Here is a 54752-nt window from a genome sequence, read left to right as displayed (position 1 = left end):
CCCGTCCCCGCCGATGTGGCCGACAAGCCGAACCTCAACCCCGGTTTCACCAAGCTGGTCAAGGCCGACCGCCTCGCCGCCGAGCTGGGCGTCACCGGCGGTCTGTACGTCAAGGACGACTCCGGCAACCCGACGCACTCCTTCAAGGACCGCGTCGTCGCGATCGCCGTCGAGGCCGCCCGCGCCTTCGGCTTCACCACCCTGTCCTGCTCCTCCACCGGCAACCTCGCCGGCGCGGTCGGCGCCGCGGCCCGCCGGGCGGGCCTGAAGTCCTGCGTCTTCATCCCGCACGACCTGGAGGCCGGCAAGGTCGTCATGGCCGCGGTCTACGGCGGCGACCTGGTCGGCATCGAGGGCAACTACGACGACGTCAACCGCTTCTGCTCGGAGCTCATCGGCGACCCGATCGGCGAGGGCTGGGGCTTTGTGAACGTCAACCTGCGCCCCTACTACGGGGAGGGTTCCAAGACCCTCGCGTACGAGATCTGCGAGCAGCTGGGGTGGACCCTGCCGGACCAGATCGTGATTCCGATCGCCTCCGGCTCCCAGCTCACGAAGATCGACAAGGGGCTGAAGGAGCTGATCGCCCTCGGCCTGGTCGAGGACAAGCCGTACAAGATCTTCGGTGCCCAGGCGGAGGGCTGCTCGCCGGTGTCGACGGCCTTCAAGGCCGGGCACGACGTCGTACGCCCCCAGAAGCCGAACACCATCGCCAAGTCGCTGGCCATCGGCAACCCGGCCGACGGGCCCTATGTCCTCGACATCGCGCGTCGTACGGGCGGCGCGGTGGAGGATGTCAACGACGAGCAGGTCGTGGACGCCATCAAGCTGCTGGCGCGGACGGAAGGGATCTTCGCGGAGACCGCGGGCGGGGTGACCGTCGGTGTCACCAAGAAGCTCATCGAGGACGGTCTGCTCGACCCGGCCCTGACCACCGTCGTCCTGAACACCGGTGACGGCCTCAAGACGCTTGACGCCGTCGCTTCCGGGCCCACGGCCACCATCCGGCCCGACCTGGACGCGTTCCGCGCGGCCGGCCTGGCCGGCTGAGCCCCGGATCCGTACCCGTACCTCCTGAACTCGCACCCGTAGTCGCTGGAAGGCAGAACCCATGAGCGTCAAGGTCCGCATCCCCACCATCCTCCGCACGTACACCGGCGGTGAGGCCGAGGTCGTCGCCGAGGGCGCGACCCTCGCCGAGGTGATCTCCGACCTGGAGAAGAACCACACCGGGATCGCGGCCCGCGTGCTGGACGACGCGGGCAAGCTGCGCCGTTTCGTGAACGTCTACGTCAACGACGACGACGTCCGCTTCGAGCAGGGCCTGGAGACGCCGACGCCGGACGGCGCGGGCGTCTCCATCATTCCGGCGGTGGCCGGCGGCTGCTGAACGGCTGCCGCATTGCCGCCGGGGGCCAAATTGCGCCATCTATCGGCTTGAGTGACGAGAATTGCCCCATCCGCCCAAAAGCGGATGGGGCAATTCCATGTTCCGAAAGGCGATACCATGGGGGCGATCTTCTTCGTATGAGCCCTCGTACAACTCGCGTATGACCCTCGTACGACCCCGCGCGCGTGCCCAACGCATATGTGATCGCGATGAGTTGTGCCCGAAGTGTGTGCAGCATTTGTCGGATACGTGAGCTATGCCCGGCCCGACTTGCCCTGGCGTAAGGGGACTTCACCGCATAATTGCCGATTCTTCGGCGTCGGAATTCTCGTCCGATTGACCTGTTGCGCTGGGCATTGGTGCAGATACATTCAGCGGCGGTCGACGCGTTCCGGCGCACACCCCACGGGCCTTTCGCGGGGTGAGGTCTGACCCGGGTCCGCGGAGTGCGGTCCTGCGCAAGGGCCAGTAATAGGGGAGTTAGGCATGGCTCAGGGCACCGTCAAGTGGTTCAACGCGGAGAAGGGGTACGGCTTCATCGCGGTCGACGGTGGTGCGGATGTATTCGTCCACTACAGCGCGATCCAGATGGACGGCTACCGCACCCTTGAGGAGGGCCAGCGGGTCGAGTTCGAGATCTCGCAGGGCCAGAAGGGGCCGCAGGCGGACATGGTCCGGGTGGCCGGCTGAGGCGCCGACCGACTGCAGCGTAGGGAAGGTCCGCACCCCTGGAGGGGTGCGGACCTTCTTGTATGCGTAGCGGGCGGCCCACCCTGCACGCTTGCACTCGAGGGGGTCGAGTGCTAATCATTGGCGTTAGCACTCTCCGGGTGAGAGTGATAACCAAGGATCGGGTCGGTGAGGCCCGCAGGCCGGGTGGGGCAAGGAACCACACGGCATGCAGGCCGTCCGTCGCGGGCGCCAGCGCGGTCCGGAGCAATCCACCCCGATGTCCGGGAGGACCACTTCACATGGCCAAGATCATCGCGTTCGACGAGGAGGCACGGCGCGGTCTCGAGCGCGGGATGAACCAGCTCGCCGACGCCGTCAAGGTCACCCTCGGCCCCAAGGGCCGCAACGTCGTCCTCGAGAAGAAGTGGGGCGCCCCCACGATCACCAACGATGGTGTTTCCATCGCCAAGGAGATCGAGCTCGAGGACCCGTACGAGAAGATCGGCGCCGAGCTGGTCAAGGAGGTCGCGAAGAAGACGGACGACGTCGCCGGTGACGGCACGACGACCGCGACCGTCCTGGCCCAGGCCCTGGTGCGCGAGGGTCTGCGCAACGTGGCCGCCGGTGCCAACCCGATGGCCCTCAAGCGCGGCATCGAGAAGGCCGTCGAGGCCGTCTCCGCCGCCCTGCTCGAGCAGGCCAAGGACGTGGAGACCAAGGAGCAGATCGCTTCGACCGCCTCCATCTCCGCCGCCGACACCCAGATCGGCGAGCTCATCGCCGAGGCGATGGACAAGGTCGGCAAGGAAGGCGTCATCACCGTCGAGGAGTCCCAGACCTTCGGTCTGGAGCTGGAGCTCACCGAGGGTATGCGCTTCGACAAGGGCTACATCTCGGCGTACTTCGCCACCGACATGGAGCGTATGGAGGCGTCGCTCGACGACCCGTACATCCTGATCGTCAACTCCAAGATCGGCAACGTGAAGGACCTCCTTCCGCTGCTCGAGAAGGTCATGCAGTCCGGCAAGCCGCTGCTGATCATCGCCGAGGACGTCGAGGGCGAGGCCCTGTCGACCCTGGTCGTCAACAAGATCCGTGGCACCTTCAAGTCCGTTGCCGTCAAGGCCCCGGGCTTCGGTGACCGCCGCAAGGCCATGCTCGGCGACATCGCCATCCTCACCGGTGGCACCGTCATCTCCGAGGAGGTCGGCCTCAAGCTGGAGAACGCCGGTCTCGACCTGCTCGGCCGTGCCCGCAAGGTCGTCATCACCAAGGACGAGACCACCATCGTCGACGGTGCCGGCGACAGCGACCAGGTTCAGGGTCGGGTCAACCAGATCCGCGCCGAGATCGAGAACTCGGACAGCGACTACGACCGCGAGAAGCTGCAGGAGCGCCTGGCGAAGCTCGCCGGCGGTGTTGCGGTCATCAAGGCCGGTGCCGCGACCGAGGTCGAGCTCAAGGAGCGCAAGCACCGCATCGAGGACGCCGTTCGCAACGCGAAGGCGGCCGTCGAGGAGGGCATCGTCGCCGGCGGTGGCGTCGCCCTGCTCCAGGCCTCCGCGGTCTTCGAGAAGCTCGAGCTCGACGGTGACGAGGCGACCGGCGCCAACGCCGTGAAGCTCGCCCTGGAGGCCCCGCTCAAGCAGATCGCCGTCAACGGTGGTCTCGAGGGTGGCGTCGTCGTGGAGAAGGTGCGCAACCTGGCCGTCGGCCACGGTCTGAACGCCGCCACCGGCGAGTACGTCGACATGATCGCCGAGGGCATCCTCGACCCGGCGAAGGTGACCCGCTCTGCGCTGCAGAACGCCGCCTCCATCGCCGCGCTGTTCCTCACCACCGAGGCCGTCATCGCCGACAAGCCGGAGAAGGCGGGCGCTGCCCCCGCCGGCGGCGGCATGCCGGGCGGTGACATGGACTTCTGATCCAACGGATCAGACTGCTGGTCCTCCCGGACCACACGTCCAGACGTTCGTCGGGGCGGCACCCTTCTTCGGAGGGGTGCCGCCCCGGCGGCGTTGTGGGGCGCAAGCGCCGTCGAAGGGCACGCCCCCGGACAGGCCTTAGCCCGCGTGGGCCGTGGACCACCGCATGCCGCTCACCATGTGCTCCAGATAGCCCGCGTCCCGCACCGTCGCGGCGATGTCCGCGGAGGGCCACTGGCTGAAGGGGCGGGTCCGTATCAGGGTCCAGGCGCGCTCGTAGTCCGGATCCACCTCGTCGTGGATCTCCGCGAGCTCCTCGCGCTCGCCCGGATGCCAGGGGTCGTACGCGTCCTCCATCGCCGCCACTTCGCTGTAGAGCGGCAGGCCTTGGATCCGGCCGACCTCGTACGAGGTCACGATGCCGGCCGCGCGTCGGGCGAATTCCGCCCGGTCCGGGGGACTCGAAGTGAATTCGGTCGCGCTGAGCTGGATCTCCTTGCCGACGGCGAGGTCGTGGAGCTCCTGGAACTCGCCCTTCAGCCGCATGCCCGCGACGATCCGCCCGGCCTCCTCCTCGGGTATCGGGAGGCGGTCGCCCCTGCCGCCACGGGAGGCCTCGTTGTGCAGAAATCCCTTCGACAGGACGAACCAGGCGTCCAGCAGGAGGGCAAGCGGGAAGGTGGCCTTCTCCGAGACGTATGCGGCATCGGGGTTGATGAGATGCACCCTCGCGCGGAGGGTCCGCTCCTCGACGGCCGTGATGGACACGGTGTAGAGATCTGTCATGTCTCGACGGTAAGCGCTGCCACTGACAATCCCTCGACCGCCTCAACTGCCGTGCATGCGGGGCCTGGTGGGTGTCAGGAAAAAATCGGTTGTCGTCGTCTTCCCCGGTCGTGATTCTTTTGCTTGCTTGGGTTGTCGAGCCGATGAGGGTGCGTTGCGGATGTTGACCGAAGACGAGGTCGAGGCGTTCGTCGAGGAGGGGTTCGTCCGGCTTCCCGGCGCGGTGCCCCACGCAACGGTCGACCGCTGCCGGGCCGCGTTGTGGGAAGCCAGCGGCTGCGCTCCGGACGACCCCTCGACCTGGACGAAGCCGGTCATTCGCCTCGGAGGGTTTGCCACTCCACCGTTTCGTGAGGCGGCCAACACCAAGGCTCTGCAGGAGGCGTACGACCAGCTCGTGGGGGCGGGGCGCTGGAATGCACCGGGTGGCCTGGGCACGTTTCCGCTGCGGTTCCCCAGCGACGAGGAACCCGGCGACGACGGCTGGCATCTGGAGGCCGGTTTTGCCGGGGACGGCGGGGAGTACCGAGTGAATCTGCGCTCCCGCGGCCGGGCGCTCCTGATGCTGTTCCTGTTCTCCGACGTCGGCCCGGAGGATGCCCCGACGCGGGTGCGCGTCGGTTCGCACCTGGACGTTCCGCCGCTGCTGGCCGATGCGGGAGACGAAGGCCGCGAGTGGTTCGCGCTGTGCCAGGACGCCGTCCCCGCCAGTGAGGGCCGCCGCGAGGTCGCCGCCACCGGCGCAGCGGGTGACGTGTACCTGTGCCATCCGTTCCTCGTCCACGCCGCCCAGCCGCATCGCGGCCGGGTACCTCGGTTCATGGCGCAGCCACCGCTGGATCCGACCGGTCTGCTCGATCTCGGCGAAGCATCGCCGACACCGGTGGAGCGGGCGGTACGGAAGGGACTGGGGCGCCCCTGACGCCTTCCTGCCCCGGCGTCAGCGGGCCCGCTTCCCGGCGGCGATGCGCTGCCGGGAGGCCTCGTACAGCACCGCGGTCGCCGCATTCGCCGCATTCAGCGAACTCGCCGCTCCGCCCATCGGGATGCCGACGAGGTGATCGCACGCCTCCCGCCAGGCATTGCTGAGCCCGGACGTCTCATTGCCGATCACCAGCAGCGTCGGCTGCGTGAAGTCGAAGTCGAAGACGTCGCGGTCGCCGTGCTCATCCGTTCCGACGATCACGATCGGCGTGCCCTTGGCCCGTACGGCCTCCCGCCACTCGGTCACTTCACGGTGCGAGGGCGCCCGGACCGAGGGCAGCGCGAACAGCGATCCGGTGCTGGCCCGCACGCACTTCGGGTCGTACACGTCGGCCGCATGGCCGGCGACGATCAGTCCGTCGGCGCCGAACGCATCGGCGGAGCGGATGATGCTGCCGATGTTTCCGGGGCTGGTGGGGCGGTCGAAGGCGACGCCGAGAAAGTCGTCGCGCACCCTTATCCGGTCGAGGTCGTCGGCGGGCATTTCGACGGCCGCCACGATCTCGAGAGCGTCCTCGGTCTTTTCGCCCAGCTCGGCCAGCAGGCCGGGGGCCATCGCCACCCGCTCGGCCTGCACCGTGCGCAACAGGTTCTCCGCCCAACGCGATAAGGGGCGCTCGGCGTCATGGATCAGCGTGCGGATCGTCCAGCCGTGCTCCACGGCCAGCGAAATCGGCCGGACCCCGTGCACCAGGAACTCCCTGGCCCTCGTCCGCTTGTTCCGGTTCGAGAGAAAGGACTCCCACTGCTGGAAACGAGCATTCCGGCTTGAAACCCGCTGGGCCGCTGGCACCCGGCCTCCTACCTGTCGTCGCCCGGTTGACGCTGAAGCCGACTCTAGACGGTGGGCGGAGAGCGGCCGCCGCGGGAAGTGGTACTCAACGCCCTTGATTTCCAAGCCCGTTCGGGCGTTCCGCTCTACGGGGCCGGTGCGGGGCTTCGCTCGGGTACGCGGGCCGCGTTGCGCAACTGCCGGACGCGGGCGCGGATGTCGGCGGGGTCGCGGCCGTTCGACGGGGTGGGTGAGCCCTCGCCCCGGCAGGGGCCGCAGATGCCGCCTGGGAGGGCGTCGGGGCGGCCGGGGGCGCGGCAGGCGGTGCATTCCATGATGCGGAGGGGTGGGCGCGTGGCCGGGGGCGGTTCCGGTGCGGGTGGCGGCATCTTGGTGAGCAGGCGGTTGCGGGCGAGGCGGCCCGGGTGGTGGACGCCCTCCGGAGGGAGTCCCGTGGTGAGGGCGTGGAGGAAGTGGTCCGGGGTGGCGCCGCGGGTGAGCCATTCCTCGGCGAGTGGTTCGAGGGCGGCGCAGTCGGCGGCCGAGAGTGTCATGCGGGGTTCGGTGCGGCCGAGGGTGGCGAGGAGGTCGTATGCCCTTGTGCGGGGCCGGTGTTGGGGGTGCTGGGGCCGAGGGGGTGGCTCGGCGGCGGGGACGTTCGCGGGGGCGTCCTCGGGGACGTTTCCGGCGCGGAAGGCCATCCACCAGGCGTCGTCGCGGGGCGTGCGGGAGAAGTAGGTACGCGTCACCCAGCGCACGCTGCCGTTGTCACTCGGCAGGGTCTCGGTGATGCGGCGGAGGTGGCCGGCCTCGGAGAGGCGGCGGAGGGCGGTGCGGAGGGCGCATTGGCCGTAGTCCGGTAACACCCTGGCCAGCGTCTTTACGGAAACGTCCGCGCCGTCGGGGAGCCGGTCGAGGTAGGCCGCGATGGAGGCCTCGCGCCGGGGGAGGTGCGCGAAGTCGGCTGCCCTACGGGGGTGTTGATCGGGTGCCCCGCGTTTCCCGTAGCCGGGTTTGGCGGAGGGGTGGGGAGGGTGGGCTGCGTGCGCGGGCAGGGCAGCGCTAGAGTCTTCCGAAGCCATGAGATCGCTCGAATCGATCTTGATGGTCAGACCCTGGCAGGTGTGCTACCACCTGTCGGGGTCGTCGCATGTGTGGGTGCTGTTGCGACGCACGCTAGACCGACTCGACGCGCGGTTGCAACCTGATCACGCATGGTCATGTTCGCTGGTACGCGCGGGGGTTGGGAGGGTGGGTGGGTAGTTTTCTCCCGCCCATTCCTTGGAGAGAGGGCTCGGAATCCGCGGCTTGAGCCCCGGATCCCGAGCCGGTGTGTCAGGCGCCTCGCAGGGCTCCCGATTTGATGTCGGCGACGAATGCCGACCAGGCCGGTATTCGGAACGCGAGCGCCGGGCCGTGCGGGTCCTTCGAGTCGCGGACGGGCACTATGCCGGGCAGGTCGTCCGAGACTTCGAGGCAGTTTCCGCCGCTGCCTCCGCTGTAGCTGGACTTGCGCCAGCGGGCGGCGCCGGGGAAGTCGCGGGCGACCTCCAGGCAGTCACCGCCGTCGCCGCCGCTGTAGGTGGACTTGTGCCAGGTGGCATGGGTCAGGTCGTACTCATGTCCGATGCTCGTCATGGGCGTAATCCTCGGCCAAGGATTCGAACAAGGCCAGGGATTCTTCGGGCGAGAGTGCGCTGGCTGTCACCAAGTCGTAGGTCCGTTGGTGGCGGGCGACCGTGGCCGGGTCATCCTCCAGCTTCCCTGTGTTCGGGCCCTGGAGGTAGACGAGCGGTGGCGCGTCCTCGAAGTGCATCAGCTTGAGGGTGCCCAGCATCGCCGCATGGCCACCCGCCGAGAACGGGATCACCTGCATGATGATCCGGTGGCGTCGCGCCAGCTCCGCGATATGGCGCAAGGCCTCCGACATCACCTCGGGGCCGCCGACCTCGCGCCGTAGCGTCGCCTCGTCGAGGACCGCCCACACGAACGGCGTTGTCGGATCGTCGAGGAGGCGTCCGCGTTCCAGTCGCGCCTCCACCAGCTCGTCGATGACGTTGTCCGTCGCCGTCGGCTGGTACGCGCGGAACACCGCCCGCGCGTAGGCCCTCGTCTGGAGCAGGCCCGGAATCAGCTGCGGCGCGTACTCCTTGATGGTCGTCGCGATCGCTTCCGCCTCCGCAGCCTCGGCGAAGTGGTCGGGGTACTTCGACTTCGTCGCGGCCACGCAGTTGCGGGCGAAGTAGCCGTCCGTCGTGAGGATCTCGTCGAACTTCTCGGCGTACTCCGGCATCATCCGCCGCGTACCGGCCTCCAGCTGGCCGATGAGTGACCCGCTGGCGAAGAGGAACGCGCCCAGCTCTTCCTGGGTCAGTCCGGCCTTTTCGCGCTGGTGGCGTAATTCGGCGCCGAGCATGGCGCGGGGTGAAGAGGAGGGGTCGAGTTTCCTGGGTCCCGGCATCGCAGCAACTCCCTGTCGCACACGGGTGGATGTTGGATCTGCGCCTCTGGCCAGGCTAGACCGGCATTCGCCACGCTGGGTGCGTAATGACGAACCCAGAGTGAAGGGTGATGGTGGGAGTGGAGAGCGCGGAGGCCGTGGGCGGCGCATCGCGGGACGCCGAGGAGATCGTCGCGGAGCTGGACCTCGCGCTGCGGGCGGTGGGCGTCAACCTGCCGTCGCTGGGGGTCGATCCGGTGTCGGAGCTGAGCCGTGCGATGAGGCCGCTCATCGAGCTGGGGCGGTGCAACCTCGGCACCGCGCGCCGGCTCGTGGAGGTGCTGGTCGAGCGGCGGCCGTGAGCGTGGTGTGCGGCCGGTACGTCGTGGACGGGCGGGACGGGCGGATCGGCAAGGTCATGGGGCAGGTGGGGCCGTATGTGCAGCTGCGGCCGCCCGGTGGCGGGCGGGAGTGGGACTGCCCGCCCGGCGCGTTGCGGCCTGCCGAGCCCCGGGACGAACTGCGCGCCAAGGTGGCCGAGTTGAACCGGATGAGCAGGCTGCCGTGAACGGGCGCGGGCGGGTGGGCGCCTCAGGCGGAGACCGGCTCCTTGTCGGGGGGCGAGTCGTCGGGCGTCGGGCCGTCGGGTGTCGGGCCGTCGGATGCGGCGGCCGGGGCGGCCGGGGCGGTGGTCGGGGCGTCGGCCGGGGTGGGTGCGGCGGCGTCGGGGGCGGCGTTCAGGGCGGCGAGCATCTGCTTGCTGAAGCCGAAGAAATAGGTGGCCAGGAAGCCGACGACGTAGCCGACCAGCAGGCCCAGGGCGTAGACCGCGATCGTGGCGCCGATGCCCTGGTTGCCCTTGACCAGCGGGAACAGGGCCCAGCCGGAGGGGCCGATGGCGGTGGAGCCGACGGTGTCGCCGAGCTGGTTGAAGAGGCCGACGAAGCCGCCGCCGAACGCGCCACCGATGCAGGCGGTGATGAAGGGGCGGCCGAGGGGCAGCGAGACGCCGTAGATGAGGGGTTCGCCGACGCCCAGGAAGCCCGCGGGGAGGGCGGATCTGATGGTCGTACGGATCGAGCCGTTGCGGGGGAGGCGCAGGTAGACGGCGATCGCGGCGCCCACCTGGCCCGCGCCGGCCATGGCGAGGATGGGGAGCAGGACGGTGTAGCCCTGCTGCTCGATCAGGGTGGTGTGGATGGGGATGAGGGCCTGGTGGAGGCCGAGCATGACCAGGGGGAGGAAGAGGCCGCCCAGGACGAAGCCGGCGATCGCGCCGCCGTGGGAGAGCAGCCAGTTGGCGAACGTGCCGATGGCGGTGGAGACCTCCCCGGCGACGTACATCAGGCCGAAGATGGTGACCAGGCCGGTGAGCAGGACCGTCAGGGTGGGCGTGAGGAGGACGTCCAGTGCCTGGGGGATCAGCTTGCGGCAGCGTTTTTCCACCTGGACGGCGAGGAGGGCGGCGGCGAGCGCGCCGAGGACGCCGCCCTGGCCGGGGGCGAGCTTCTGGCCGAAGGCGGTGATGTTGGCGACGCCGGGGAAGACGATGACCGCGGCGACCGCGCCGCCGAGGACCGGGGTGCCGCCGAATTCCTTGGCGGTGTTGTAGCCGACGAACACGGCGATCAGCGACATGAAGCCCGAGGCGATGGCGGTCAGGGCGGGGGCGAGCGTGGGCGCCCAGCCGAGGTTGGTCAGCAGGCCGTTGATGCCCGCGACGATGCCGCAGCCGATCAGCGCCGGGATCAGCGGGACGAAGATGTTGGCGATCCGGCGGAGGAAGAGCTTGAACGGGGTGGCGTTCTTGGCCTTGCGGTTCGCCTTGAGGGCGGCGCCCTGGGAGGCGAGGTCGGCGGCCGTGGCGGGGGTGGGCTTCGGGGGTGGCGGCATCGTCGCTGCGGGGACGGTGGCGCGGGCCTGCTCGGCCAGGCGCTCGAACTCGGGGGCGACGCGGGCGACCGTCCCGGGGCCCAGCACGATCTGATACGTGTCGTCCTCGACCACGCCCATGACGCCCGGCACGGCCTTGAGGGCGTCGTCCTGGACCAGCGCGCGGTCCCGGATGCCGAGGCGCAGCCGGGTCATGCAGTGGGCGATGGAGGTGAGGTTCCCGGCGCCGCCGACGAGGGGGAGGAGCGCGGCGGCAAGGGCGCGGTTCTTGTCGGCAGGGGGCTTGTCGGCCGGGTTCTTGTCTTCGGGCATAGCCATGGGGGGTGCCTTGCTGTGCGGGCGACGAGGACGGGGAGGACGGGCGACGGGGAGGGAGTGGGGCGGGGGAGCGGCGGGGCCTTCGGGGGTCAGGGCCTGCCGGTGGATTCGAGGGCGGCGCGGAGGTGGCCGTGGGACGCATCGAGCAGGCGGGCCGCGGTGGGGCCGTCGACCTTGCCGAGGAGGGTGAGGATGGCGTTCTTGACCTCGCCGTCCGTCGCGGCGAGCGCGGCCTCGATCTCCTCGTCCGAGGCGCCGGTGGCCAGCGCGACGATCCGGCGCGAGCGGGCCCGCAGCTTTTCGTTGGAGGCGCGGACGTCGACCATCAGGTTTCCGTAGGTCTTGCCCAGGCGGATCATGGTGATGGTTGAGAGCATGTTGAGCACGAGCTTCTGCGCCGTGCCGGCCTTGAGCCGGGTGGAGCCGGTCAGCAGCTCGGGGCCGACGACGACCTCGATGCCGTGCTCGGCGGCCGCGGCGAGCGCCGAGCCGGCGTTGCAGGACAGGCCGATGGTGAGCGCGCCGAGGGCGCGGGCGTGCTCGACGGCGCCTATGGCGTACGGGGTGCGGCCCGAGGCGGAGATGCCGACGACGGTGTCCCGGTCGGTCAGGCCGATCGCGGCCAGATCCTCGGCGGCGAATTCCTTGCTGTCCTCGGCGCCCTCGACGGCGGTGACCATGGCGGACGGGCCGCCCGCGATCAGCCCGAGGACGTCGGCGGGGTCGGTGTTGAACGTCGGCGGGCACTCGCTGGCGTCCAGCACGCCGAGCCGGCCGGCCGTGCCGGCGCCGGCGTAGATCAGCCGGCCGCCGCGGGCCATCCGCTCGGCCGTGGCGTCGATGGCGGCGGAGATCCGGGGAAGCTGAGCGGCGACGGCGGCGGGGACCGTGGCGTCCTCGCCGTTCATCGTGCGGGCGATCTCCAGGGTGGAGCGGCGGTCGATCTCCGCGAGCTCGGGGCGGAACGCCTCCGTGGTGAGGGTGTCCAGCTCGGCGCGCAGGTGGGCGTAGTCGGCGGTGGAGGTCATGGCGTGCGGGCTCTTTCCGTTCGGCTCGTAGCTGGGGGCCGTTGCGGTGTCCGGCCGCCCAGCCATGGGAGTGGCGCCGTGCCCACCCGTACCGCCCTGGCGGCACCTGTGCCCACAGCGGCAGTGGCCAGGGCCGGGTCAGGGCTGGTGGCGGTGGGCGAGCGCCTCGTAGGAGGCCGACAGCGCGGGCGCCGCGGTCGCGTACGTGCGCTGGGCGACGCCTATGAAGAGGCAGTCCACGACGAGGAGCTGGCTGGTCCTGGACGACATCGCGGCCGGCCGCAGCTCGCTCTCGCGGGCCGTGGAGGTGGTCAGGATGTGATCGGCGTACGCGGCGACCTCGCTGTCCGGCCGGCCGGTGATCGCGATGGTCGTCGCGCCGTTGTCGAAGGCGACCCGCAGCGGCTCTATGACATCGGTGGTCCGGCCCGAGTGGGTGATCGCGAGGGCGACGTCGCCCGTGCGCATCTGTACGGCGTTCGTCACGGCGAGGTGCGGGTCGGAGTGCGCATGCGCGATCAGGCCGATCCGCAGCAGCTTCTGCGCGAGGTCCTGGGCGACGAGATTGGAGGCCCCGATGCCGTACACATCGATGCGGCGGGCCGAGCTGAGCGCCGCGACGGCCGCCTCCAGCTGGCTGACGTCCAGCGCCGCGGCGGTGTCGGCCAGACACTGCTGCTCCTCCTGCGCGAGCTTGGCGACGACGTCGGTGAGCGAATCGTCGACCGCTATGTCCGCGGTCACCGCGGGCGCGCCACCGGCCGCCTGCTGCGCGGCGAGCGCGGCCAGGGCGAGCCGCAGATCGCGGTAGCCGGGGTAGCCGAGCAGGCGGGACGTGCGGACGACGGTGGCTTCGCTGGTGCCCGTGCGCTCCGCGAGGCCCGTGACGGTCAGGGCGGCGCAGCCGGCGGGATCGCTCGCGACCGTCTCCGCGACCCGCTGCATGGAGCGGGTCATCGTCGGGCTCAGCGCGCGGACCCGGACGGCCAGGGCCGCGGGGGCGGGCGGAATCGGGGCCGGCCGGGTCTCGGCGGCCAGGTCCTTCGCGGCTTCCTTCGCCGCGTCCTTGAAAGTTTCCTTCACGCTGCTGCTCACGTGTGAAAAGTAATTTCATCCGCGTACCGCGTCAACACTCGCCGTGGCGGGTTGTGGAAAAGTCCCACCCGCGCGACCGGCCTGTGGACAACGGGCGGGCGGTATCGGCCGTCCGCGCGACAATGGACCGCATGGAGCTGGAACAGGCACTGCATGCCGCGCGGGCGCTGGTGCTCGCCGACCTGATCGCGGACGACGTCGCCGACGCCGACATCGTCTCCCTCGTCGAGGACGCGGTCGCCCACCGCCGGTGGTGGGTGGAGCAGTGGCCTGAGGGCGCGGAATTCGTCGCCGGACTGATCGCCCAGGACGTTCAGGACGCACTGCTGGAGCGGTACGGCCGCTGGCCGCTGTGTCCGGTGTGCACGACGTCCGGCGATCCGCATGCGCTCGACGTCGAGCCGGAGTTGGGGCCCGATCCGCACTGGGTCTGCCCCAAGACGGCGGTCGCGGTGGCGCGCGTGGGCAGGCTGCGCGCGCCCATGGAGAGCTGAGGTGACGGGCTGAGGTGGCGATCTACATCGATCCGCCTACCTGGCCGGGGCACGGCCGGATGTGGTCGCACCTGGTCAGCGACACCTCGTTCGAGGAGCTGCATGCGTTCGCGGCCCGAATAGGCATCCCGCGGCGGGCCTTCGAGCGCGACCACTACGACCTGCCCGCGGAGCGCTATGCCGAGGCGGCACGGGCCGGAGCGGTGGAGGTCGGCTGCAAGGAATTGCTGCGCCGACTGACGGAGGCGGGGCTGCGGCGGCCCAAGCACCGGACGGCACCGGGCGAGGTCGCCTAAGGGCTGTCCGCATGGGCCTGGCCGATGGGTCTGCCGGGTGGGTCTGCCGGATGGGCCTGTCGGATGGGTCTGACCGGTGGGTCTGTTGGATAGGGGGCGGTGACCGAGGCTTCCGTTTCACGGTTTCGTTCGGCGGTTTCGTTCGGCGGTTTCGTTCGACGTGGGGGAACGACTGTCACAGCCGACCTATACGCTGCGGGCGATCCGCGACCGGCTGCCCGGAAGGCATGATGACCCGCACCCCCAGACCGACGCGCGAAGCGATACTCACCGCGCTTCCCGAACTCGCTCCCCACGCGCGCGACGCCGTGATTCTCCATCCCGAGCGAGCGGAGCCGGACGGCCGGAGCAGTTCTCTCGGCGGGCCGCTGCTGTGGCCGGGTGACGAACCGTGGCCCGAGTGCTCCTTGCCCGACGTGAACTGCCCTGACGACGTGCCTGCCACGGCCATGGTGCCGGTCGCGCAGATCTTCCGCCGCGATGTGCCGGGGCCCTGGTGGCCCGCCGACATCGACCTCTTGCAGATCCTTTGGTGTCCCAACGAGCACTGGGATCCTCCGGCCCAGCAGGCCGACACCAGCCCTGTGGTCGAGCTGCGCTGGCGTCGGGCCGGGGACGTGACCGGCCCGTTGACGACTCCGCCGGCGCCCTCGCGGTACGACGAGGACGGCTATCTGCCCCGGGCGTGCGCCTTCACCGCCGAGCCCGTGACCGACTTCCCCTTCCGCGAGGAACTGCCGGCCGAACTCCAGCCGCGGCTGGAGGAACTGGTCCACGCGACCGGCGACGGTGGTGACGCCATCACCCGCCTCGCCGGCTGGAAACTCGGCGGCTGGCCGACCTGGCACCTGACGTACCCCACGGCCTTTACCTGCGACGACTGCGGCACGGCCATGACGCTCCTGTTCACCGTGGCCAGCGACGCCGAAACGAGGGTCATCGTCGGCCGCTACGGAGACCTGCGCATCTTCACCTGCCCCGCCGACCACCGTCACGGGTTCCAGGTGGACCTGCACTGAGCCCGGACGCGGTGGCGGTTCGGCGGCGGGGCGGGGCGACCGTGCGGCTCCCGCCGTACGGGCTCAGCCGTTGAGTCGTAGTGGCAGCTGGTGATGGTGACGTCCGACTCGGCCTCGGTGAGCGTCCCGGACGTCGGCACGCCGCCGGGGACGTTGATCTTGGCCTTCGGGACCAAGGTGCCGCAGCCGGCGGCGCCGGTCAGGGCGACAACCGTCAGGCCGCAGACGGCCGCGGTGCGAACATGGCGACGGTTCACGTGGCCTTCCCCCGAGGTGACCGGCCGCAGAGGGTCGGGGAGTGTGCGCGCCCCGGTGGTTCCCGGGCGAGCGGTCGCGCGCGCCCGCAGCGATGTTGACGGGTGCGCGTCAGGCCAACGATCGCGGCACCGAACCCCGAATTCCGAAATCCGGATTCTGCGCCGAAGGGAACCGCTGGGCGCCGGCCCGGCTCGCTCGGTCACGGTCGCGCGGAGGCGGGGAGGGCGTCGCCGATCACCGGGTCCAGGTAGCGGAACAGAGCGTTCTTCAACTCCATTACGTACGCGTCCCGTTCGGCGCCTTCATGCGCCAGGATGAGCTCCAGGCCCACCTTGAACAGGCCGAGGCTCATCTCCCCGGTACGGGTGATGTCGGCCTTCGGCGCGTCGGGCAGATAGAAGGCGATCAGATCCCGGATGCGCACCAGTAGGGCAGCGTGCAGCGCGTCGTTCTCTTCGGCCATCCGGCCCGGCGCGTCCGGGCCGAGCATCAGCGCGAAGAAGACCGGGTGCCGGCAGTTGAAGTCGACGAAGCGGTCCACGATGCCGTCCAGCCGCTCGCGCAGCGGGATGTCCGCGTTGTCGGGAGCGAGCACCTCGCCGTGCATGTCGTGCATCTGGTGGATGAGCCGGTCGCCCAGCTCGACGGCAATGGCCTCTTTGTTCGGGAAGAACTGGTACAGCGTGCCGGGCGAGACGCCGGCCTCGCGGGCGATCGCGTTCGTGGAGGCCGCGGCGTACCCGCTCTTGCAGAACACGGCCGCCGCGGCTTCGAGCAGCTGGGCGATGCGGCGTTCGCCACGGGCCTGACGCCGACGCGGCTTCTCGTCCTGCCCGTCGTCGGGAGGGGCGGTCCGCGGCTTTCCGGCCGCCGCCCGGCCGCGGGACGGTCCGTCCTCGGGGTGCGCCTTGTCGACCACGCTTTTCCTCAGCTTTCCGAACGCGATTGACAAACACGAGACATCGCTCGCATTCTTGAAAAACGCGAGCGATCGCTCGTGTTTGCCAGTCTATGGCAATGGACGACCCATGCTGCCTGCGCGGACGCAAGGGTCACGGTGAAGGGGACACCGCGTCATGTCCGAAGTCAACAGCCCGCCGGACGGCCCGAGACTGGGCGGCTGGACCCGCTTTGTGACCGCGCGGCCCCGCCTGTCGCTGCTGGTGGCGCTGGTGCTGACCGCGCTGGCCGTGTTCGCCGGCAGCGGGGTCGCCGACCGTCTGGGCGCCGGCGGCTGGGAGGACCCGGCCGCGCAGTCCACGTATGCGACCAAGGCGCTGGAGCGGGAGTTCCCCGCCTCGCAGCCGAACCTCCTCCTTCTCGTGGACAGCGGACGGGCGTCCGTCGACGATCCCGCGATCGCCGCCCAGGCCAAGCGGCTGGCGGCCCGCCTCGCACACGAGCGGGGGGTCACGGGCGTCGGGTCGTACTGGCAGACACCGTCCCTGCAGCTGCGCGCAAAGGACGGACACGAGGCCCTGATCGCGGCCCGGGTCACCGGCGACGACACGACCGCGGGCGAGACCCTCGACCGCATCGCCCCCACGCTCCGCGGAAAGCACGGCCCGCTCCGGGTCTCCGTGGGTGGCCCGGTCGCGGTGCGGCACGAGATCCAGACGACGATCGGGGAGGACCTCGTCCGGGCGGAGACGATCGCCCTGCCGATCACACTCGTACTGCTCGTCATGGTCTTCGGCAGCGCGGTGGCCGCCCTGCTGCCGCTCGGCATCGGCATCGTCGCCATTCTCGGTACCAACGCGGTCCTGCGCGGCCTCACCGAGGTCACGGACGTATCGGTCTTCGCCCTGAATCTCACGACCGCCCTGGGCCTCGGCCTCGCCATCGACTACGCCCTGTTCATCGTCCGCCGGTTCCGCGAGGAACTGGCCGCGGGCGCCGAGCCGCTCCAGGCGGTCGGGGCGACCCTGCGTACCGCCGGACGCACCGTCCTCTTCTCCGCGCTGACCGTCGCGGTCTCGCTGGCCGCGATGATGGTGTTCCCGCAGTACTTCCTGCGCTCGTTCGCCTATGCCGGCATCGCCGTGGTGCTGCTCGCCGCGGCCGCCGCGCTGATCCTGCTGCCGGCCGCGCTCGTCCTCCTCGGCCACCGGGTCAACGCCCTGGACCTGCGACGACTCCTGCGCCGCGGCGCACCCCGTACCGAACCGGGCCGTGGCTGGGCCCGCGCCGCCGCCCTGGTGATGCGGCGCGCCCCGGTCTTCGCCCTCGCCACCACCGTCGGCCTCGTCCTCCTCGGACTCCCCTTCCTCGGCGTCAAGTTCGGCACCGCCGACGATCGCCAGCTGCCCACGACCGCCGAGTCCCGCATCGTCCAGCAGCACATCCGCGACGGCTTCGCCGGCAGCCCCGGCGGCGGCCTGGAGGTGCTCGCCGAGGGCCGGGCGACCCACGCCCAGTACGCCGACTACCGCCGGCGGATCGACGGCCTGCCCGGGGTGGAGCGGGTGGACGGACCGCTGGTGAAGGGCGACACGGCCTCTTTCACGGTGGTCCCGAAGGGCGAGGCGGTCGGCGAGGACGCCCAGCGCGCGGTCCATGAAGTGCGCGCCGCCGACGCTCCGTTCCGTACCTCTGTCACCGGCACGGCGGCCGTCCTGGTCGACTCCAAGAGCGCCATCGGCGACCGGCTGCCCTGGGCCGCCGGCATCATCGTCGTGGTGACGCTGCTGCTGGTCTTCCTGCTCACCGGAAGCGTGCTCATACCCCTCCAGGCGGTGGCGCTCAACGCCCTCAGCCTCACGGCGATGTTCGGCGCAGTGGTCTGGGTGTTCCAGGACGGCCACCTCTCCGGCGTCCTGAACTTCACCAGCACCGGCGACATAGAGACCACGCTCCCCGTGCTGATGTTCTGCGTCGCCTTCGGGCTCTCCATGGACTACGGAGTGTTCCTGCTCTCCCGCATCAAGGAGGAGTACGACCACACGGGCGACCATGCGCATGCCGTGCGGTACGGACTCCAGCGCACCGGCGGCCTGATCACCGCGGCGGCCCTGATCCTCGCGGTGGTGATGGTGGCGATCGGTACGTCCCGGGTGACCAACACGAAGATGCTGGGCCTGGGCATCGCGCTCGCGGTCCTCATGGACGCGATGGTCGTGCGCAGCCTGCTGGTCCCGGCGGTCATGCGCCTGACGGGCCGGGCCACATGGTGGGCGCCGGGTCCCCTGCGCCGCTTCCACACCCGGTTCGGCATATCGGAGGGCGAATCCGCCCCCACCCCCGTGGCGGAGTCGGCCCGCGAGCCTCAGCCCGTGGCGTAGGCATCGGCGCCCGGGGGCGGGGCCCACGACCGGTGAGCCCCGTCCCCTGCGCCGCTCCGGTGCCCGGCGCCGCGTCGGCGCCCGCGGCGTTCCTGCTGCTGGTGTCTGTCCGATGGTCGTGCGGCCCGGCCGGAGCCCCACTTGCCGCAGCACACGTCGACGCGTCCGGCCTGCTCACCCGCTCAGTCACGGGGGAGCAGGTTGACGAGTTCGTACAGCTCTATGGCCAGCTCTTCGAGCATTTTGGGGGCGGTATGTCCTCTCGACCAGGCGACCGCGGTGTTGCCGTTGAGGCGCAGGTGCCTGCCGGACAGCTGAGGGCGCCCAAGTACCTCCGGTCTGACGAGTGCGGAGAAGACCCGGTCGTCGGCGACCAGCACCCTCGTTGCCCCGTGGTCCGGACCGAGCGCCGCAAGCGCGTCATACTCGCGTAGCAGACGCTTGAGAAGTTTCCTGGGGGTTGGGCGGAAGTCCGTTGGCGTCGGCTTCCAGTAGGTGCTCTTGGGATAGAAGCCGAAGAAGGGGAGCGTCCGGGGAAAGGTCAATACCACCCCCGACGACCAGAGTTCATGGCCGCCGCGGGTTGAGGAATTCTGTTTGAGCAGCCAGAGCGCCACTTCGACACGCTCACCGGTGCCGCCCGGATCGGCCAGCTCGCCGACGGTGGCGTAGTAGAAATTTCCGCCTCGACCGCTCACCGGCTGGCCGTGAAGCCGACTTTTCACGTCCAACAGGTCGTTGAATTTCCGCACCGCGTGCCAGTCCGAACGAACGGTGTCCCAGTCATCCCACGGATCCCTGCGCTTTACCGGCTGGGGACGGGGCTCTCCGGCGGGCCGCCTCCGACGGCCCGTTCCCTGAAGCTTCTTACCGCTGAAAGGCCACATACCCGGCGGTCCCTCCACAAGCCGGCCCGGTGAACTTCACGCTACCCAAACGGGGATTCATGGAGCTCGTCGCGGGGAAGTTGTACCGCGCCGTCCTCGTCCGTGACCGCGGCCCCCGGCTTCGGCAGACCCCAGTGGTCCTTGACCGTGCCCTCGGCAACCCCACCGCCCCCGTAGGCGATCCCGTTCGCACCGATCTCATGGCCGTTGTGCAAGGCCGGCTCCGCCGCCTCGGGTGCACGGCCGTGCGGGAACCGGGTCGCGTGGTGCGCGCCCAATCCCCCGGTAAGCGCGCTGGTGGCGGTATCGGCGCCCACGGTGGCCTCCGGGTCATCGTGCTCCGCCACCCACGTACCGGCCGCGCTGCCCGCTGCTCCGGAGATGATTTTCTGGGCCTTCTCGGCTCCGCCGGTCAGACCGTCGCCGGCCAGTATCTTGTCGAAGGCGTTGGGTGCGCCGTGCCGGCCCAGGGAGCCCAGGCCCCTGCCCAGCGCTCCCGGACCCGCCGCCACGAAACCTCCGATCATCGCGTTCTTCACGTCCTTCCCGGTGAGGTCGCCCTGCCCGGTGAACGTCTTGGTGATTTCGGTGCCCGCGAGGTTCATCGTGGAGTTTCTGAGGCCGTCCTGAATCAACTTGGACAGCGCCTTGACGATACGCATCAGGGTCTTGGAGCCCTTGACCAGATTGAGGACGGCCTTTTCCATCCGTGCGGCGAGCCCCATGAACTTTTCGACCAGGCTGAGGATCTTCATGGCCCGGGCCCCGGATGCGGCCGCTGCTACCACGTCCGAGATGCCTGCCGTGACCACCGTCAGCAGGGCACCTGCGAGCTCCGTCTCGGCGATCTCCAGAGCGATCTCGACGATCGCCTTGACGATTTCCTCGGCCTCGTTCGCATAGGCGTCGAGCTGCTTCTGTACGGCGGCGAAGTTCTTCGAGGTGTCCTGGAAGGCGTCGTACTGCCGTTCCCAGTGCTTCTTGAAGCCGTCGGCCGCATCGCCGTGCCAGGTGACGCCCACGACTGCGTCGACGCGCTTGTTCAGGTGTGCGGCGGTCTCCTGGAGGTCCTGGCCGAAAGTTCCCCAGCGGTGTGCGATATCACGCAGGGTCGTCGGGTCGCCGCCAGGCCAGGGGATGTTCAGCATCTCCAGGACGGGGACGACCTTGTCGACCAAATAGCCGTTGATGCTCATCGGGTCAGGCCCCCATTGTCGCGCTGGTGTGCGCGTCAACACCGTCGTAGTTGGCGGCTGACCGGTGCAGGCCCGAGCTGTTGCAGCGGAGCACTTGGGCGAGTTCGGCGAGGCCCTCGCCGGTGTGGTTCACCATCTCCCAGTATTGATCGGTGACCCCTTTGCATGCGGCTATTATCCCAAACGCCTCCCCGATCTCGAAGACGTTTCCCACGAATTCCTCAATGCGCCCGGCGAGTTCATCGGCGGCGGATTGAAAATCTGTCGCCAGTTCTCGTAAGCCGTCAGGATGCGCCTGGAAGTGTCCTGCAGCCATATGCCGCTCCCCCTTCAGTTCTCTACCTTCTTCGCCTCCACAGTCATAGGAGTGCGGGCGATGAACAGAACTGTATGAGTCCCCCTAAGGGGGGCCGGCGGAGTTTTATTGTGCTTGATCCAACTCTAACGCCGTCCATACGCGCGAGGGGGCGATCAGATACCTATACGGCTTTCTGCCGTGGCCCGGTGTGCCTAACCTTCCCGTCGGGGATCGTTATGTGCCTTGGCTTGGGGCTGTCTGCCGCTGGCGGAAACCAGGTGGCCTCGGCGTACCACCTGGGCAAGGTTGGGCGATGCCCGAGCTGAAGAGGCTGCATGTTGGCCAGGCCCCGGCGGTCTTGGCCTTCGAGTTGGCGACTGCGGAACTCGGCTACCGGGTCGCTCAGCACGGGCTGCGCACATTGCGAGCGGCCGCGGCCCGCCGGAATGTCGCGTCCCAAAAGGTGCTGACCAAAGCAGGGTCCGTCCCCGTCGGCACCGCCGACCCAGCCCACATCGGCGGTAAACCAGGCACCTGGTATCAGCGCGACCTGGGTGAAGCACTTCGTGCTCGGGCTGCTGTCGGGCCTGCCCCGTAAGAACTGCTGGACGATCGCGGAGTGGGCCGGGGAGGCTGCGCGGCTCGGCAGCGGCCGGCGTGGCGCGGCGCGCCACGCCGGCTGCCCTCACGCCGCCGTCTTGAGGTGCTACCGCTGCTCGGCGGGCTCGCTCTTTGCGAGGGGCACGTCGGCCGAGGAGGCGACGAGCCGGGAGCGGTGGTCGGCCGACCGGTGCAGACGGAAGGCGACGGCCGTCACGGCGACCGCCACGGCGGCCAGCGCCGCGCCCGTCCAGGCCACGGACGGGTAGCCCCAGTGGGCGCCGATGGCCAGGCCGCCCAGCCAGGGACCGAGGGTGTTGCCGATGTTGAACGCGGCGGTGGTGGTCGCGCCCGCCAGCGTCGGCGCGGCGTTGGCCACGTTGAACATCCGGGCGTTGAGCGCCGGGGCCGTGGTGAAGGCCGTCACGCCGAGCATCAGCGAGAGCGCGACCGCGGCTATCGGGAGGTGCGCCGTGAGCGCCAGGACGGCCAGCACGACCGTGGAGGCGGAGATGCCGACGAAAAGCGTGCCGAAGAGATGGGCGTCGGCGATCCGGCCGCCGACGAACGTACCGATCAGCGCGCCGACGCCGAAGAGCGCGAGCACCCACGGCACCCAACTCTCGGCGAGCCCGGCGGTGTCGGTCAGCAGCGGCGAGAGGTACGAGAAGAGCGCGAAGACGGCCGCGCCGTTCATGGCCGTGGCGGTCAGCGCCAGCCACACCTGCTTGTCCTTGTAGATGGTCAGCTCGCGGCGCAGCTGGGGGCGCTCGTCGCCGGTGGGCACGGCCGTACGCGGCACCAGCGCGATCACCCCGATCAGCCCGACCGCCGACAGCCCGGCCACCGCCCAGAAGGCCGCCCGCCAACCGGCGTGCTGGCCGAGCAGCGCACCCGCCGGGACGCCCGCGATATTGGCGATGCTCAGCCCGCCGACCATCACGGCCATCGCGCGGGCGCGCGCGGTCACCGGCACCAGCGAGACGGCGACGGCCGCGCCGACCGCCCAGAAACCGGCGCAGGCCAGCGCGCTCACCACGCGTGAGGCGAACAGCACGCCGTACGTCGGCGCCAGCGCGCCGGCCACCTGGCCCAGCCCGAAGAGGGCGAGCAGGGCTATCAGGGTCGTCCGGCGCGGCAGCCGCAGGGTCGCCGCGGCGAGGACGGGGGCGCCGACCACCATGCCGATCGCGAACGCGGAGACCAGCAGTCCGGCCTGCGGAATGGAGACCTCCAGATCGCGTGCGAGCGGCTGGAGGATGCCGGAGAGCATGAATTCCGACGTGCCCAGGGCGAACACGGACAGGCCCAGGACGTAGACGGCGATGGGCATCCGGGCGGCGCGTGCGGCGGGGTCGGTGGGGTCGGAGGGTTTGGTGCGTGCGGATCGGGCTGGCATGACAGGTACTAACAGCGGTAGGACGCCTGACATTCCCGGTCGGGCGCCGGATCTTCCCCGCCGGGCGCCGGACCTTCCCTTCCGGGCGCCGGCCTCCCCGGTACCGGACGTCGTGGTGGCACGGCCCGCCCGTAGGCTGCCCGGCATGGGGCCGGAGACGGAGTGCGAGCGGTGCGGGGCCGTACGGCGGCCGGTGGTGGAGATCCATGAGCGCGGGGTACCGCACGGATCCGGGGCGGAGCATTCCCAGGTCCACGACTACGCGCGGGTGCTGGAGTGCCCCGGGTGCGGGCACGGTGTGCTCCACCACTTCAGCCACGACTGCTACCTGGAGCCGTGGCTGGCGGCCGAACGGGACGAGCCGTGGGACATGGACTGGACGTGGCGGCTGGCGCCGGAGGATCTCGCCCGGCTGCGGCAGGGGCTGGCGGGCTGCCCGGATCCGCTGGCCGACCGGTGCCGTTGCCCCGCGCACGGCGTCCTGCGCGGCGAGCGGCGGGCGAGCGTGAGCGAGGACGAGGCGCGGGTGGTGCTGGGCGAGGACGGGCTGCCGAGGGCGCGGCGGCGCACCGGCCAGGACTGACGCGCCGCTCGGCCGCCCCTCAGCCGGTCAGCAGATCCAGCTCCGTCGTGAGGTTGCGGCGCGCCGTGTGCTCCCACCGGTCGTACGCCAGCGGGGTCCGGAACAGGCGGGGCAGCGCGAGGAGTTGGCGCAGCACGGCGGCGCGGCCCGCGGCGAAGTCGGCGTCGGGGACGAAGGCGTACTCCTCGCGGACCGCGGCGGCATAGGCCGCGTAGTCGTCCGGCGAACCGGCGAGGACCGCCAGATCGGCGTCGCACAGCACCTCGCCGTCGGGGTCGTCCGGGGAGGGGTCATGGCTGACCGTGAGCCGTACCAGGCGGGCCACCTCGGCCGTACGGGCCGCGCCGACGCCCAGTTCGGGCAGGGCGCGTTCGGCCAGGGCGGCGCTGCGCTCCTCGTTCTCGGAGCGGTCCGGGCGGTAGACCGCGTCGTGGAACCAGGCCGCCAACTGGACGACGGGCAGATCGTCGGCGTGTTCCGCCAGTTCGTCGATCCGCTCCAGGACGGCGGTCAGATGCGCGACGGTGTGATAGCGGCGCTGGGGCTCGGCCCACCGGTCGAGGAGGTTGTCCGCGTACGGGGCCGGGTCGGGGCCCTCGGCGGCGTGCGCGCCGCGGGCCTCGGCGACGGTGACGGCCCAGCGGCGGGCCAGCTCCGCCGCGGCGGTGGGTTGCGCCTTGCGGGACTCGGGGGTCATGGCAGTCATTGTGCCTCGCGGGTCAAGATCCGCCGGGGCCGGTGACCTGCCGTGGACGGCGCGTCAGGTCCGGGGCCGGTCGCGGCAGGAGAGGGAGTCGACGGTCTCCGTCCGCGGCTTGAAGTCGGTCTCCCAGGTGGCGTCGGCCTTCGGTATCGAGGGCAGGGACGTCGCGAAATCCTGGCTCCAGGAGTTGTCGCCGAGGTAGTCCCGCAGGGCGTCGCGCAGCTTCAGGCAGTCCGCGCGGTGCCCCTTGGCCATGGCGATGCCGTACTGGTTGGCGGCGCCGTAGGTGATGTCGGGGACGACCCTGAGATCCGGGTTCTCCTGGGTGAAGCCGTAGAGGATCATCTGGTCGGTGGAGACCGCGTCGGCCACCTTCTTGACCTTGAGGTCGTTGATGCAGGTGGAGGCGTCGGGCTGCTCATAGACCGCGATCCGGTCGTACTCCGGGCCCTCCAGGGTGGTGGCGGAGGTCGTCCCCGGCCAGGTGCAGACGCGCTTGCCGATGACGTCGGCGGGCTTTTTGATCCGGTGGTCGTTCTTGCGGACCATGATGCCCTGATAGGTCGTCGCGTAGGGCCCCGCGAAGTCCAGGCCCTTCATCCGGTCGACGGTGATCGAGTACGTCGCGATGACCAGGTCCGTCGTCTTGTCGGTGAGCACCGCACGGCGGTCCTCCGACGGCACGATCCCGAAGTCCGGCGTGGCGCCGACGGTCTTGAGGACCCGGCGGGCGACGGCGGTGTCGAAGCCGGAGAACTTGTAGTTGCGGACGACGGCCGTGCCGGGCTGGTCGTTCTTCGTGCCGACCAGGACCTTGCCGTCCGCGAAGAGGGAGGGCGGCTCGTCGGTGCCGCAGGCGGTCGCCGTCAGGGCGGTGAGGGCGAGCGCCGCCAGGAGGCCGGCGATGCGGCCGGTGCGGCTTCTGGGTCCGGCGTGCCGCTGTCGGATGGCCATGGTGGGGTCCCCGTTCCTGGTTCCTGTGGTTCGTCGTGGCTGACGCCGGGTCATCTGTCGTGCAGTACGGCGCCCGTCGCCCGTACGTCCATCCGGCAGCCGCGGGCGGTGCGCAGCCGCAGATCGATCCGTACGGAGCGGACGCGCGCGCCCAGGGTGAAGTCGGCGGTCCCACCGGGGCGGAGGTCCATCGTCTGCGCCGCGACGCCCGAGGTGAGCAGGGAGACGGTGGCGCCGGTGTCCGGGAGGCAGGTCGGGCCGGCCGGGTCGTGGTCGTCGATGGCCACCGTCAGGCGCAGGGCGTTGCGCGGCTCCCGCAGGGCGGAGGCGTCCAGGAGGAAGGAGACGGTGCGGTGCGCGGCGTCGTCCAGCGGCTGCGTGCCCCGGGTGCGTACCTGCCCGGTCACATCGATCTCGCCGTGGGTGAGGACGCTCTGGAATGCCAGCCAGGCGCCGACCGTCGCCAGGAGGGAGACGAGGGAGAGGGCGCCGACCACCCGGGCGCCGAGCGGCTTGCGGTTGAGCACGCGGGCGGCGGCCGTGGCGACCGACAGGCCGGCGAGGGTGCCCCACAGGGTGTACTGGCTCGCGGGTCCGTCCGGCCAGGTACTGCCGGCGATCACCAGGCCGGTGCAGGCCACCAGGAGGGGCACCCAGCGTGCGCTGGGGTGCATCACCCACTTGATGATCACGTTCTTGATGACATTGGCGGCGATGGAGTGGTCGCCGCCCGCCGTCGAGCTGTTGTGGACGGCGCCGGCGCGGTCCTGGAGATCGCCGGTGTCCCCTGGGCCGGTCATGAGCCGTCCTGGGTGCCGGTGCCGCCCCCCATGTTGATGGTGCCGTGGATCTCCAGGGCGGCGATGGAGTTCCGGCCGGTCGCGGTCACGTTGTTGGTCGTCGGCGGGCCGGCGGCCGAGGCCAGCCGGGAGATGTGGTCCAGCAGGTGGGGGGCGTCGCGGTGGTCCTCGGGGGCGCGCAGCCAGGCCGTCACCGCGGTGGACAGCAGCTGCCGGTCCCGGTCGTCGAGCCCCGCGAGCAGCTCGTCGAGGGCGTCGGCGCGGCGGGTGTCCAGGAGCGGCCGGGTGCCGTCGTCGCCGAGGCCGTCGTCGCCGCGGTGCAGCAGGCGGCGGAAGAAGCCCTCGCCGGCCGTCACGGTGCGCTCGGCGATCCGCTGCTGGGCGGCGGTGATCACGGAGGTGCCCAGGCTGTTCGCGGCCAGGGCGAGATACGGAGCGATCTCCGCGGACACGGTCGCCAGGTCGGACATCGGGCTCTCCCCACGCTCATGAGTCACAGGTGTATGCGCCGGCCGGTCGGGCCGGCTGTTGCGTCGGTCGGTTCGCCGGTCGGTTCGTCGATCACGGGCGCACCGTCTTGCGCAGGCGCTGTGCGGCACCGCCCGGGGGCGCGACAACGCCCTTACGGGAAAGGCGTGTTACCCATGTTGGCCCTGATCCACACCCGCACCATTGAGGGGTTTCGGGTCGGTTTCGGGGTCGGGTGGGCGAGGGGGCGTGCGGCTGCCGGGTGGATTCCGGGCGCGTCCGGTGGCGAAGTGGCGCAGGGGGTCCCACCAGGCCGTACGCTACCTATTGGACTAGACCTGTCATTCCTGGATTGGGGTCATATGAGCAAGCGCGCGCTCCTGGAGGTGATCGCGCTCGGCCCGGAGGACGCGATCGCCGCCCAGGCCGGTGGGGCCGACCGCCTGGAACTGGTCACCGACATGGCGGCCGACGGGCTCACCCCGCCCCGGGCCGCCTTCGCGGCGATCCGGGCGGCCGTCGACATCCCGCTGCGGGTGATGCTGCGGGCCGCCGACGGCTTCGCGGCCGGGAGCGCCGGGGACGTCGCGGCGCTGTGCGCGGACGCGGCCGCACTGCGCGCGGAGGGCGCGGACGAGTTCGTCCTCGGCTTCCTGACCCCGGACGGACGGCCCGACGTCGAGGCCGTACGGGCCGTGGCGGCGGCGATCGACGGCTGCCGCTGGACCTTCCACCGGGCCATCGACCGGGCCGCCGACCGGGACGCGCTGCGCAAGGAACTGGCGGCGCTGCCCGGGGCCGCCGGGCTCGACACGTACCTGACAGCCGGTTCCGCGCAGGGCGTCGAGGCGGGGCTGGCGACGTTGGTCGCGGAACAGGCCCGGACGGCGGCGGGCGAGACCGGGTACGCGCCGCGCATCCTGGTCGGCGGCGGGCTCACCCTCGGGCACCTGCCCCGGCTGCGCGCGGCGGGCCTCGACGCGTTCCACATCGGCGGCGCCGCGCGTCCCGCCGGCTGGTCCGCCCCGGTGGACGCGGCCGCGGTACGGCAGTGGCGGGACGCGCTGGACCGGCCCCAGGACGGGACCCGGGGCGGGGCGGGGGGCCCGGTGGGTCACGCGGTGGGGGACGGGGTGGGCGTCTGAGGGCACGTCGCGCCGGGAACGCCGGGCGCCTCGGCCGGCAGTCCGCCGGACGCCGGCGGCCCGGTGACCCGGGGCGAGGCCGCTCCGGCGGTTCTCGGCGCACGGGCGAGCAGCGGGCGCTCGGGCGCGCTGCGCGGACGCCCGGTCCGGCTCAGGCCCGCATGCCGCCGTCGACCCGGAGGACCGTGCCGGTGACGTAGGAGGAGCGGTCGCTGAGGAGCCAGGCGGCGGCCTGGGCGACCTCTTCCGGATCGGCGGCGCGGCCCAGCGGGGTCTGGGCGTTGAGCTGCTCGATGGTGCCGGGGGACTTCTCGTCCCACTCCAGCAGCATCTCGGTGAGCGTGGTGCCGGGCGCGACGGCATTGACGCGGATGCCCTCCGGGCCGTAGGTGGCAGCCGCCGACGCGGTAAGGCTGTTCACCGCCCCCTTCGCCGCGCCGTACGCGGGCAGCTGGGGGTTGGCCATCAGACTGCCGACGCTGGAGGTGTTGACGATGGCCCCGCGCTTCGCGGTGGCGCGGATGGCGGCGATCTCCGCGGTCATGGCCAGCCACGGGCCCTTGAGATTGACGGCGCAGACCTGGTCGAAATCGGCTTCTGACAGCTGGTCCATCGGGCCGGGCGGCTGGGCCGTCGCGCCGTTGTTGAAGGCCACGTCGAGCCGGCCGTACAGCTCCACGGACCGGTCGACGGCGGCCCGGATGCTCGCCGGGTCGGCCAGGTCGCACACCACGTAGTCCGCGGTGCCGCCGGCCGTCCGGATCTCCTCGGTCACGGACTTGAGCTGGTCCTCCGTACGGGCCGCGAGGAGCACCCGGGCACCCTCTCGGGCGAACAGCCGCGCTGCCGCGGCGCCGATGCCGCGACCGGCACCGGTGATGAAGGCGACCTTGTCGGAGAGCAGACCGGAGGAGGTCGCCGAGGCCGTGGTGGACGTGAGTGGAGTGTTGTTCATGCCGACGAGCCTGTGCCCGGCCGCCCCGCTCATCCAGGCCCCGGCAGTACCTGGCTGGGCACCCCCGCGCTCACGCACACTGGGGAGGTGGACCGACGAGTACGACGAGAGCTTGCCGACTTCCTGCGCAGCAGGCGCGCCCGCATCACCCCCGCCGACGTGGGGCTGCCCGCCGGTGTGCGCCGCCGCACCCCGGGACTGCGTCGCGAGGAGGTGGCGCAGCTGGCGTTCATCTCGACCGAGTACTACACGCGACTGGAACAGGCCCGCGCCCCGCACCCGTCCCGCGAGGTGCTGGCCCAACTCGCCCGCGCGCTACGCCTGTCGGACGCCGAGCGCGACCACCTCCACCACCTCGCCGGTGCCCCGCCCGGACCCCCGCCCGGTCCTTCGCGGGAGGTACGCCAGAGCATCGTCGACCTGCTCCAGCGGCTGCCGGAGGCCGCGGCGATCGTGTTGTCGGCGACGTACGAGGTCATCGCCTGGAACGATCTGGCCGCCGCCCTGATGGAGGACTTCTCCGCCTTGTCGCGCCGGGACCGGAACCTCATCCGGCGCGCCTTCCTCGGCCCGTACCGGCACGGCCGGCGGCTGTACGGCGTCTCGGACGCGGACGAGTTCGCCCGGACCTCGGCCCAGCACCTGCGCGCCGCCGCGGCCCGCTACCCCAACGACCCGGAGGTGACCGGCCTGGTCGGGGAACTCCTGGCCGGCAGCGAGGAGTTCGCCCGGCTCTGGGCCGCGCACGATGTGGCCGCCCGGCCCACCCTGTGCAAGACCTTCGCGCACCCTCTCGTCGGCCCCGTCGCCGTCAGCTGCGACGTCCTGGACATCGCCGACCGGGACCAGCAGGTCATCATTTACACCGCCACCCCCGGCTCGCCGTCGGCGGAGGCGCTGCGGCTGCTGTCCGTCGTCGGCACGCAGCGTATGAGCGTGCCCGGCTGAGTCCGTCAGCCGCTCCGGTCCGCTCCCGCCGTCAGCTGTTCCGGAAGCTCCGCCGCATGCACGACCGTCAGGCCGGAGACGGGGCGCGTCAGGCACACGTACAGCCGGCGCAGCCCGGTCCGTTCGTCCGGCTCGCCGTCGATGATCGCCGCGGGCTCGTCCAGCACCACGTAGTCGTACTCCAGACCCTTGGCGAGGGTGGCGGGCACCAGCGTGAGGCGGGACTCGGCGGACGTCTCCTCACCGGGCGCCAGAGGGGCCACGCCCGCCGCCTCCAGGGCCGCGCGCAACACCGGAATACGAGCCTCCGCCGCGATCAGGCCGATCGAGCCCTCCTTTGCCAGCGCCTCGTCGCACGCGGCGAGGACGGTCGAGTCCAGGTCCTCCGTCGCCACCCGACGGACCTCGAAGTCGCCCGCGGACTCCCGGATCGAGGTGGCCTCCGTCAGGTCGGGGGCGATCGCCGGCAGCAGCCGGGACGCGTACGCGATGACCTCGCGCGGCACCCGGAAGCCCTGCGTCAGCTCCTCGACGACCGAGCCCGGCTTGCCCAGGTGGGCCAGCGCCTCCTCCCAGGTGTCGGTCGCCCACGGGGTCGTCCCCTGCGCGATATCGCCGAGGATCGTCGCCGACCCCGTCGTGCAGCGGCGCCCCACCGCCCGGTACTGCATCGGGGACAGGTCCTGCGCCTCGTCCAGCACCACATGACCCAGCGAATGGGTGCGCGCCACCAGGTCCATCGCCTCGTCGATCAACACCGCGTCCGCGGACGACCACTTGGCGCTCTTTGCGCTCCGGGGCGGCTTGGGCCACAGGATCGCCTTCTGCTCCTCGGGCGTCAGGATGCCGTCCGCCTGCTCGGCGAGGAATTCCGCGTCGCCCAGCAGCCGCAGCACCAGCTTGGCCGGATCCACCGGCGGCCACGCCGCCTTGACCACGGCCTTCACGGCGGCGTTGCGGGCCACCGCGTCCTGCACCCGGTCGTCCGGCGCCTCGCCCGCCCGCTCCATCTGCACCAGGACGGCGTGCGCGATCCGCTGCGGCAGCGCGTCACGCGCCGCCCCGTAACGGATCTCCCGCTCCGCCAACTCCCGGACGATCTCCTCCAGTTCATACGCCGGTACGCGCCAGCGGCGGGAGCCGCGGACGACCACGCACGGCTCCTGCGGCGTGGTGATGCCCGAGCGGACGGCCCGCCGCAGCACCTGCGCCATCCGGGCGTCGCCCTTGATCGTCGCCGCGGCCGCCTCGTCGCTGCCGCGTACCTCCACATGCCCGACCAGGTCGTCGACCGTGGCCTGCTTGACCTCCAGCTCGCCCAGGGCGGGCAGGACCTGCTCGATGTAGTGCAGGAAGGAGCGGTTCGGGCCGATGACGAGAGTGCCGGAGCGGGCCAGTCGCTCCCGGTGGGCGTACAGGAGATAGGCGACACGGTGCAGGCCGACCGCCGTCTTCCCGGTGCCCGGCGCCCCCTGCACGCAGACCGAACCGCCGATGCCGGCGCGCACGATCTCGTCCTGCTCCGGCTGGATCGTGGCGACGATGTCCCGCATCGGGCCGACGCGCGGCCGCTCGATCTCCGACTGGAGGAGCCGACTGGTACGGGCCGCCTCCGCCGGGTCGGCGAGGTGCTCGTCCTCGTACGCGGTCAACTCGCCGCCGGTGTAGCCGAATCGGCGGCGCAGCTTCAGGTCCATCGGGTCCTTCTTGGAGGCCCGGTAGAACGGCTGGGAGACGGGGGCGCGCCAGTCGATGACCATCGGGTCGCCGTCGGCGTCGTGGACATGGCGGCGGCCGATGTAGAAGTTCTCCCCGGCGGCGCCTTCGGCCAGGTCGATGCCGGGTGCGTGGAGGTAGTCGAGGCGGCCGAAGAAGAGGGGAGTGTGGGAGAGGTCGGCGAGCGCCTTGATGCGGGCGTCGATCTCGCCCTGGAGGACCTCGGCGTTGACCCAGTTCGCGGTGACATCGGCGATGTTCAGCGCCTCGGCGTCCTTGCGCATGGCGCGCAGGGCGGAGCGGGAGGCGGCGAGGTGCGCGCGCTCGCGCTGGAGCGGGTCCGTGCCGGGCGTCGGCTCCGGCCCGGGGGACGGGTCCCTGCCGGGCGACGGGTGGGGGTGGTGGGCAGGCGAGGGCACGGCGTTGCCTCCGGTGGGAGTGTCCGGTGGAAGTACTACGGCGGCCGCGTGCCGCGGAGGGCGGGCACGGACGGGGCCGGCCGGTTTCCGTCCGGCCGACAGCACTCCTCGACGGGAGGCGGGCAGACGCGCGATTGTAGTCAGCACCTATGAGGGGCGCCAATGGAATTCGGCGGGGCCGCGGGGGTGCGGGGCCCGTACGGGAGGCGAGGGGGCATCCCGTAGGCCTCTGGGTCTCCAGTAGGGGTTGGGGTAGACCCGGAGAGGGACGATTCGGGTCGGAAGGATGGGCCCATGGACCGATGTGCGGCAATCGCGTGAAATTCATCATGGAGGCATGAGCAGCGCAGCGTTTCACTCCGCATCTGTCCACCCGACGTCCCTGAACCCGGCCAAGGGCGCCACCGCCCTCGGCCCCGAGCCCGATTCCGCGCCTGCCGCGGAGCATGTCCACCAGAGCCGCCATGTGCTCGGCGATGCCCTCCGCGCGGTCAAGGTCTTCGTCACGGCGGCCTTCAGCGTCGCGGTCCTGGGGGAGTACGCCGAGGATTGACGCCCGTCCCCGCCCGTACGCGTGTGACCTGCACCCAGGCCCGCCCGCCCCCGGCGCGTGACCTGCACCCATGCCCGCCCGCCCCGCGACGGCACCCGTCCGAAACCACGCACAACCGGGTGCAACCGGGCGTCGGCGGCCGACCCCGGCGCGACATCCGGATGACCGTAAACCGTTACGGAACGTCGGTCTCGATCCACTAGCGTCGCCGCGGAGAGCGCGCACAGGGTGACGAGGGAGGGGTCAACGGGTGTCTGCCGCCGACCGGGCCGGGATCTGCAAGGGGAGACGGACCTGGGCGCGGAGCATCGCCCGCCCGCGCCGGCCGGCGCTCGCGGCGGCACTGCTCGTGGTCTCGTTCGCGGGGCTGTGGGTGCTGTATGAGGTCCGGCCGCTCCCGATGTCCGACATAGTCGTCTACCGCGCGGAGGGGCGAGCCGCCGCGACCGGCGGTGACCTCTACGGCTTCACGGTCACCAAGTGGCACCTTCCCGCCACCTACCCGCCCTTTGCCGCCCTGCTCTTCATCCCCACGACCTGGATCTCGCTCGCCACGCTCAAGGTCGCCTGCGTGCTCGTCAACGCGGTGCTGCTCGCCCTGCTGATCCACCTCTCGTACAAGGCCGCCGGCCTGCGCAAGGCCGCCGGTGCCGCGCCCGCCGTCCTCGCCGCCACCGCACTCGGCCTCTGGCTCGAACCGGTCTTCCAGACCTTCGTCTTCGGCCAGGTCAACCTCGCCCTCGCCTGCCTGGTCCTGTGGGACCTCGCGCGCCCCGACGGCGCCCGCCTGAAGGGCTTCGCCACCGGCATCGCGGCGGGCATCAAGCTCACCCCCGCGATCTTCGCCGTCTACCTCCTGGTCACCGGCCGGGTGAAGGCCTCCTTCACCGCCCTCGCCGGGTTCGGCGTCTCGGCGCTGATCGGCCTGCTGTTCCTGCCGGGCGCCAGCGTCGAGTTCTGGACGCGGCGGATGTTCGAGACGGGCCGGGTCGGCAAGGCCTGGATCGTCGACAACCAGTCCCTGCAGGGCCTGATCGCCCGCGTCCTGCACGACCCCGAGCCGGGCGCCCTGTGGGCGGTGGCGGCGCTGCTCACCGGAGCCGCCGGGCTCGCCGTCGCCCGCCGGGTCTACCTGCGGCGCGGCCTGGACACCTGGGGCCTGCTCGTCACCGCCGTCACGGCGCTGCTGGTCTCGCCGATCAGCTGGTCGCACCACTGGGTCTGGTGCGTACCGCTGCTGGCCGCGCTCGCCGCGCACACCCGCGGCGTCCTCTGGCGCCGGGCGCTGCTGGCCGCGATCACGCTCGCCTTCACCGCCCGCACCCTGTGGATCGTGCCGCACGCCGGGGACCTCGATCTGCATCTGCCCTGGTGGCAGCAGCCGCTGGCCTCGCCGTACCCGCTGCTCGGGCTGGCGCTGCTGGGCGCGCTGGTGTGGTGGACGCGCAACACCCCGGACCGGCCCGCGGACCCGGGCCGGATCCCGCCGCCCCGCGCGGCCGAGCGGCTGACCACGCGCGCGGGGACGAGCTGACGCACACCCGCGCCGGGACGCGCGGACGCGGGCCGACCCCGGTGCGGGCCGGCCCCGCGTTCCTCGCCCGCCTCAGAGCTCCTCGTCCGTCGCCAGCAGCTCGTCCGAGTCCATGATCCGGTACGCGTAGCCCTGCTCGGCCAGGAAGCGCTGGCGGTGCGCCGCGAAATCCTGGTCGATGGTGTCCCGCGCGACGACCGAGTAGAACCGCGCCTCGTGGCCGTCCGCCTTGGGCCGCAGCACCCGCCCCAGCCGCTGTGCCTCCTCCTGCCGCGACCCGAACGTCCCGGACACCTGGATCGCGACCGTGGCCTCCGGCAGGTCGACGGAGAAGTTCGCCACCTTCGACACCACCAGCACCGAGATCTCCCCCTCCCGGAACGCATCGAAGAGCTTCTCCCGCTGCGCGTTGCTGGTTTCGCCCTTGATCACCGGCGCGTCCAGATGCTCGCCCAGCTCGTCCAGCTGATCGATGTACTGCCCGATGACCAGGGTCTGCTCGCCCTGATGCCGCCGGACCAGCGCCTCGGTCACCCGCTGCTTGCTGCCGGTGGTCGCGCAGAAGCGGTACTTCTCCTCGGTCTCCGCCGTCGCATACGCCAGCCGCTCGGAGTCGCTCAGGTTGACCCGTACCTCGACACAGTCGGCCGGGGCGATATAGCCCTGCGCCTCGATCTCCTTCCACGGCGCGTCGAACCGCTTCGGCCCGATGAGCGAGAAGACGTCCGACTCGCGCCCGTCCTCGCGTACGAGGGTGGCGGTCAGGCCCAGTCGCCGCCGGGCCTGAAGGTCGGCGGTGAACTTGAAGACCGGCGCGGGCAGCAGATGCACCTCGTCGTAGACGATCAGGCCCCAGTCCCGGGAGTCGAAGAGCTCCAGATGCGGATAGACGCCCTTCCGCTTGGTCGTCAGCACCTGGTACGTGGCGATGGTGACCGGCCGGATCTCCTTCCGCGTACCGCTGTACTCGCCGATCTCGTCCTCGGTCAGCGAGGTCCGCTTCACCAGCTCGTGCTTCCACTGCCGGGCCGAGACCGTATTCGTCACCAGGATCAGCGTCGTGGCCTTCGCCTGGGCCATCGCACCGGCCCCGACCAGCGTCTTTCCCGCACCGCACGGCAGCACGACGACACCCGAGCCGCCGTGCCAGAAGCCCTCCACGGCCTGCTGCTGATACGGCCGCAGCGCCCAGCCGTCCTCGCGCAGCTCGATCGGGTGCGCCTCGCCGTCGACGTAACCGGCCAGGTCCTCGGCGGGCCAGCCCAGCTTGAGCAGGGTCTGCTTGATCTGCCCGCGCTCGGAGGGGTGGACGGCGACGCTGTCCGGGTCCAGCCGCGTCCCGACCAGCGGCTGCACCTTCTTCGACCGCAGGATCTCCTCCAGCACCGGCCGGTCGGTGGTGGTCAGCACCAGCCCGTGCGCCGGGTGCTTGACCAGCGAGAGCCGCCCGTAGCGCGACATCGTCTCGGCGATATCGACCAGCAGGGCGTGCGGCACCGGATACCGCGAGAACTGCACCAGGGCGTCCACGACCTGCTCGGCGTCGTGCCCGGCCGCCCGTGCGTTCCACAGCCCCAGCGGCGTCACCCGGTACGTATGGATGTGCTCCGGTGCCCGTTCCAGCTCCGCGAAGGGCGCGATGGCCCGGCGGCAGGCGTCCGCCAGCTCGTGGTCCACCTCCAGGAGCAGCGTTTTGTCGCTCTGGACGATGAGGGGTCCGTTCACGCGCCTCGCCTTTCGCTTCCCGGCCGGCGGCCGACCGCACGGATCTCGACCGCACAATGCGGCCAAACGTCCAGTGTGCCGCATCGGGCGGACATGGCGGGAGGGCCGTACGGACCGGCGGCGGGCGGCGGCCCGGCGGGCAAGCTCAGTCCTGGGAGGACGGGTCCGGGGGAGCGGGGGTCGCGAGGTCCGCGAGGTGGGTGCGCAGCGCCTCGGCGCACTGGTGAGGGTCGAGGACCTGGGGGTGGAGCGCCGCGGCGAGGCCCAGGCCGTCCAGGAGCGCGGCCAGGCGTTCCGTCTCGGTACCGAGCTCGCGGCCGGTGCCCAGGGCGCCGGTCTCCGCCAGGCGCTCCAGGACGCGGCGGACGAGCCGTCGGGTGCCGGTGGCGGTCTCCTCCGCGAGATCGGCGAAGGCGGGGTCGGTGCGGGCCGCCACGCTGAAGTCGAGGAACACGATGACCTCGGCCCGGCGCTCCTCCCCGAGCGGGAGGAGCTCGCCCAGCAGACCTGCCGCGAGCCGGAACTGCTCGGCGTGGGAGTGGCCGGCGAACCCGCCGATCTCCTCGACGCGGCGGAGCAGACGGCCGCCCACCCGGTCGAGCATCGACTGCATCGCGAACCGCATCAGCTCCTGCTGGCCGGCGAAGTAGTGGCGCAGCGAGCCGATGTTGAGGCCGGCTTCGTCGGCGACGGCCCGGAGGGAGGCACGTTGCAGGCCGTCGCGGACGGCGACACGGAACAGGGCGTCGACGACCTCGCGGCGGCGGGCGTCGGGGTCCACGTACTTCGGCATGGAGTCTTTGTATCACGGGCGTGATAAATTGTTTCGTATCACAGGCGTGATATAAAAAGGAGTGCAGCGTGGAGCGGTATCTCGATCTGATGCTCATCAGGTTCGGCCTGATCGCCGGCGGCCTCGTGGTCCTGGCCCTGGTGGTCTTCGCCGTCGCCCTGACCCTCAAGCGGCGCGGCAGACTCGATGAAGCCCGTCGTTACGCGGAACCCGCGGTGCGCGCGGCGGCGCGGGCCGCCGTCCGGCGGCTGGAGGGCGGCCCCGGTCGTTCGGACCGGAGGGGCGGCCGGCGATGATGCCTCTCGCGACGGAGGCGACGCGCCTCGCGATGGACTCGTCCGAGCTCGTCTCGCATCTGCTGACGGACCTCGTGATCAAGGCCGTCATCGTCCTTGCCGCGGTGGCCGTGCTGGCGCTCGGCATGGCGATGCTCTGGCGCCGGGCGGGGAAAGGGGGCGGCCGCGGGAGGGCGGGCCGCTGACCCGCGTCACGGATCGGGCGGGGCCGCCGCTACGCCCTCACACCGCATCGTCCGCCAGCTCCGCCACCCCCGTGATCCGGTGCAGCGGATACGTGCGGACCTCGTCCGAGGTGTGGTCGTAGGCCGTGACGAAGCCGCCCTCGACGCGTACGGGAGCGATCACGCGCTGGCTGGCGGCGCCGTCGGCATTGACATAGCCGATCCACAGCGCGGAGCTGGTCAGGACGGCGGCCTGCATGGTGGCGAGGGTCTCGGCGGAGGTGGTGCGCGGGAGCGCGCCGGGCGTCGGGGCGGGGGCGTGCAGCGGTTTGCGCTCGGCGGTGGCGGCCAGATCGCCGGCGCGGATGGCGCGCACGGCCGCCTCCAGAAGGGTGGCGTCGGGGGCCGGCGGGCCCTCGGGGACCGGGGTGGGGGCCGTGCGGGGCGCGGTGCGGTACGTGTCGGAGCGGGCGATCAGCACATCGCCGGTGGCGGACTCGGCGGCGGGCGCGTAGCCCATGGACCGCAGGCCGTCGAGGAGCTGGTCGGGACTGGTCACCGCCGCCAGCACGGTCGGCGCCAGGCGGCGCAGCCGGAGGCCGGCGGCGCGGCGGTCCGCGAGGATCTCGGAGAGCAGCGCGTCGTCGTCGCACCGGACATAGGCGGCGGCCGCGCCGATCCGCAACTGGCCGTGCTTACGGGCCATGTCGTCGATGAGATAGGCGAGCGGCTGGGGGACCGGGGTGCGGGAGTGGGCGGTGAGGAATTCCTGCAGTTCGGCGGCGGAACGGCCGGCGTCCAGGGCGCGGCGTACCGAAGCGGGGGTGAAGCGGTAGACCGTCGCGCCGCCCTTGGACTCGACGTCGGCCAGTACCCCGAGCGCCTCGGCGAGCGGGCGGCGCAGCGGGCCGGGGGCGACCGCGGTCAGGTCCGCCTGGAGCAGGACGTGGTCGAGGGGCTCGGGGAGGAGGGGGGCGAGCAGGCCGGTGGCGCGGGCCGTCGCGGCCGCGCGCTCGGCGGGGGCGGCGGACGGGCCGACGTCGAGCAGCGCGCGGGCATGCGTGGCGAGCGCGCCGCGGCCGGTCAGCCCCAGCAACTCGGCCTCGTCGAGCGTCCATTGGGCGAGACGGGAACGCAGATCGGACTCCAGGGGAGCGGCCTCCGGCCCGCCCGCCTCCCGCGCCGCCGCGGCCCCGCGCAGCGGCCGCTCCCACCGGAGGCGGGACAGGACCGCCGCAGGGGGCACGGACGCGCCGGGCGGGAGCGTGGCCAGCAGCGCGAGGGTGCGCCGGCGGACCTCGGGGGCAGCGGAGCGGTCCAGGTTGGGGCCGAGGGCGGCCAGCGCGCGGCCCTTGGGATCGGCCGTGCCCACCAGGCCCGCGGTGCGGGTCGCGGACAGCCAGGCGGCCGCGAGCGTGCCCCAGCGCTCGTGGTCGGGCAGCTGGAGCCACTCCTCCGCGGCCGGCGTGGCGGCGTACTGCTCATCGGCCTCGCCGTCCGAGGCGATCAGTCCCGCCCCGTAGGCGAGTTCGAGCCAGAAGGCGGCCAGCTGCTCGGTGGTGTCCAGGGCGGCGGCGGTCCGTTTGAGGTCGCGGACGCTCAGGCCCCCGGCGCGCAGTACGGGCGGCCCGCCCAGGTCCCACTCCTTGAGCAGCTCCTCGATGGTCGCCAGCGAGGTGAAGGCCCCGCTTGCGGCGGCATTGTCCACAAGGTGGGAGTCGCGCTCCGTGACCGGCGCAAGGGCGGGCGGCAGCGGCTCGGGGGTGTGATGGGCGCGCCCGGCCCGCAGATGCAGCGCCGCCTCCCGGGGCAGTACGACATTGCGCCCGCCCGCCGCGATCAGCAGGCCCCGGTCGAGCAGCCACTGCAGATGCGGCGCCGGACGGTCGGTGACACCGCCGTACGGAGGGCCCCACAGCAGCTTGTCGAGGACCGCGACGGACTCGGCCGGCGCGGTGTCGAGCAGCGCCGCCATCCGGGCCCGGTCGGAGAACAGCCCGGTGAGCGCGGCGACCGCGGTGACCGGGTCATGGGTCGTGGACAGCCCGGCCGCGGCGAGGATCTCCTGCAGCCGCCCCGGCGACATCCCGGCCATGGCCTCCGCGACCGTGGGGCCGAGCCCGGTGGGGGACGGATGCGTGGCGCTCGGGGTGAGCAGCTCACGGGCGGTACGCACCAGCCGCAGCCGGTCGTCCGGCCCCCAGACCAGCGCCTGCGCCCGCAGCGCGGCTACCGCCCCGGGCAGCTCCGCGGCCACCGACGCGTCCCCCGCGTCCCCGCCCATCAGCCCCGCCAGCGCCCCGTACGGACACGGATCGGGCGCCACCGCCAGCGCCTCGGCGGTCTGCAGCGCGAACCGGTCCAGCCGCTCCACCGCGCGCACGACCGAGGCCCGGGTCCCGGCCCTGGTGGCGAGCTGGGTGACATCCCCCGGCACCGGATTGAGCAGATCGGGCCGGGCCCGCAGCAGTCCGACGAGCCCGCTGTCGGTGCGGGTTCTGAGCTCCTCGGCCAGGGTGCGGGGTGTATCGGTCATTCGTCTTACGTTAGCGGGGGGAGGGATCCGAGGGCACCGTCCGGCGGCCGGGGCGCCGAGGGGCGCACGCTCGGCGCGCCCGTCCACGACGGCACGCCATCCCGCCGGGCGGTACGGTCGGATCAGCAACCAGCGGACGCCGCAGGGGATTTCGTGGGGTTATGTCGTGGGGATCGAGAGCGATCAGCTCGTCTTTGACTATCTGAGCCGGGTAGGCGACCTGGCCCAGCAGCGCGGGCTGCCGGCCGCCAAGCGGATGCAGCTGGTGGCCGGGCTGCGGGCGGAGATCGACGCCCAGAAGCCCGACACGGTCCCCGGCGTGAAGCGGACGCTGTCGCGGCTGGGGACGCCGGAGGCCGTGGTGACGGCCGCGGGCAGCGGGGACGCGGTGGTCCGGCCGGCGGCCCCGCCCCGCGCCCCGGCCTGGCGCGACGCCCTGACCGCCAAGCTGCCCACGCCGCGCGACGGGGCGGGCCCGGCGCTGCCCGGCTTCCTGCGCAAGGGCGCCCGGCCCGCCGTACCGGAGCCGGAGCCGACCGCCGCGCCGCCGCATCTGGCGGGCGCCGATGAGCTGGGCGACGCGGACGATCCGCCGGACTGGTGGCGGGTGGACCCCTCGCCGTACGCGCCGGACGAGACCGTGCACGGGTTCGTCGGCGGGATCGAGATCCCGGAGATCTGGGATCGCCCCGAGGACGGGACGGACGGGACGGACGAGCAGCAGGCGGGCGACCGGCCGTCGTCCCCGTCGCCGTCCCTGGAGAAGGCATCCAACGCCCGGGACGACGGCACGCGCCCGCTTCCCCGGCTGCTGCGGCGCGCCCTCGGCCTCCGGCCGGCCCCGGAGGCCGAGGCGCAGCCGGAGGCCGAAGAGCCCGAGGAAGCCCCCGAAGCGCCCCCGGTGTCCCCGTGGGCACGGCTCAGCCCCGTCCTCATGCTGGCCGTGGTGTTGCTGCTGGCCGGTGCGGTGCTCGGGTCGTGGATCGCGCTCGGGGGCGGCTGGGCGCTGGCGTATATGTCGCGGCGGCTGACCCGGGGCGAGGCGAAATGCGCGGCGCTCGGCGTGCCGGGGGTCGCCGTCGGCGCGCTGATGGTGTGGCTGTGGGGACGCCTCGACGGGCGCTGGGGCGATCCGGTCGCGCCCGGCCGGCTGGGCCAGGAGCTCATGGACGGCCTGCCGGGGGTGGCCCGGGTCGCGGCTGTGGTGTCGGCGGGGTTCGTGCTGTGGCGGGCCCGACGGGGGTCTTAGCCCCACGTTGCCGGGTGCGGCGCCGTACCCTTCGGGGTTCGCCCCACGTTGCCGGGTGCGGCGCCGTACCTCTTCTTGTTTTTCTGGTCCCGCCTGGCGGCGGGATCGGGGGTGGTTGTGGGTTGGCCGCGGGGTGGTGTGGGTGGGTGCGGGGCCGGTCCTCCGGGACTTCGTCCCTGCGGCCCGGCCCCTCCCGGCCGGTTTCGCGGCCACCCCTGGGTGGGGGTGGGGTCGGCTGTGGCCGGTCCGGGAGGTCAGGCGGGCGGGCCGTCTTGTACTTCTCTTCCCACCGGCCGGAGGTCGAGGACGGGCGGGAGGCGGCAGGCTGGAGGGACGAAGTCCTGGAAGCCTGACGCCGCACCCACCGCAGCGGAGCGTCGACCGCTACGGCCAACTCCCGCCCCGCCCGCCGAAGGCGGGCAAAGCGCACCCCCCCCACGGCGCCGCAGACAAAAACGTGGGGAGAATGACCCCCATGGCACACGCGCGAACGGTCGGATTCGACCTGGACATGACTCTGATCGACTCCCGTCCCGGCATCAAGGCCACCTACCAGGAGCTGGCCGCCAGGACCGGTACCCGTATCGATGCCGATGCGGCCATCGGCCGGATCGGGCCGCCGCTGGAGGAGGAGATCCGCCGGTGGTTCCCGGCGGAGCGGGTGGCCGAGATCAGCGATGTCTACCGGGGGCTGTACCCGGAGCACGCCATTACGGGGTCGCTCGCGATGCCCGGCGCGCGCGAGGCCATCGACGCCGTCCACGCGGCGGGCGGGCGCGCCATCGTCGTCACCGCCAAGTTCGAGCCCAACGCCAAGCTGCACCTGGCGCACCTGGGCATCGACGCGGACGCGGTCATCGGCTCGCTGTGGGCGGAGGCCAAGGCCGAGGCGCTGCGCGAGCACGGGGCGGCGGTCTACGTCGGCGACCACACCGGTGATGTCCGCGGGGCGCGCGCCGCGGGGGCGCTGTCGGTGGCCGTTGCCACCGGCCCGTGCGACGCCCAGGAGCTGCGCGCGGCCGGGGCCGATGTGGTGCTCGGGGATCTGACGGAGTTCCCGGCGTGGCTGAATCGCTACGTGGCAGAAGGGGCGGATGGGGCAGACGGCGAGGGTGCGGCGGCCGCTTCGGCCTGATGCCGCTGGGCCCGGGCGGACCGGATGACGCCCGCCGCGGCGACCGCGAACCCGGCCCCCATCAGCATGCACACCCAGTAGAAGACGGACGGCAGCGGATCGGTCCCGAGGAACAGCGGCGTCACAGTGGCGAGAGTGGCCACTGCGCCAACTAGGAACATGATCGCGCCGATTCGGACCAGCAGATCCCCGGCCTGGGGCGTTTCGTCAGACACCTGACCAGGGTAAGTCCGGGCCAGAAGCACTGAGGATCCCCCCTGCGACGTCTTGTCACCGGGCACCGGACCATTAGCCTTGGTGGTGGCGGGTCCTGTGGCCCGCTGCACTGCTATCCGGACCCGTTTCCTCCGCAGATTTCGCAGCGGGCCCGACCCATCCCTTTCCCGAATATTTTTCCCAGCATTTTCCGACGAGTACGAGGACGAGGACAGACGTGCCTACCGGCAAGGTCAAGTGGTTCAACAGCGAGAAGGGCTTCGGCTTTCTCTCCCGCGACGACGGCGGTGACGTCTTTGTGCACTCGTCGGTACTGCCCGACGGCGTGGACGCACTCAAGCCCGGCCAGCGCGTCGAATTCGGCGTGGTTGCCGGCCAGCGCGGCGACCAGGCGCTGACCGTGACGCTCCTGGACCCCGCGCCCTCGGTGGCGGCCGCTCAGCGCCGTAAGCCGGACGAACTCGCCTCGATCGTGCAGGACCTCACGACGCTGCTGGAAAACGTCACCCAGCAGCTGGAGCGGGGCCGCTACCCCGACAAGGCACACGGCGGGAAGATCGCCGGAATGCTGCGGGCGGTGGCCGACCAGCTGGACGTCTGACCTCACACACAATTCAGCGCGGCGCGGCCGAGGGGCGGTACCAGCCCCTCGGCCGCGGCGCGGTTGAGCAGCCCGCGCACCGCGGCATAGCCGTCCTCGCCGAGGTCGGCGGTGAATTCGTTGACGTACAGCCCGATGTGCTGGTCGGCGACGGCCGGGTCCATCTCCTGGGCATGCTCCAGGACATAGGGACGCGAGGCTTCCGGGTCGTCCCAGGCCATCCGTACGGAGGCGCGGATCGCCGCCGCCAGGTCGCGCAGCGCCGGCTCGCCCAGCGACCGCTTGGCGATGATCGCGCCGAGCGGGATCGGCAGGCCCGTGGTGGCCTCCCAGTGCTCGCCCATGTCGGCCAGGCAGGTGAGCCCGTAGTCCTGGTACGTGAAGCGCGCTTCGTGGATGACCAGGCCCGCGTCCACCTTGCCGTCGCGCACGGCCGGCATGATCTCGTGGAACGGCAGCACCACGATCTCGCCCACGCCGCCCGGCACTTCGGCGGCCGCCCACAGGCGGAAGAGAAGGTAGGCGGTGGAGCGTTCGCTGGGGACCGCGACCGTCCTGCCCGCGAGGTCCGCCGCGGTGCCCTGCTCCTTGGCCAGCACCAGCGGCCCGCAGCCGCGTCCCAGCGCCCCGCCGCACGGCAGCAGCGCGTACTCCTCCAGGACCCAGGGCAGGACGGCGTAGGAGACCTTCAGCACGTCGAACTCGCCGCGCTCGGCCATGCCGTTGGTCAGGTCGATGTCGGCGAAGGTGACCGCGAGCTCCGGCGCGTCGGGTACCCGGCCGTGCGCCAGGGCGTCGAAGACGAAGGTGTCGTTCGGGCACGGCGAGTACGCGATGTTCAGCGGCCGGGTCTCGGTCACGGGGTCCTCCTCGGAGAGGGTGCACAGGCTGCGGGCAGCGTGCGGAAGGCGTCGGTCAGGGCGGCGAGCGCGGCGCCGATCCGCCAGGCGGCGCGGTCGCGGGGCCCGACGGCGTTGGAGACCGTACGGATCTCCAGCACCGGCACGCCGTGCGCGGCAGCCGCCTCGGCGACCCCGAAGCCCTCCATCGCCTCGGCCAGCACACCGGGGTGACGGGCGGCCAGCTCGGCGGTGCGGGCGGCGCTGCCGGTGACCGTGGAGACGGTGAGCACGGTGCCCACCGCGCCGCCGGCCGCCGCGGCGACGGCCTGGACCAGCGCGGGGTCGGGGCGATGGACCACCGTCCCGAAGCCGAGATCGGTGACCGGGGTGAAGCCGTCGGGCGTTTCGGCGCCCAGATCGGCGGCGACGATCGCCTCCGCGACCACCACCGATCCCAGGGGCGCGTGCGGCGCGAACCCGCCGCCGATGCCGGCCGAGACGACCAGGTCGTAGGGGGCGTCGGCGAGCGCGGCGGCGGTCAGCGCGGTGGCCGTACCGGCGGCCGCCGCGGCGGGGCCGACACCGGCGGCGAGGACGTCCGGGGCCGGTGCCGGGGCCGGGTCCGGCGCGGCGGGCCGCTGCGCCCGGTGCAGGCCGTACCCGCCGGGCAGCGCCGCCACGTCGTACGGCCCGGCCGCGGCACACACCGCGTCGCGCTCGGCGGCCACCGCGGTGACGACCAGGATGCGCATCAGACGGTCCGTACGGTGCGTGGCCGTTCCCCGGTCCCGGTCAGCGCCCGTCAGTCCTTCTGCTTCAGCGTGAAGTGGAAGATGGCCGAGGGGATCTGGCCGCCGCCCTTGGGGTACTCCGCGACCTGGAGGGTGACCGTGTCGACGTTGTAGGTCTGCCGGGTCTGCGGGTCCTGCTTCATGAACAGCTGGCTGCTGTCGATCGTGCGGTAGGTCTGGTGGGTCTTCGACACGCCCTCGCCGCTCTCTCCGGCGAACGCGAGCCAACCGCGCTCGGCGATCTCCGGCTCCACGCCGACGCGCACCTTCTCGCCGGGGCTCACGGTGATCGTCTTGCCGCCCTGCTTGGAGATGCAGGCGGTGAATTCCGCCTTGCTGAGGGCCTTGTCGCCGGCGTCGCAACCGGGGGTCGCCTCGGCCGACACCGTCGAGGAACCGGCCGTCACGGTCGCGAGCGCGGTCGGCTTCTCACAGGCGGAGAGGGTGAGGAGGCCCAGGGACACGGCACCAATGGCGGCAGCGGCACGGCGGCCCTTGCCCCAGGAGATCAACGCAGCGGTCATACGGGCAGGCTATCGGGCGCTCCGGCCCACGCCGCGCGCGGGTGCGGCGTGCCGCGCCGGTCGGCCCACCCGGGCCCGCCGGTCAGGCCGCCCGGGGGTGCGGAGCGCCGCCCCGGCGGGCCGCGCCGAGCAGCCCCCGTCCGGCCACGACCACCCCGATGGCCACCAGGCCCGCCGCCACCGACATGCCCACCATGCCGACCAGCGGCAGCGAGATGCCGATGGCGCCGCCCACCACCCACGACATCTGCAACGCCGTCTCCGACCGGGCGAACGCCGAGGTCCGTACGGCCTCCGGCACATCGCGCTGGATCATCGCGTCCAGCGACAGCTTGGCCAGCGCCTGGCAGAGCCCGGCGGCGGCCGCCGCGGCGGTCACCACGACGATCGCGAGCACGGTGTAGAACACCGCCGCGAGGACCGTCACGCTCAGCGCCAGCCCCAGCACGGCCGCGATGATCGCCTCCGGGCCGCGCGCCTTCAGCCAGGCGCCCACCGCCGTCCCCAGGGCATTGCCGCCCCCGGCCGCCACCACCACCAGCCCCAGCGACGTCGCCGGGCCCAGCCCGCCCAGCGGATGCTCGCGCAGCAGGAACGCCAGGAAGAACGTCAGAAAGCCGGAGAGCGCCCGCAGACAGGCGTTGGCCTGGAGGCCGTGCAGCACCGACGGCCCGACCGTCCGCAGCCCCGGCTTGGGCGGCTTGGCACCCGACACCGCGACCGTGTCCCGGGACGCCAGCCGGGCCCGGCCCTCGCCCTTCGCCGAGTCGACCTTGTGGGGCAGCGAGAACGACAGGAACGTCCCGGTCGCAAACACCACGAACGCCCCGTACAGCGGCCAGCTGGGCCCGATCAGATGCAGCCCGGCACCCGCCGGCGCCGCCACGCCGGTCGCCAGCAGCCCGGCCAGCGTCACCCGCGAATTGGCCTTGACCAGCGAAATCCGCGGTGGCAGCAGCCGAGGCACCACCGCGCTGCGCACCACCCCGTACGCCTTCGACGCCACCAGCACCCCCAGCGCCGCCGGATACAGCTCCAGCCCGCCGCTCGCCACGGCACCCGACATCGTCAGCGCCAGCAGCGCCCGCGCCAGCATCGCGCCCGCCATCGCCGCCCGGCGGCCGTGCGGCACCCGGTCCAGCAGCGGCCCGATCACCGGCGCGAGCAGCGCGAACGGCGCCATGGTCACCGCCAGGTACAGCGCCACCCGGCCGCGCGCCTGATCCGTCGGCACCGAGAAGAACACCGTCGAGGCCAGCGCGATCGTGATCATCATGTCGCCCGCGGAATTCACCGCATGCAGCTCGATCAGCTTGCTCAGGCCGGACTCGCCCGCGCCGTGCGCACGGGTCACCCGGCGTACCCCCCGGGCCGCCCCGGTGAACGGCGTACGCAGCGCGCGCCCGGCCGCCCGGCCCGCCCGGCGGGCCCGGCTGCCTGAGTCCCCGCCTCTTCGGCCGACCACCTGGCCATATTGCCCCAACTCGCCCGGGAGGTGGCGCTTTCTCCGTCCTGCCACGCGGGGCACACCGGCCTCGGCGGACTGCCGCTGACATTTGCCGCTCCCGCCGAGGGGTCGTACACCGTTGAAGGGGTAGCGTGTGTAGCGCGCCACCGGCGGTCGTTTTTGGCCGCGTGCCTCGTTGCTATCCCGCAGAATGGGACGTAAGAGGTGCGCTCGACCGAAACCGATCGGGCGCGGACGTCGACGCGGTCCCCTGGTCCGCTCCGCCCGCCCCCGGCCCCGCCGGTCGTCCGGACAGACAGGACAGCCTTGGCTGGCGCACTCGTGAGACGGCGTGGAAGAGAGAATCGATTCTTGTGAGTGCTGCGATGCGAAGCCGTACCCCTGACCGCCTGTGCGCCGAGGCGGTCGACCTTGCCCGAGCGGCGGCGGAGGAAACCGCGCTCCCCGGCATGGTCGGCGAACACATCGATACCGTCGCCGACGGAGACCGCGTCGTCACCCACCTCTTCGCCTGCAACGAACCGGGCTACCGGGGCTGGCGCTGGGCGGTGACGGTCGTCCGGGCCTCCCGCGCCAAGGTCGTCACCCTCGACGAGTCGGTGCTGCTGCCCGGCCCCGACGCGCTCCTCGCCCCCGAGTGGGTCCCCTGGAGCGAGCGGCTGCGCCCCGGCGACATGGGCCCCGGCGACCTGCTGCCCACCGAGGCCGAGGACCTGCGTCTGGAGCCCGGCTATTCCGGCGAGGACGGGCCGCCGCCGAACTCCGTGGTCGCCGAGGGCATGGCCGCCGACGTCGCCGACACCGAAGAGGCCGAGGTCGTCGCGGGCTCACCCGCGCTCCAGCCCGTCCCCGAGCGGGGCGGCATCGCGTCCCTCGCCGAGGAACTGGGCATGCGCCGCGCCCGCGTCCTGTCCCGCTACGGCCTGCACGCCGCGGCCGACCGCTGGGAAGAGGCGTACGGCGCCAAGACCCCGATGGCCCAGGCCGCCCCCGCCACCTGCATGACCTGCGGCTTCCTCACCCCGCTCACCGGCTCGCTGCGCCAGGCCTTCGGGGTGTGCGCCAACGAGTTCGCCCCGGCGGACGGGCGGGTCGTCTCCCTCGCGTACGGCTGCGGGGCGCACTCGGAGGCCGCCGTGATGCCGGCACCGCCGCGGCCGGCCGCGCCGGTGCTGGACGAGACCGTCGTCGAGCCCCTGTCCCTGCGGCCGGAGCCGGGCGGATCCGTCTCGGAAGCGGGGCCCGCGGAGGAGCTGGGGCACAGCTAGCCGGTTCGGTGGCCTTCCCACGTTGTTGTCTGCGGCGCCGTGGGGGGTGTTCTTTGCCCGCCTTCGGCGGGCGGGGTGGGAGGTGGCCGTAGCGGTCGGGTGTGCGTGGGGGTGGGTGCGGCGTCAGGCTTCCAGGACTTCGTCCCTCCAGCCTGCCGCCTCCCCGCCGTCCTCGGCCTCCGGCCGGTGGGAAGGGAAGTACGAGACGGGCCGCCCGCCCAACCTCCTGGACCGGCCCCGCACCCACCCGCACCACCCCGCGGCCGACCCCGCAACCTCCCCCGATCCCGCCGCCAGGCGGGACCGAAAGCCACCGCAACGAAAACGGCGCCGCACTCGGCAACGTCGGGCGAACCCCGGACGGTAACGTCGGGCCTAGGACCACCTCAAGGGAGACGAACACGTGGCTGGTACGTCGTGGGTACGGGGCGCCGACGAGGGCGCTGACCCGTTCGGGACCGCGCGGCTGCGCCGCGGCGTACTGGACGCCTGGGCCGCGTCGCCCGCCCGGTTCCGGGAGGACGCCAACGCCGAGGAAGACCTCGCACTGGGCGGCTACCGCGACCGCCTCGCCGTCGAACTGGCGCAGAACGCCGCCGATGCGGCCGCCCGCGCCGGCGTCCCCGGCCGACTGCGTCTGACGCTGCGTCCGGCCGACGACACCGGCTCCGCCGTCCTCGTCGCCTCCAACACCGGCGCCCCCCTCGACGCCACCGGCGTCGAATCGCTGTCCACGCTGCGGGCCTCCGCGAAGCGGGAGAGCAGCGTGGCGGCCGGCGCGGTCGGCCGGTTCGGTGTCGGGTTCGCCGCGGTGCTGTCCGTCAGCGACGAGCCCGCGCTGGTGGGCCGTACCGGCGGCGTCCGCTGGTCGCTCGCCGAGGCCCGCGTGCTGGCCCAGGAAGTGGCCGCGCACAGCCCCGGCCTGGGCGGCGAGCTGCGCCGCCGCGACGGCCATGTGCCGCTGCTGCGCCTCCCGCTGCCCGCGGAGGGCGGCGCGCCGGAGGGCTACGACACCGCCGTCGTGCTGCCGCTGCGCGACGGCGCGGCGCAGGACCTCGCCGAGCGGCTGCTGGCCGGTATCGACGCGGCGCTGCTGCTGACCCTGCCGGGCCTGGCCGAGGTCGTGATCGAGACCCCGCAGGGCGTACGCGAACTGAGGCGCCGTCAGGACGGTGACCATGTCCTGATCGAGGACAGCGAGCGGGGCGCCGGCCGCTGGCGGGTGGCCACGGACGGCGGGCCGCTGGAACCGGCGCTGCTCGCGGACCGGCCCGTCGAGGAGCGGCTGCGCCCGGTGTGGTCGGTGACCTGGGCGGTGCCGGTGGACGCGGAGGGCGCCCCGGTACGCCCGTCGACCGCCGCGGTGGTGCACGCACCGACGCCGACGGACGAGGCCCTGGGCCTGCCCGCGCTGCTCATCGCGTCGTTCCCCCTCGAACCGACCCGCCGCCATGTCGCTCCGGGGCCGCTGACCGACTTCCTGGTGGAGCAGGCCGCCGTGACCTACGCCTCCCTGCTCCGCGACTGGCAGCCGGTCTCCGTCGGCACCCTCGACCTCGTACCGGGCCCCCTGGGCAAGGGCGGCCTGGACGGCGAACTGCGGCGCCAGGTGCTGGAGATGCTGCCCCGGGTCCGTTTCCTCCCCAGCGCGGGAACCCCCGGCGGCGACGAGTCGGAGGTCCCGGCCGAGAGCGAGTGGGACGCGGACGGCGCCGTATCGCGCTATGTCCTGCGCCCCGTGGACGCCGAAGTGCTGGAGGGCGCGGGCGCCGCCACGGTCGCGGTGCTGGCCGAGCTCTTCCCCAGCCTGCTGCCGGCCGGTCTCGAACGGCGACCGGAGCTCAGGGCGTTGGGCGTGGCGCGGGTCCCGCTGAGTGAGATGGTCGACCGGCTGGCGGGCGTCGAGCGGGCGCCGGGCTGGTGGTGGCGCCTCTACGACGCGCTGGCCGGCACGGACCCGGACCGGCTGAGCGGCCTGCCGGTGCCGCTCGCGGGCGGCGACGGACAGGGGCCGGGCGGCAGCGTGCGGACCACGATCGGGCCCCGCCAGGTCCTGCTGCCCCTGGCCGGCGGCGGCCCGTACGAGAACGGCGACACCGAGACCCGGCACCGCACCCTCGCCCGCCTCGGCCTGAAAGTCGCGCACCCCGACGCGGTCCACCCGCTCCTGGAGAAGCTGGGCGCCACCCCGGCCTCTCCGCGCGCGGTGCTCACCACTCCCCAGGTCAGGGCGGCGGTGGAGAACTCCCTCGACGCCGATGAGGACGCCTTCGACGTCTTCGCGGACGAGCTCGGCGGCGGCATCGGAGCCCCGCTCGGCGCCGAGGAGCTGGCCGAGGCGGTCCTCGGCCTGGTCCGCGACGCCAATCTCGCTCCCGGCGACGAGCCCTGGCTGGCCGCCCTCGCGCTGCCGGACGAGGACGGCGAGCTGGCTCCGGCCGGGGAGCTGGTCTTCCCCGGCAGCCCCTTCGAACGCGTCATCCGGGAAGGTGAACTGGCCGCCTGCGAAGCCGAGTTGGCCGAGCGCTGGGGCGAGCAGCCGCTGACCGCCGTCGGCGTCCTGGCCGCCTTCGCGCTGGTCCGCGCCACCGATGTCGTCCTGGACCCGGACGAGCTGGAGCCGCGCGACGGAGACTTCGCCGAGCCCGACGACCCCGGCCTGCTCGACGCCGTGGACGTCTGGTGCGAGGACATCCTCGACGCCCTGCCGGAGACCCCGGTCCCCCCGGTCGTCACGGAGCTGGTGGCCGTGCGCGACCTCGATCTGGTCGACGAGGACTGCTGGCCGCAGGTCCTCGCCATGCTCTCCCAGCCGCCGCTGCGCGACGCCCTCACGGCCCCGGTACGCGTCCTCCTGCCCGACGGCACCACCGAGTCCGTGCGCCCCTACACCGCCTGGTGGCTGCGCGGCCACCCCGTACTGGACGGCCGCCGCCCCGCCGGGCTCCGGGCGGCCGGCGGCGACCCGCTCCTGTCCGGCCTCTACGAATCCGCGGACGCCGGCGAGGTCGACGACCAGGTCCTGCGCGCCCTCGGTGTCCGCACGTCCCTCGCCGCGCTGCTGGACGAGCCGGGCGGCGCGGCCGAACTCCTGGCCCGCCTCGCCGACCCGGACATCGCCGTCGGGGCCGCCCAACTCCACGCCCTCTACGGCGCGTTGACCGACCTGGACCCCGATGGCGTCACCCTGCCCGACGAGCTGCGCGCGGTGGTGGGCGGCGAGATCGAGGTGGTGGACGCCGGCACCGCGCTGGTCGCCGACGCCCCCGACCTGATGCCCCTCGCCACCGACGTCCCGCTGCTCCCGGTCCGCCCGTCCCGCGCCGCCGAACTGGCCGAACTCCTCCAGGTCCGCCGCCTGAGCGAGGCCGTCACCGCCGAGGTCCGGTCGGACGGCGTACAGCACGACGTCCCGGAGACGGTGCGCGTACTCCTCGGCCCCGCCACTCCCGCCTCGTACACCGAGCACGAGGCGCTGGTGCTGGCGGACGGCACGGAACTCGACTGGCGCTGGACCCCGGACGCCACCCTGCACGCCGCCACCCTGGAGGGCGTCGCCGCGGGCCTGGCCTGGGCCGCCGCCCAGTGGCCCCGCCGCTTCGAGGTCGCCGCACTGCTGGAGGACCCGGAGCGGGGCGAGGAGCTGGCGGAGGCACGCTGGTTCGACTGACCGGCGCGCCGAGCGGGTGTACGAGAGGTCCCTGCCGCCTTGCGGCGGGGGCCTCTCGACGCGCTCGCACGTGCGCAGAATCCGTCCGGGCGGGCACCTCAGTCGGAGCTGAGCTTCTTCACCAACGCCCAGACGACGACGATCATGCCGACACCCAGGATCAGCCACTCCCACCAGTCCATGACCCCGTCGCCGGTGCCGTGGCTGCCGCCGTAGTGGTGGGAGTAGTGGTGGTGGCCGCGGGCCAGGATCTCGTACGCCAGATCCCCCGAATTCAGCTTCATGGGGAGGGACCCTAGGGGGAGTCCCGCCATCGCGCCACCTTTGAACATCCTGCGGAGAGGGGAGCCGGCATGACGAATGAGCCGGACTGGGAGTCCGGTGACGGCGTGATCCACATCCGTGATCCGGTCCGGATCGACGCCGCCTTCGACCGGGGCGAGCGGCATGTGGGCACAGCAGTCATCGGAATGGTGCTGCACGGCGATGAGGTCGCCGTGATCGCGCCCCGGGTGGAGCGCGCGATGCGCTCACCGGATCCCATGGTGCGCCAGCTGGGGTTCGTGGCCGCGGGCGACATGGCCCGCCTGTACACGACGCTCAGCCCAGGCATTTATGCCGCGCTGCGTGCGGAAGGACTCGGTGGCGTGGCTGAACACGCCATCAGGGACACCCTGACGTTCATCCCCCTGAGGCAGTTGCCATGGTGGATGTGGCGTCTGTCCCTGTGGATTTCGGTGCACGATGCCGTGGAGGGACGCCTGTTGAGGCTCCAGGACTTCCTCGAGCGGGCGGCGGACGCCATGAAGACGGTATGCGGGAAGGCGCGCAGGAAGAACCGATGAACCGACCGCCGTAGCCCGGAAATCAGCGATGCGACACCGTCAAGGAGTCACTCCTCTGGGCGGACTACGGCATGCCGGACGGCAGGTTTCTCGTCAACGAACCCATGCCGAAATCACACCAATGGCCACCGGCGCATGGGCGGAGCCGGGAACCGAAAAGGCGCGGCCCGCTCGTGAAGAGCTGGGCCGCGCCCCCGAGGCGAATAGCCGGTGGCCCGCCAGGTCAGTTCGTGAACTTCTTGACCACGCTCCAGAGGATGGCGATCACGCCGATGGCGAGGATCACCCACATCCACCACTCCATGGTGCCGTCGCCGGTGCCCGAGTAGGTGCCGCCTCCGCCGTGGTGGTGGCCTCTGGCCAGGATTTCGTACGTCAGGTTCCCCGTGTTGAGTGTCATGGGCATGAACCCTAGGGCGGGGCGTGCGGAACCGGCAATTCCTCAGGCGGGGAAGCGGCGGGCGACCCAGCGCCAGGTGATCTCCAGCAGTACGGCGGCGATGGCGGCGATGGCGACGGCGGCCCAGGGCATGGTCGTGCCGACGAGCTTCAGGTCGAAGAAGCGTTGCAGCCAGGGGGTGACGAGGACGATCACGAAGCCCAGGCCCATCGTCAGGACCAGGGCGATCCGCCACCAGGTGTAGGGGCGGGCGATGATCGCGAGGACCCAGATGGCGGCGAGGAAGAGGGTCAGGGTGGCGGCGCTGGTTTCGGCGGGGAGGGCGTTGGGGCCGGTGTAGTAGCTGCGGGCCAGGAGGTACGTGGTGAAGGCGGCGGCGCCGGTGATCAGGCCGGAGGGGATGGCGTAGCGCATGACGCGGCGGACGAAGTGGGGGCGGGCGCGTTCCGTGTTGGGGGCGAGGGCCAGGAAGAAGGCCGGGACGCCGATGGTGAGGGTGGACAGCAGGGTCAGGTGGCGGGGGAGGTAGGGGTAGGGGATTTGGCAGCAGGCGACCAGGATCGCCAGGAGGACCGAGTAGACGGTTTTGGTGAGGAAGAGGGTGGCTACCCGGGTGATGTTGCCGATGACGCGGCGGCCCTCGGCGACGACCGACGGGAGGGTGGCGAAGCTGTTGTTGAGGAGGACGATCTGGGCGACGGCGCGGGTCGCCTCCGAGCCGGCCCCCATGGAGACGCCGATGTCCGCGTCCTTGAGGGCGAGGACGTCGTTGACGCCGTCGCCGGTCATGGCGACGTTGTGGCCCCGGGACTGGAGGGCGGCGACCATGTCCCGTTTCTGCTGCGGGGTGACCCGGCCGAAGACGGTGCCCTGGGAGAGGGCGGTGGCCATGGCGGCCGTATCGGTGGGGAGGCTGCGGGCGTCCACGGGGGCGTCGGCGCCCGGTAGGCCGAGTTGGCCGGCCACCGCGCCCACCGAGACCGCGTTGTCGCCGGAGATGACCTTGGCCTGGACGCCCTGGTCGGCGAAGTAGCGCAGGGTGTCGGAGGCGTCGGGGCGCAGGCGCTGTTCGAGGACGATCAGGGCGGTGGGGCGGACCTCCGCGGTGACCTCGGGGTCGTCCAGGGCGCGGTCGCCGGCGGCCAGGAGGAGGACGCGCAGGCCCTGGGCGTTGAGCCCCTCGATGTCGGCCAGGGCCCGGTCATCCGGTGGCAGAAGGACGTCGGGGGCGCCCAGGAGCCAGGTGGTGCGGTCGCCGTCGGGGGTGGCGAGGGCGGCGCCGCTGTATTTGCGGGCGGAGGAGAAGGGGAGGGTGTCGGTTGCGGTCCAGGTGGTGTCGGTGGCGGGGTAGGCGTCGATGATGGCCTGGAGCGAGGCGTTGGGGCGGGGGTCGCAGGCGCCCAGGGCGGCCAGTACCCGGGTGACGTACGGTTCCTCGGCGCCGTTCTGGGGGCGGACCTCGCGGACGTCCATGCCGCCCTCGGTGAGGGTGCCGGTCTTGTCGAGGCAGACCACATCGACCCTGGCCAGGCCCTCGATGGCGGGCAGTTCCTGGACCAGGCACTGCTTGCGGCCGAGGCGGACGACGCCGATGGCGAAGGCCACGGAGGTCAGGAGGACCAGGCCCTCCGGGATCATCGGGACGATGCCGGCGACCATGCGGCGGATGGCCTCGTCGGCGGGGAGCCCGAGGGTGAGCAGGTGGCTGAGGATGAGGCCGAGGGCGGTGGGGACCATCATCCACGTCACGTATCTGAGGATTTGGCTGATGCCGGTGCGCAGTTCGGAGTGGACCAGGGTGAACCGGCTGGCCTCCTCCGCGAGCTGGACGGCGTAGGCCTCGCGGCCCACTTTGGTGGCGGTGAACGCGCCGGCGCCCGCGACGACGAAGCTGCCGGACATCATCCGCTCGCCGGGCTTCTTGAGGACCGGGTCGGCCTCGCCGGTCAGCAGCGATTCGTCGACCTCGAGGCCGTCGGTCTCCAGGACCTCGCCGTCGACGATGACCTTGTCGCCGGGGCCGAGCTCGATGACGTCGGAGAGGACCACTTCGGCGGTGGGGATCCCGGTGGCCACGCCGTCGCGCCGTACGGTCGGGCGGGCCTCGCCGATGACGGCCAGGTTGTCCAGGGTCTTCTTGGCGCGCAGCTCCTGGACGATGCCGATGCCCGTGTTGGCGACGATGACGAAGCCGAACAGGCCGTCCTGGAGCGGGCCGACGACGAGGATGATCGCGAAGAGCACGCCGATGATGGCGTTGAACCGGGTGAAGACATTGGCCCGGATGATGTCGGCCGTGGAGCGGGAGGAGCGTACGGGGACGTCGTTGACCTCGCCCCTGGCCACGCGTGCGGCGACCTCGGCGGCGGTCAGGCCGGGGTGGGACGCTTCGGGGACGGCCCGGCGGACGGGGGCCCGGT

At 72.1% G+C, this 54752-nt stretch carries 56 protein-coding genes (2 of these 56 running past the window's edge); 25 read left to right on the top strand and 31 right to left on the bottom strand.

The annotated features are described in order from the left end of the window. From thrC to groL, 4 genes are all read left to right on the top strand, one after another. Window positions 1–1050, top strand: the 3' portion of a protein-coding gene (thrC, locus tag ACIGWZ_RS14205; protein WP_400064165.1) for a threonine synthase. Its footprint begins 237 nt before the window's first position; 1050 of the gene's 1287 nt are visible here — the last part of the coding sequence; its start codon lies off the left edge, out of view; it ends in the stop codon at window positions 1048–1050. Window positions 1051–1111: 61 nt separating this feature from the next. Continuing rightward, window positions 1112–1390, top strand: a complete 279-nt coding sequence (locus tag ACIGWZ_RS14200; RefSeq protein WP_400064163.1) for a MoaD/ThiS family protein — start codon at window positions 1112–1114, stop codon at window positions 1388–1390. A 486-nt stretch (window positions 1391–1876) separates the two neighbouring features. Next, window positions 1877–2080, top strand: a complete 204-nt coding sequence (locus ACIGWZ_RS14195; protein ID WP_003986833.1) for a cold-shock protein — start codon at window positions 1877–1879, stop codon at window positions 2078–2080. Window positions 2081–2361: 281 nt separating this feature from the next. Continuing rightward, window positions 2362–3987, top strand: a complete 1626-nt coding sequence (gene groL, locus ACIGWZ_RS14190) for a chaperonin GroEL (protein ID WP_255978595.1) — start codon at window positions 2362–2364, stop codon at window positions 3985–3987. A gap of 138 nt (window positions 3988–4125) precedes the next feature. On the opposite strand, the gene ACIGWZ_RS14185 is transcribed toward groL, so the two are convergent. Continuing rightward, a complete protein-coding gene (locus ACIGWZ_RS14185; protein ID WP_400064161.1) occupies window positions 4126–4773 on the bottom strand; it encodes a hypothetical protein in 648 nt (215 codons plus the stop codon). A 160-nt stretch (window positions 4774–4933) separates the two neighbouring features. Between ACIGWZ_RS14185 and ACIGWZ_RS14180 the strand changes: the two genes are divergently transcribed. Continuing rightward, the gene (locus ACIGWZ_RS14180) at window positions 4934–5695 is read left to right on the top strand and encodes a phytanoyl-CoA dioxygenase family protein (protein ID WP_400064449.1); all 762 of its coding nucleotides are present in this window, start codon (window positions 4934–4936) and stop codon (window positions 5693–5695) included. A gap of 18 nt (window positions 5696–5713) precedes the next feature. Here ACIGWZ_RS14180 and ACIGWZ_RS14175 read toward each other — a convergent pair whose 3' ends face one another. From ACIGWZ_RS14175 to ACIGWZ_RS14160, 4 genes are all read right to left on the bottom strand, one after another. Beyond that, window positions 5714–6550, bottom strand: a complete 837-nt coding sequence (locus ACIGWZ_RS14175) for a TrmH family RNA methyltransferase (RefSeq protein WP_400064159.1) — start codon at window positions 6548–6550, stop codon at window positions 5714–5716. A 125-nt stretch (window positions 6551–6675) separates the two neighbouring features. Next, window positions 6676–7611 (bottom strand): hypothetical protein, encoded by a 936-nt coding sequence (locus ACIGWZ_RS14170; protein WP_400064157.1) that lies wholly within the window; start codon window positions 7609–7611, stop codon window positions 6676–6678. Window positions 7612–7864: 253 nt separating this feature from the next. Beyond that, window positions 7865–8167, bottom strand: a complete 303-nt coding sequence (locus tag ACIGWZ_RS14165; RefSeq protein ID WP_400064155.1) for a DUF397 domain-containing protein — start codon at window positions 8165–8167, stop codon at window positions 7865–7867. Beyond that, complete coding sequence (locus ACIGWZ_RS14160; protein WP_400064153.1) at window positions 8148–8990, bottom strand: helix-turn-helix domain-containing protein; 843 nt, start codon at window positions 8988–8990, stop codon at window positions 8148–8150. The genes ACIGWZ_RS14165 and ACIGWZ_RS14160 overlap by 20 nt, the downstream gene beginning before the upstream one ends. Before the next feature lie 110 nt (window positions 8991–9100). Between ACIGWZ_RS14160 and ACIGWZ_RS14155 the strand changes: the two genes are divergently transcribed. Continuing rightward, window positions 9101–9331, top strand: a complete 231-nt coding sequence (locus tag ACIGWZ_RS14155) for a hypothetical protein (protein ID WP_400064152.1) — start codon at window positions 9101–9103, stop codon at window positions 9329–9331. Then, complete coding sequence (locus ACIGWZ_RS14150) at window positions 9328–9537, top strand: hypothetical protein (protein ID WP_400064150.1); 210 nt, start codon at window positions 9328–9330, stop codon at window positions 9535–9537. Before ACIGWZ_RS14155 ends, ACIGWZ_RS14150 begins: the two co-directional genes overlap by 4 nt. 23 nt (window positions 9538–9560) lie before the next feature. Here ACIGWZ_RS14150 and ACIGWZ_RS14145 read toward each other — a convergent pair whose 3' ends face one another. From ACIGWZ_RS14145 to ACIGWZ_RS14135, 3 genes are all read right to left on the bottom strand, one after another. Then, window positions 9561–11180, bottom strand: coding sequence for a PTS transporter subunit EIIC (locus ACIGWZ_RS14145; protein ID WP_400064148.1), 1620 nt, complete (start codon window positions 11178–11180; stop codon window positions 9561–9563). An 89-nt stretch (window positions 11181–11269) separates the two neighbouring features. Continuing rightward, on the bottom strand, window positions 11270–12208 hold the full coding sequence (murQ, locus tag ACIGWZ_RS14140) for an N-acetylmuramic acid 6-phosphate etherase (RefSeq protein ID WP_400064146.1): 939 nt from the start codon (window positions 12206–12208) through the stop codon (window positions 11270–11272). 138 nt (window positions 12209–12346) lie between these two features. After that, on the bottom strand, window positions 12347–13303 hold the full coding sequence (locus ACIGWZ_RS14135) for a MurR/RpiR family transcriptional regulator (protein WP_400064144.1): 957 nt from the start codon (window positions 13301–13303) through the stop codon (window positions 12347–12349). Between the two features lie 122 nt (window positions 13304–13425). On the opposite strand from ACIGWZ_RS14135, the gene ACIGWZ_RS14130 reads away from it, so the two are divergent. From ACIGWZ_RS14130 to ACIGWZ_RS14120, 3 genes are all read left to right on the top strand, one after another. Then, window positions 13426–13797 (top strand): hypothetical protein, encoded by a 372-nt coding sequence (locus tag ACIGWZ_RS14130; RefSeq protein ID WP_400064142.1) that lies wholly within the window; start codon window positions 13426–13428, stop codon window positions 13795–13797. 14 nt (window positions 13798–13811) lie between these two features. Next, a complete protein-coding gene (locus ACIGWZ_RS14125; RefSeq protein ID WP_400064140.1) occupies window positions 13812–14093 on the top strand; it encodes a DUF4031 domain-containing protein in 282 nt (93 codons plus the stop codon). Between the two features lie 434 nt (window positions 14094–14527). After that, window positions 14528–15112 carry a hypothetical protein gene (locus ACIGWZ_RS14120; protein ID WP_400064138.1) on the top strand — a complete coding sequence of 195 codons (585 nt, stop codon included), beginning with the start codon at window positions 14528–14530 and terminating at the stop codon, window positions 15110–15112. Here ACIGWZ_RS14120 and ACIGWZ_RS14115 read toward each other — a convergent pair. Beyond that, window positions 15085–15369: a hypothetical protein gene (locus ACIGWZ_RS14115; RefSeq protein ID WP_400064137.1), complete on the bottom strand. Its 285-nt coding sequence runs from the start codon at window positions 15367–15369 to the stop codon at window positions 15085–15087. The two genes, ACIGWZ_RS14120 and ACIGWZ_RS14115, sit on opposite strands and share 28 nt — an antisense overlap. Window positions 15370–15569: 200 nt before the next feature. After that, window positions 15570–16289: a TetR family transcriptional regulator gene (locus tag ACIGWZ_RS14110; RefSeq protein ID WP_400064136.1), complete on the bottom strand. Its 720-nt coding sequence runs from the start codon at window positions 16287–16289 to the stop codon at window positions 15570–15572. Window positions 16290–16446: 157 nt separating this feature from the next. Between ACIGWZ_RS14110 and ACIGWZ_RS14105 the strand changes: the two genes are divergently transcribed. Next, entirely contained in the window at window positions 16447–18651 is a 2205-nt protein-coding gene (locus ACIGWZ_RS14105) for an MMPL family transporter (RefSeq protein WP_400064134.1), read from the top strand. Between the two features lie 182 nt (window positions 18652–18833). On the opposite strand, the gene ACIGWZ_RS14100 is transcribed toward ACIGWZ_RS14105, so the two are convergent. The 3 genes from ACIGWZ_RS14100 to ACIGWZ_RS14090 form a co-directional block, all read right to left on the bottom strand. Next, window positions 18834–19403, bottom strand: a complete 570-nt coding sequence (locus ACIGWZ_RS14100; protein WP_400064132.1) for a hypothetical protein — start codon at window positions 19401–19403, stop codon at window positions 18834–18836. A gap of 176 nt (window positions 19404–19579) precedes the next feature. Further along, the gene (locus tag ACIGWZ_RS14095; protein ID WP_400064130.1) at window positions 19580–20734 is read right to left on the bottom strand and encodes a WXG100 family type VII secretion target; all 1155 of its coding nucleotides are present in this window, start codon (window positions 20732–20734) and stop codon (window positions 19580–19582) included. Window positions 20735–20738: 4 nt separating this feature from the next. Beyond that, the gene (locus tag ACIGWZ_RS14090) at window positions 20739–21050 is read right to left on the bottom strand and encodes a hypothetical protein (RefSeq protein WP_400064128.1); all 312 of its coding nucleotides are present in this window, start codon (window positions 21048–21050) and stop codon (window positions 20739–20741) included. Window positions 21051–21345: 295 nt separating this feature from the next. On the opposite strand from ACIGWZ_RS14090, the gene ACIGWZ_RS14085 reads away from it, so the two are divergent. Beyond that, entirely contained in the window at window positions 21346–21630 is a 285-nt protein-coding gene (locus tag ACIGWZ_RS14085) for a hypothetical protein (RefSeq protein ID WP_400064126.1), read from the top strand. Between the two features lie 108 nt (window positions 21631–21738). Here the strand turns inward: ACIGWZ_RS14085 and ACIGWZ_RS14080 are convergent, their stop codons facing one another. Then, window positions 21739–22965, bottom strand: a complete 1227-nt coding sequence (locus ACIGWZ_RS14080; RefSeq protein WP_400064448.1) for a Cmx/CmrA family chloramphenicol efflux MFS transporter — start codon at window positions 22963–22965, stop codon at window positions 21739–21741. A 211-nt stretch (window positions 22966–23176) separates the two neighbouring features. On the opposite strand from ACIGWZ_RS14080, the gene ACIGWZ_RS14075 reads away from it, so the two are divergent. After that, window positions 23177–23614, top strand: a complete 438-nt coding sequence (locus ACIGWZ_RS14075; protein ID WP_400064124.1) for a hypothetical protein — start codon at window positions 23177–23179, stop codon at window positions 23612–23614. 19 nt (window positions 23615–23633) lie between these two features. Here ACIGWZ_RS14075 and ACIGWZ_RS14070 read toward each other — a convergent pair whose 3' ends face one another. From ACIGWZ_RS14070 to ACIGWZ_RS14055, 4 genes are all read right to left on the bottom strand, one after another. Continuing rightward, window positions 23634–24311: a hypothetical protein gene (locus tag ACIGWZ_RS14070; protein ID WP_400064122.1), complete on the bottom strand. Its 678-nt coding sequence runs from the start codon at window positions 24309–24311 to the stop codon at window positions 23634–23636. A gap of 63 nt (window positions 24312–24374) precedes the next feature. Further along, window positions 24375–25271 carry a transporter substrate-binding domain-containing protein gene (locus ACIGWZ_RS14065; RefSeq protein ID WP_400064120.1) on the bottom strand — a complete coding sequence of 299 codons (897 nt, stop codon included), beginning with the start codon at window positions 25269–25271 and terminating at the stop codon, window positions 24375–24377. Window positions 25272–25321: 50 nt separating this feature from the next. Next, the gene (locus ACIGWZ_RS14060) at window positions 25322–26071 is read right to left on the bottom strand and encodes a hypothetical protein (protein WP_400064118.1); all 750 of its coding nucleotides are present in this window, start codon (window positions 26069–26071) and stop codon (window positions 25322–25324) included. Next, a complete protein-coding gene (locus ACIGWZ_RS14055) occupies window positions 26068–26541 on the bottom strand; it encodes a hypothetical protein (RefSeq protein WP_400064116.1) in 474 nt (157 codons plus the stop codon). Before ACIGWZ_RS14055 ends, ACIGWZ_RS14060 begins: the two co-directional genes overlap by 4 nt. 360 nt (window positions 26542–26901) lie before the next feature. On the opposite strand from ACIGWZ_RS14055, the gene ACIGWZ_RS14050 reads away from it, so the two are divergent. Continuing rightward, window positions 26902–27684, top strand: a complete 783-nt coding sequence (locus ACIGWZ_RS14050) for a copper homeostasis protein CutC (protein ID WP_400064114.1) — start codon at window positions 26902–26904, stop codon at window positions 27682–27684. A gap of 151 nt (window positions 27685–27835) precedes the next feature. Here ACIGWZ_RS14050 and ACIGWZ_RS14045 read toward each other — a convergent pair whose 3' ends face one another. Beyond that, a complete protein-coding gene (locus ACIGWZ_RS14045; protein WP_400064112.1) occupies window positions 27836–28639 on the bottom strand; it encodes an SDR family NAD(P)-dependent oxidoreductase in 804 nt (267 codons plus the stop codon). A gap of 87 nt (window positions 28640–28726) precedes the next feature. Here ACIGWZ_RS14045 and ACIGWZ_RS14040 point away from each other — a divergent pair, with 87 nt between their 5' ends. Further along, window positions 28727–29587, top strand: coding sequence for a helix-turn-helix transcriptional regulator (locus ACIGWZ_RS14040; protein WP_400064110.1), 861 nt, complete (start codon window positions 28727–28729; stop codon window positions 29585–29587). 5 nt (window positions 29588–29592) lie between these two features. On the opposite strand, the gene ACIGWZ_RS14035 is transcribed toward ACIGWZ_RS14040, so the two are convergent. Continuing rightward, entirely contained in the window at window positions 29593–31722 is a 2130-nt protein-coding gene (locus ACIGWZ_RS14035; protein ID WP_400064108.1) for an AAA family ATPase, read from the bottom strand. Between the two features lie 337 nt (window positions 31723–32059). Here ACIGWZ_RS14035 and ACIGWZ_RS14030 point away from each other — a divergent pair, with 337 nt between their 5' ends. Together ACIGWZ_RS14030 and ACIGWZ_RS14025 are read left to right on the top strand one after the other, a co-directional pair. Beyond that, window positions 32060–32275 carry a hypothetical protein gene (locus ACIGWZ_RS14030; protein WP_400064107.1) on the top strand — a complete coding sequence of 72 codons (216 nt, stop codon included), beginning with the start codon at window positions 32060–32062 and terminating at the stop codon, window positions 32273–32275. 250 nt (window positions 32276–32525) lie between these two features. Then, complete coding sequence (locus ACIGWZ_RS14025; protein ID WP_400064105.1) at window positions 32526–33809, top strand: glycosyltransferase 87 family protein; 1284 nt, start codon at window positions 32526–32528, stop codon at window positions 33807–33809. Between the two features lie 72 nt (window positions 33810–33881). Here ACIGWZ_RS14025 and ACIGWZ_RS14020 read toward each other — a convergent pair whose 3' ends face one another. Both ACIGWZ_RS14020 and ACIGWZ_RS14015 read right to left on the bottom strand, forming a co-directional pair. Beyond that, window positions 33882–35534, bottom strand: a complete 1653-nt coding sequence (locus ACIGWZ_RS14020) for a DNA repair helicase XPB (protein WP_400064104.1) — start codon at window positions 35532–35534, stop codon at window positions 33882–33884. 145 nt (window positions 35535–35679) lie between these two features. After that, window positions 35680–36327, bottom strand: coding sequence for a TetR/AcrR family transcriptional regulator (locus ACIGWZ_RS14015; RefSeq protein ID WP_400064103.1), 648 nt, complete (start codon window positions 36325–36327; stop codon window positions 35680–35682). A 68-nt stretch (window positions 36328–36395) separates the two neighbouring features. On the opposite strand from ACIGWZ_RS14015, the gene ACIGWZ_RS14010 reads away from it, so the two are divergent. Continuing rightward, complete coding sequence (locus ACIGWZ_RS14010; RefSeq protein WP_400064101.1) at window positions 36396–36623, top strand: hypothetical protein; 228 nt, start codon at window positions 36396–36398, stop codon at window positions 36621–36623. Beyond that, the gene (locus ACIGWZ_RS14005; protein WP_400064100.1) at window positions 36620–36808 is read left to right on the top strand and encodes a hypothetical protein; all 189 of its coding nucleotides are present in this window, start codon (window positions 36620–36622) and stop codon (window positions 36806–36808) included. The genes ACIGWZ_RS14010 and ACIGWZ_RS14005 overlap by 4 nt, the downstream gene beginning before the upstream one ends. A gap of 37 nt (window positions 36809–36845) precedes the next feature. On the opposite strand, the gene ACIGWZ_RS14000 is transcribed toward ACIGWZ_RS14005, so the two are convergent. After that, window positions 36846–39323: a helicase-associated domain-containing protein gene (locus tag ACIGWZ_RS14000; RefSeq protein ID WP_400064099.1), complete on the bottom strand. Its 2478-nt coding sequence runs from the start codon at window positions 39321–39323 to the stop codon at window positions 36846–36848. A 166-nt stretch (window positions 39324–39489) separates the two neighbouring features. On the opposite strand from ACIGWZ_RS14000, the gene ACIGWZ_RS13995 reads away from it, so the two are divergent. Together ACIGWZ_RS13995 and ACIGWZ_RS13990 are read left to right on the top strand one after the other, a co-directional pair. Then, window positions 39490–40572 (top strand): hypothetical protein, encoded by a 1083-nt coding sequence (locus ACIGWZ_RS13995; protein ID WP_400064098.1) that lies wholly within the window; start codon window positions 39490–39492, stop codon window positions 40570–40572. A gap of 475 nt (window positions 40573–41047) precedes the next feature. Next, a complete protein-coding gene (locus tag ACIGWZ_RS13990; protein WP_400064096.1) occupies window positions 41048–41707 on the top strand; it encodes an HAD family hydrolase in 660 nt (219 codons plus the stop codon). Here ACIGWZ_RS13990 and ACIGWZ_RS13985 read toward each other — a convergent pair. After that, entirely contained in the window at window positions 41647–41922 is a 276-nt protein-coding gene (locus ACIGWZ_RS13985) for a hypothetical protein (RefSeq protein WP_400064094.1), read from the bottom strand. The genes ACIGWZ_RS13990 and ACIGWZ_RS13985 overlap by 61 nt on opposite strands. 218 nt (window positions 41923–42140) lie before the next feature. Here ACIGWZ_RS13985 and ACIGWZ_RS13980 point away from each other — a divergent pair, with 218 nt between their 5' ends. Next, window positions 42141–42524, top strand: coding sequence for a cold-shock protein (locus ACIGWZ_RS13980; protein WP_400064092.1), 384 nt, complete (start codon window positions 42141–42143; stop codon window positions 42522–42524). Between the two features lie 2 nt (window positions 42525–42526). Here ACIGWZ_RS13980 and ACIGWZ_RS13975 read toward each other — a convergent pair whose 3' ends face one another. The 4 genes from ACIGWZ_RS13975 to ACIGWZ_RS13960 all read right to left on the bottom strand — a co-directional run bounded on the left by ACIGWZ_RS13975 (window position 42527) and on the right by ACIGWZ_RS13960 (window position 46164). Beyond that, window positions 42527–43384 (bottom strand): 1,4-dihydroxy-6-naphthoate synthase, encoded by an 858-nt coding sequence (locus ACIGWZ_RS13975; protein WP_400064090.1) that lies wholly within the window; start codon window positions 43382–43384, stop codon window positions 42527–42529. Continuing rightward, complete coding sequence (locus ACIGWZ_RS13970; protein WP_400064088.1) at window positions 43381–44118, bottom strand: futalosine hydrolase; 738 nt, start codon at window positions 44116–44118, stop codon at window positions 43381–43383. Before ACIGWZ_RS13970 ends, ACIGWZ_RS13975 begins: the two co-directional genes overlap by 4 nt. A 50-nt stretch (window positions 44119–44168) precedes the next feature. Further along, window positions 44169–44681 carry a hypothetical protein gene (locus ACIGWZ_RS13965; protein WP_400064086.1) on the bottom strand — a complete coding sequence of 171 codons (513 nt, stop codon included), beginning with the start codon at window positions 44679–44681 and terminating at the stop codon, window positions 44169–44171. 82 nt (window positions 44682–44763) lie between these two features. Further along, the gene (locus ACIGWZ_RS13960; RefSeq protein WP_400064446.1) at window positions 44764–46164 is read right to left on the bottom strand and encodes an MFS transporter; all 1401 of its coding nucleotides are present in this window, start codon (window positions 46162–46164) and stop codon (window positions 44764–44766) included. Window positions 46165–46514: 350 nt separating this feature from the next. Here ACIGWZ_RS13960 and ACIGWZ_RS13955 point away from each other — a divergent pair, with 350 nt between their 5' ends. Together ACIGWZ_RS13955 and ACIGWZ_RS13950 are read left to right on the top strand one after the other, a co-directional pair. After that, complete coding sequence (locus ACIGWZ_RS13955) at window positions 46515–47417, top strand: DUF3027 domain-containing protein (RefSeq protein WP_400064084.1); 903 nt, start codon at window positions 46515–46517, stop codon at window positions 47415–47417. Window positions 47418–47820: 403 nt separating this feature from the next. Then, window positions 47821–51087, top strand: coding sequence for a sacsin N-terminal ATP-binding-like domain-containing protein (locus tag ACIGWZ_RS13950; RefSeq protein WP_400064082.1), 3267 nt, complete (start codon window positions 47821–47823; stop codon window positions 51085–51087). A gap of 98 nt (window positions 51088–51185) precedes the next feature. Here ACIGWZ_RS13950 and ACIGWZ_RS13945 read toward each other — a convergent pair whose 3' ends face one another. Further along, window positions 51186–51371 carry a hypothetical protein gene (locus tag ACIGWZ_RS13945; RefSeq protein ID WP_400064080.1) on the bottom strand — a complete coding sequence of 62 codons (186 nt, stop codon included), beginning with the start codon at window positions 51369–51371 and terminating at the stop codon, window positions 51186–51188. 69 nt (window positions 51372–51440) lie between these two features. Here ACIGWZ_RS13945 and ACIGWZ_RS13940 point away from each other — a divergent pair, with 69 nt between their 5' ends. Then, a complete protein-coding gene (locus ACIGWZ_RS13940; protein WP_400064079.1) occupies window positions 51441–51932 on the top strand; it encodes a hypothetical protein in 492 nt (163 codons plus the stop codon). Between the two features lie 223 nt (window positions 51933–52155). Here ACIGWZ_RS13940 and ACIGWZ_RS13935 read toward each other — a convergent pair whose 3' ends face one another. Together ACIGWZ_RS13935 and ACIGWZ_RS13930 are read right to left on the bottom strand one after the other, a co-directional pair. After that, entirely contained in the window at window positions 52156–52332 is a 177-nt protein-coding gene (locus ACIGWZ_RS13935) for a hypothetical protein (RefSeq protein WP_400064077.1), read from the bottom strand. A 42-nt stretch (window positions 52333–52374) separates the two neighbouring features. Continuing rightward, window positions 52375–54752: the 3' portion of an HAD-IC family P-type ATPase gene (locus ACIGWZ_RS13930; RefSeq protein ID WP_400064075.1), read on the bottom strand. The gene runs 73 nt beyond the window's last position; the window shows 2378 of its 2451 coding nt (coding positions 74–2451); its start codon lies beyond the right edge, outside the window; its stop codon occupies window positions 52375–52377.

Source organism: Streptomyces sp. NPDC053427 (genome assembly GCF_044544985.1).
Taxonomy (GTDB): Bacteria; Actinomycetota; Actinomycetes; order Streptomycetales; family Streptomycetaceae; genus Streptomyces.
Note: the sequence above shows the minus strand (reverse complement) of the source record. Positions and strands in the feature narration are given on the sequence as shown.

Excerpts from the sequence above, each read along its gene's own strand:
- ACIGWZ_RS14105 (WP_400064134.1), top strand. The coding sequence starts at position 16,447 with ATGTCCGAAGTCAACAGCCCGCCGGACGGCCCGAGACTGGGCGGCTGG.
- ACIGWZ_RS14045 (WP_400064112.1), bottom strand. The coding sequence starts at position 28,639 with ATGAACAACACTCCACTCACGTCCACCACGGCCTCGGCGACCTCCTCC.
- ACIGWZ_RS13965 (WP_400064086.1), bottom strand. The coding sequence starts at position 44,681 with ATGACCGCTGCGTTGATCTCCTGGGGCAAGGGCCGCCGTGCCGCTGCC.
- ACIGWZ_RS14030 (WP_400064107.1), top strand. The coding sequence starts at position 32,060 with ATGAGCAGCGCAGCGTTTCACTCCGCATCTGTCCACCCGACGTCCCTG.
- ACIGWZ_RS14005 (WP_400064100.1), top strand. The coding sequence starts at position 36,620 with ATGATGCCTCTCGCGACGGAGGCGACGCGCCTCGCGATGGACTCGTCC.
- ACIGWZ_RS14070 (WP_400064122.1), bottom strand. The coding sequence starts at position 24,311 with ATGACCCCCGAGTCCCGCAAGGCGCAACCCACCGCCGCGGCGGAGCTG.
- ACIGWZ_RS14075 (WP_400064124.1), top strand. The coding sequence starts at position 23,177 with ATGGGGCCGGAGACGGAGTGCGAGCGGTGCGGGGCCGTACGGCGGCCG.
- ACIGWZ_RS14050 (WP_400064114.1), top strand. The coding sequence starts at position 26,902 with ATGAGCAAGCGCGCGCTCCTGGAGGTGATCGCGCTCGGCCCGGAGGAC.
- ACIGWZ_RS14145 (WP_400064148.1), bottom strand. The coding sequence starts at position 11,180 with ATGGCTATGCCCGAAGACAAGAACCCGGCCGACAAGCCCCCTGCCGAC.
- ACIGWZ_RS14000 (WP_400064099.1), bottom strand. The coding sequence starts at position 39,323 with ATGACCGATACACCCCGCACCCTGGCCGAGGAGCTCAGAACCCGCACC.
- ACIGWZ_RS14155 (WP_400064152.1), top strand. The coding sequence starts at position 9,101 with ATGGTGGGAGTGGAGAGCGCGGAGGCCGTGGGCGGCGCATCGCGGGAC.
- groL (WP_255978595.1), top strand. The coding sequence starts at position 2,362 with ATGGCCAAGATCATCGCGTTCGACGAGGAGGCACGGCGCGGTCTCGAG.
- ACIGWZ_RS14015 (WP_400064103.1), bottom strand. The coding sequence starts at position 36,327 with ATGCCGAAGTACGTGGACCCCGACGCCCGCCGCCGCGAGGTCGTCGAC.
- ACIGWZ_RS14090 (WP_400064128.1), bottom strand. The coding sequence starts at position 21,050 with ATGGCTGCAGGACACTTCCAGGCGCATCCTGACGGCTTACGAGAACTG.
- ACIGWZ_RS14200 (WP_400064163.1), top strand. The coding sequence starts at position 1,112 with ATGAGCGTCAAGGTCCGCATCCCCACCATCCTCCGCACGTACACCGGC.
- murQ (WP_400064146.1), bottom strand. The coding sequence starts at position 12,208 with ATGACCTCCACCGCCGACTACGCCCACCTGCGCGCCGAGCTGGACACC.
- ACIGWZ_RS13935 (WP_400064077.1), bottom strand. The coding sequence starts at position 52,332 with ATGACACTCAACACGGGGAACCTGACGTACGAAATCCTGGCCAGAGGC.
- ACIGWZ_RS14065 (WP_400064120.1), bottom strand. The coding sequence starts at position 25,271 with ATGGCCATCCGACAGCGGCACGCCGGACCCAGAAGCCGCACCGGCCGC.
- ACIGWZ_RS14095 (WP_400064130.1), bottom strand. The coding sequence starts at position 20,734 with ATGAGCATCAACGGCTATTTGGTCGACAAGGTCGTCCCCGTCCTGGAG.
- ACIGWZ_RS14085 (WP_400064126.1), top strand. The coding sequence starts at position 21,346 with ATGCCCGAGCTGAAGAGGCTGCATGTTGGCCAGGCCCCGGCGGTCTTG.
- ACIGWZ_RS13970 (WP_400064088.1), bottom strand. The coding sequence starts at position 44,118 with ATGCGCATCCTGGTCGTCACCGCGGTGGCCGCCGAGCGCGACGCGGTG.
- ACIGWZ_RS14165 (WP_400064155.1), bottom strand. The coding sequence starts at position 8,167 with ATGACGAGCATCGGACATGAGTACGACCTGACCCATGCCACCTGGCAC.
- ACIGWZ_RS14060 (WP_400064118.1), bottom strand. The coding sequence starts at position 26,071 with ATGACCGGCCCAGGGGACACCGGCGATCTCCAGGACCGCGCCGGCGCC.
- ACIGWZ_RS14160 (WP_400064153.1), bottom strand. The coding sequence starts at position 8,990 with ATGCCGGGACCCAGGAAACTCGACCCCTCCTCTTCACCCCGCGCCATG.
- ACIGWZ_RS13945 (WP_400064080.1), bottom strand. The coding sequence starts at position 51,371 with ATGAAGCTGAATTCGGGGGATCTGGCGTACGAGATCCTGGCCCGCGGC.
- ACIGWZ_RS14195 (WP_003986833.1), top strand. The coding sequence starts at position 1,877 with ATGGCTCAGGGCACCGTCAAGTGGTTCAACGCGGAGAAGGGGTACGGC.
- ACIGWZ_RS14130 (WP_400064142.1), top strand. The coding sequence starts at position 13,426 with ATGGACCGCATGGAGCTGGAACAGGCACTGCATGCCGCGCGGGCGCTG.
- ACIGWZ_RS14055 (WP_400064116.1), bottom strand. The coding sequence starts at position 26,541 with ATGTCCGACCTGGCGACCGTGTCCGCGGAGATCGCTCCGTATCTCGCC.
- ACIGWZ_RS13940 (WP_400064079.1), top strand. The coding sequence starts at position 51,441 with ATGACGAATGAGCCGGACTGGGAGTCCGGTGACGGCGTGATCCACATC.
- ACIGWZ_RS14185 (WP_400064161.1), bottom strand. The coding sequence starts at position 4,773 with ATGACAGATCTCTACACCGTGTCCATCACGGCCGTCGAGGAGCGGACC.
- ACIGWZ_RS14170 (WP_400064157.1), bottom strand. The coding sequence starts at position 7,611 with ATGGCTTCGGAAGACTCTAGCGCTGCCCTGCCCGCGCACGCAGCCCAC.
- ACIGWZ_RS13955 (WP_400064084.1), top strand. The coding sequence starts at position 46,515 with ATGCGAAGCCGTACCCCTGACCGCCTGTGCGCCGAGGCGGTCGACCTT.
- ACIGWZ_RS14080 (WP_400064448.1), bottom strand. The coding sequence starts at position 22,965 with ATGCCCATCGCCGTCTACGTCCTGGGCCTGTCCGTGTTCGCCCTGGGC.
- ACIGWZ_RS14180 (WP_400064449.1), top strand. The coding sequence starts at position 4,934 with ATGTTGACCGAAGACGAGGTCGAGGCGTTCGTCGAGGAGGGGTTCGTC.
- ACIGWZ_RS13990 (WP_400064096.1), top strand. The coding sequence starts at position 41,048 with ATGGCACACGCGCGAACGGTCGGATTCGACCTGGACATGACTCTGATC.